General features: G+C 61.8%; 56 protein-coding genes and 1 pseudogene (2 of these 57 only partly in view). 23 read left to right on the top strand and 34 right to left on the bottom strand.

The genetic code is table 11. From position 1 onward, the window contains the following. Together AB7M25_RS27055 and AB7M25_RS27050 are read left to right on the top strand one after the other, a co-directional pair. Positions 1 to 742, top strand: partial view of a type VI secretion system Vgr family protein gene (locus AB7M25_RS27055; protein ID WP_454238217.1) — the 3' portion only. Its footprint begins 578 nt before the window's first position; 742 of the gene's 1320 nt are visible here — the last part of the coding sequence; its start codon lies beyond the left edge, outside the window; it ends in the stop codon at positions 740 to 742. Further along, the gene (locus tag AB7M25_RS27050) at positions 739 to 1539 is read left to right on the top strand and encodes a DUF4123 domain-containing protein (protein WP_429518809.1); all 801 of its coding nucleotides are present in this window, start codon (positions 739 to 741) and stop codon (positions 1537 to 1539) included. The genes AB7M25_RS27055 and AB7M25_RS27050 overlap by 4 nt, the downstream gene beginning before the upstream one ends. Positions 1540 to 1550: 11 nt before the next feature. Here AB7M25_RS27050 and AB7M25_RS27045 read toward each other — a convergent pair whose 3' ends face one another. Continuing rightward, entirely contained in the window at positions 1551 to 2900 is a 1350-nt protein-coding gene (locus AB7M25_RS27045; RefSeq protein WP_454238216.1) for an MATE family efflux transporter, read from the bottom strand. Between the two features lie 156 nt (positions 2901 to 3056). Continuing rightward, complete coding sequence (locus tag AB7M25_RS27040; RefSeq protein WP_429382388.1) at positions 3057 to 3350, bottom strand: hypothetical protein; 294 nt, start codon at positions 3348 to 3350, stop codon at positions 3057 to 3059. Between the two features lie 276 nt (positions 3351 to 3626). Between AB7M25_RS27040 and AB7M25_RS27035 the strand changes: the two genes are divergently transcribed. The 5 genes from AB7M25_RS27035 (at position 3627) to AB7M25_RS27015 (ending at position 8223) form a co-directional block, all read left to right on the top strand. Then, positions 3627 to 3929, top strand: a complete 303-nt coding sequence (locus tag AB7M25_RS27035; protein ID WP_126049043.1) for a MazG-like family protein — start codon at positions 3627 to 3629, stop codon at positions 3927 to 3929. Continuing rightward, positions 3929 to 4678 (top strand): methyltransferase domain-containing protein, encoded by a 750-nt coding sequence (locus AB7M25_RS27030; protein WP_429382386.1) that lies wholly within the window; start codon positions 3929 to 3931, stop codon positions 4676 to 4678. Before AB7M25_RS27035 ends, AB7M25_RS27030 begins: the two co-directional genes overlap by 1 nt. Before the next feature lie 12 nt (positions 4679 to 4690). Beyond that, the gene (locus AB7M25_RS27025) at positions 4691 to 5299 is read left to right on the top strand and encodes a DUF4136 domain-containing protein (RefSeq protein WP_429561327.1); all 609 of its coding nucleotides are present in this window, start codon (positions 4691 to 4693) and stop codon (positions 5297 to 5299) included. Between the two features lie 37 nt (positions 5300 to 5336). Further along, entirely contained in the window at positions 5337 to 5900 is a 564-nt protein-coding gene (locus tag AB7M25_RS27020; protein ID WP_454238215.1) for a DUF4136 domain-containing protein, read from the top strand. Positions 5901 to 6252: 352 nt separating this feature from the next. After that, positions 6253 to 8223 (top strand): pilus assembly protein TadG-related protein, encoded by a 1971-nt coding sequence (locus AB7M25_RS27015; protein ID WP_454238214.1) that lies wholly within the window; start codon positions 6253 to 6255, stop codon positions 8221 to 8223. Here AB7M25_RS27015 and AB7M25_RS27010 read toward each other — a convergent pair. Both AB7M25_RS27010 and AB7M25_RS27005 read right to left on the bottom strand, forming a co-directional pair. Continuing rightward, positions 8220 to 10961 carry an ATP-binding protein gene (locus AB7M25_RS27010; protein WP_454238213.1) on the bottom strand — a complete coding sequence of 914 codons (2742 nt, stop codon included), beginning with the start codon at positions 10959 to 10961 and terminating at the stop codon, positions 8220 to 8222. The two genes, AB7M25_RS27015 and AB7M25_RS27010, sit on opposite strands and share 4 nt — an antisense overlap. Further along, positions 10958 to 11398, bottom strand: a complete 441-nt coding sequence (locus tag AB7M25_RS27005; protein WP_454238212.1) for a TadE/TadG family type IV pilus assembly protein — start codon at positions 11396 to 11398, stop codon at positions 10958 to 10960. The genes AB7M25_RS27010 and AB7M25_RS27005 overlap by 4 nt, the downstream gene beginning before the upstream one ends. Before the next feature lie 75 nt (positions 11399 to 11473). Here AB7M25_RS27005 and AB7M25_RS27000 point away from each other — a divergent pair, with 75 nt between their 5' ends. Both AB7M25_RS27000 and AB7M25_RS26995 read left to right on the top strand, forming a co-directional pair. Then, positions 11474 to 11944, top strand: a complete 471-nt coding sequence (locus tag AB7M25_RS27000) for a prepilin peptidase (RefSeq protein ID WP_429382374.1) — start codon at positions 11474 to 11476, stop codon at positions 11942 to 11944. A 114-nt stretch (positions 11945 to 12058) separates the two neighbouring features. After that, on the top strand, positions 12059 to 12841 hold the full coding sequence (locus AB7M25_RS26995; RefSeq protein WP_429382372.1) for a response regulator transcription factor: 783 nt from the start codon (positions 12059 to 12061) through the stop codon (positions 12839 to 12841). A 315-nt stretch (positions 12842 to 13156) separates the two neighbouring features. Here the strand turns inward: AB7M25_RS26995 and AB7M25_RS26990 are convergent, their stop codons facing one another. Continuing rightward, complete coding sequence (locus tag AB7M25_RS26990) at positions 13157 to 13324, bottom strand: hypothetical protein (protein ID WP_429397587.1); 168 nt, start codon at positions 13322 to 13324, stop codon at positions 13157 to 13159. Positions 13325 to 13646: 322 nt separating this feature from the next. Between AB7M25_RS26990 and AB7M25_RS26985 the strand changes: the two genes are divergently transcribed. Further along, on the top strand, positions 13647 to 13910 hold the full coding sequence (locus AB7M25_RS26985) for a DUF6124 family protein (RefSeq protein ID WP_104451479.1): 264 nt from the start codon (positions 13647 to 13649) through the stop codon (positions 13908 to 13910). A gap of 185 nt (positions 13911 to 14095) precedes the next feature. Here the strand turns inward: AB7M25_RS26985 and AB7M25_RS26980 are convergent, their stop codons facing one another. Genes AB7M25_RS26980 through cpaB form a run of 8 tightly spaced genes read right to left on the bottom strand, consistent with a single transcriptional unit; the run spans position 14096 to position 21599 of the window. Next, on the bottom strand, positions 14096 to 14380 hold the full coding sequence (locus tag AB7M25_RS26980) for a DUF3613 domain-containing protein (RefSeq protein WP_429382370.1): 285 nt from the start codon (positions 14378 to 14380) through the stop codon (positions 14096 to 14098). A gap of 12 nt (positions 14381 to 14392) precedes the next feature. Beyond that, positions 14393 to 15106 carry a tetratricopeptide repeat protein gene (locus AB7M25_RS26975; RefSeq protein ID WP_429518804.1) on the bottom strand — a complete coding sequence of 238 codons (714 nt, stop codon included), beginning with the start codon at positions 15104 to 15106 and terminating at the stop codon, positions 14393 to 14395. A 10-nt stretch (positions 15107 to 15116) separates the two neighbouring features. Next, entirely contained in the window at positions 15117 to 16007 is an 891-nt protein-coding gene (locus AB7M25_RS26970; protein WP_429518829.1) for a type II secretion system F family protein, read from the bottom strand. Between the two features lie 2 nt (positions 16008 to 16009). After that, on the bottom strand, positions 16010 to 16894 hold the full coding sequence (locus AB7M25_RS26965) for a type II secretion system F family protein (RefSeq protein ID WP_429382366.1): 885 nt from the start codon (positions 16892 to 16894) through the stop codon (positions 16010 to 16012). A gap of 9 nt (positions 16895 to 16903) precedes the next feature. Beyond that, positions 16904 to 18184, bottom strand: coding sequence for a CpaF family protein (locus AB7M25_RS26960; RefSeq protein ID WP_429382363.1), 1281 nt, complete (start codon positions 18182 to 18184; stop codon positions 16904 to 16906). Further along, positions 18181 to 19371: an AAA family ATPase gene (locus AB7M25_RS26955; protein ID WP_429382361.1), complete on the bottom strand. Its 1191-nt coding sequence runs from the start codon at positions 19369 to 19371 to the stop codon at positions 18181 to 18183. The genes AB7M25_RS26960 and AB7M25_RS26955 overlap by 4 nt, the downstream gene beginning before the upstream one ends. Beyond that, the gene (locus AB7M25_RS26950) at positions 19368 to 20630 is read right to left on the bottom strand and encodes a type II and III secretion system protein family protein (protein WP_104451472.1); all 1263 of its coding nucleotides are present in this window, start codon (positions 20628 to 20630) and stop codon (positions 19368 to 19370) included. The genes AB7M25_RS26955 and AB7M25_RS26950 overlap by 4 nt, the downstream gene beginning before the upstream one ends. A 21-nt stretch (positions 20631 to 20651) precedes the next feature. After that, positions 20652 to 21599: a Flp pilus assembly protein CpaB gene (gene cpaB / locus AB7M25_RS26945; protein ID WP_454238211.1), complete on the bottom strand. Its 948-nt coding sequence runs from the start codon at positions 21597 to 21599 to the stop codon at positions 20652 to 20654. Positions 21600 to 21924: 325 nt separating this feature from the next. Between cpaB and AB7M25_RS26940 the strand changes: the two genes are divergently transcribed. The 3 genes from AB7M25_RS26940 to AB7M25_RS26930 all read left to right on the top strand — a co-directional run bounded on the left by AB7M25_RS26940 (position 21925) and on the right by AB7M25_RS26930 (position 23177). Then, positions 21925 to 22122 (top strand): Flp family type IVb pilin, encoded by a 198-nt coding sequence (locus AB7M25_RS26940; protein WP_429382357.1) that lies wholly within the window; start codon positions 21925 to 21927, stop codon positions 22120 to 22122. A 64-nt stretch (positions 22123 to 22186) separates the two neighbouring features. Then, positions 22187 to 22600, top strand: coding sequence for a response regulator (locus AB7M25_RS26935; RefSeq protein WP_104451469.1), 414 nt, complete (start codon positions 22187 to 22189; stop codon positions 22598 to 22600). Positions 22601 to 22937: 337 nt separating this feature from the next. Beyond that, complete coding sequence (locus tag AB7M25_RS26930; RefSeq protein ID WP_454238210.1) at positions 22938 to 23177, top strand: hypothetical protein; 240 nt, start codon at positions 22938 to 22940, stop codon at positions 23175 to 23177. Positions 23178 to 23234: 57 nt separating this feature from the next. Here the strand turns inward: AB7M25_RS26930 and AB7M25_RS26925 are convergent, their stop codons facing one another. Together AB7M25_RS26925 and AB7M25_RS26920 are read right to left on the bottom strand one after the other, a co-directional pair. Continuing rightward, positions 23235 to 24089, bottom strand: a complete 855-nt coding sequence (locus AB7M25_RS26925) for a MaoC family dehydratase (protein ID WP_454238209.1) — start codon at positions 24087 to 24089, stop codon at positions 23235 to 23237. A gap of 2 nt (positions 24090 to 24091) precedes the next feature. After that, a complete protein-coding gene (locus AB7M25_RS26920; RefSeq protein WP_454238208.1) occupies positions 24092 to 25444 on the bottom strand; it encodes a 3-oxoacyl-ACP reductase in 1353 nt (450 codons plus the stop codon). A gap of 221 nt (positions 25445 to 25665) precedes the next feature. Between AB7M25_RS26920 and AB7M25_RS26915 the strand changes: the two genes are divergently transcribed. Beyond that, positions 25666 to 26943, top strand: a complete 1278-nt coding sequence (locus tag AB7M25_RS26915; protein ID WP_429389848.1) for an acetyl-CoA C-acetyltransferase — start codon at positions 25666 to 25668, stop codon at positions 26941 to 26943. A gap of 126 nt (positions 26944 to 27069) precedes the next feature. Here the strand turns inward: AB7M25_RS26915 and AB7M25_RS26910 are convergent, their stop codons facing one another. Continuing rightward, entirely contained in the window at positions 27070 to 27798 is a 729-nt protein-coding gene (locus AB7M25_RS26910) for a methyl-accepting chemotaxis protein (protein ID WP_371317838.1), read from the bottom strand. A 129-nt stretch (positions 27799 to 27927) separates the two neighbouring features. Beyond that, a pseudogene (locus tag AB7M25_RS26905) lies at positions 27928 to 29016 on the bottom strand (cache domain-containing protein); the annotation flags it as partial. A gap of 446 nt (positions 29017 to 29462) precedes the next feature. Here AB7M25_RS26905 and AB7M25_RS26900 point away from each other — a divergent pair. Beyond that, positions 29463 to 30356, top strand: coding sequence for a PA4780 family RIO1-like protein kinase (locus AB7M25_RS26900; protein WP_116582418.1), 894 nt, complete (start codon positions 29463 to 29465; stop codon positions 30354 to 30356). Positions 30357 to 30551: 195 nt separating this feature from the next. On the opposite strand, the gene cueR is transcribed toward AB7M25_RS26900, so the two are convergent. From cueR to AB7M25_RS26885, 3 genes are all read right to left on the bottom strand, one after another. Next, on the bottom strand, positions 30552 to 30965 hold the full coding sequence (gene cueR, locus AB7M25_RS26895; protein ID WP_429518799.1) for a Cu(I)-responsive transcriptional regulator: 414 nt from the start codon (positions 30963 to 30965) through the stop codon (positions 30552 to 30554). After that, the gene (locus AB7M25_RS26890) at positions 30962 to 33355 is read right to left on the bottom strand and encodes a heavy metal translocating P-type ATPase (protein WP_429389846.1); all 2394 of its coding nucleotides are present in this window, start codon (positions 33353 to 33355) and stop codon (positions 30962 to 30964) included. The genes cueR and AB7M25_RS26890 overlap by 4 nt, the downstream gene beginning before the upstream one ends. Before the next feature lie 202 nt (positions 33356 to 33557). Continuing rightward, on the bottom strand, positions 33558 to 33941 hold the full coding sequence (locus AB7M25_RS26885; protein ID WP_007971844.1) for a hypothetical protein: 384 nt from the start codon (positions 33939 to 33941) through the stop codon (positions 33558 to 33560). Positions 33942 to 34089: 148 nt separating this feature from the next. Here AB7M25_RS26885 and AB7M25_RS26880 point away from each other — a divergent pair, with 148 nt between their 5' ends. After that, positions 34090 to 34287 carry a cation transporter gene (locus tag AB7M25_RS26880; protein ID WP_007996466.1) on the top strand — a complete coding sequence of 66 codons (198 nt, stop codon included), beginning with the start codon at positions 34090 to 34092 and terminating at the stop codon, positions 34285 to 34287. Between the two features lie 90 nt (positions 34288 to 34377). Further along, positions 34378 to 35574: a multidrug effflux MFS transporter gene (locus AB7M25_RS26875; RefSeq protein ID WP_454238207.1), complete on the top strand. Its 1197-nt coding sequence runs from the start codon at positions 34378 to 34380 to the stop codon at positions 35572 to 35574. Positions 35575 to 35582: 8 nt separating this feature from the next. On the opposite strand, the gene AB7M25_RS26870 is transcribed toward AB7M25_RS26875, so the two are convergent. Continuing rightward, complete coding sequence (locus AB7M25_RS26870; protein WP_007971850.1) at positions 35583 to 35756, bottom strand: hypothetical protein; 174 nt, start codon at positions 35754 to 35756, stop codon at positions 35583 to 35585. Positions 35757 to 36006: 250 nt separating this feature from the next. Continuing rightward, positions 36007 to 37020 (bottom strand): zinc-binding alcohol dehydrogenase family protein, encoded by a 1014-nt coding sequence (locus tag AB7M25_RS26865; protein ID WP_454238206.1) that lies wholly within the window; start codon positions 37018 to 37020, stop codon positions 36007 to 36009. 125 nt (positions 37021 to 37145) lie between these two features. On the opposite strand from AB7M25_RS26865, the gene AB7M25_RS26860 reads away from it, so the two are divergent. Both AB7M25_RS26860 and AB7M25_RS26855 read left to right on the top strand, forming a co-directional pair. Continuing rightward, positions 37146 to 38075 (top strand): LysR family transcriptional regulator, encoded by a 930-nt coding sequence (locus tag AB7M25_RS26860; protein ID WP_104451459.1) that lies wholly within the window; start codon positions 37146 to 37148, stop codon positions 38073 to 38075. Between the two features lie 317 nt (positions 38076 to 38392). Beyond that, a complete protein-coding gene (locus AB7M25_RS26855) occupies positions 38393 to 39127 on the top strand; it encodes an ArsR/SmtB family transcription factor (RefSeq protein ID WP_007971857.1) in 735 nt (244 codons plus the stop codon). A 77-nt stretch (positions 39128 to 39204) separates the two neighbouring features. Here the strand turns inward: AB7M25_RS26855 and AB7M25_RS26850 are convergent, their stop codons facing one another. From AB7M25_RS26850 to AB7M25_RS26840, 3 genes are all read right to left on the bottom strand, one after another. Then, complete coding sequence (locus AB7M25_RS26850) at positions 39205 to 40158, bottom strand: adenosine deaminase (RefSeq protein WP_116582411.1); 954 nt, start codon at positions 40156 to 40158, stop codon at positions 39205 to 39207. An 82-nt stretch (positions 40159 to 40240) separates the two neighbouring features. Then, positions 40241 to 41206 (bottom strand): isopenicillin N synthase family dioxygenase, encoded by a 966-nt coding sequence (locus tag AB7M25_RS26845; protein WP_429518796.1) that lies wholly within the window; start codon positions 41204 to 41206, stop codon positions 40241 to 40243. Between the two features lie 129 nt (positions 41207 to 41335). Further along, positions 41336 to 42418, bottom strand: a complete 1083-nt coding sequence (locus AB7M25_RS26840) for a BMP family ABC transporter substrate-binding protein (RefSeq protein WP_429389839.1) — start codon at positions 42416 to 42418, stop codon at positions 41336 to 41338. A gap of 299 nt (positions 42419 to 42717) precedes the next feature. On the opposite strand from AB7M25_RS26840, the gene AB7M25_RS26835 reads away from it, so the two are divergent. Further along, positions 42718 to 43806 carry a calcium:proton antiporter gene (locus AB7M25_RS26835; RefSeq protein ID WP_428609437.1) on the top strand — a complete coding sequence of 363 codons (1089 nt, stop codon included), beginning with the start codon at positions 42718 to 42720 and terminating at the stop codon, positions 43804 to 43806. An 84-nt stretch (positions 43807 to 43890) separates the two neighbouring features. On the opposite strand, the gene AB7M25_RS26830 is transcribed toward AB7M25_RS26835, so the two are convergent. The 3 genes from AB7M25_RS26830 to AB7M25_RS26820 all read right to left on the bottom strand — a co-directional run bounded on the left by AB7M25_RS26830 (position 43891) and on the right by AB7M25_RS26820 (position 46367). Beyond that, a complete protein-coding gene (locus tag AB7M25_RS26830) occupies positions 43891 to 45249 on the bottom strand; it encodes an 8-oxoguanine deaminase (protein WP_429389837.1) in 1359 nt (452 codons plus the stop codon). Between the two features lie 250 nt (positions 45250 to 45499). Beyond that, a complete protein-coding gene (locus AB7M25_RS26825; protein ID WP_429389835.1) occupies positions 45500 to 46189 on the bottom strand; it encodes an SDR family oxidoreductase in 690 nt (229 codons plus the stop codon). Positions 46190 to 46208: 19 nt separating this feature from the next. Further along, on the bottom strand, positions 46209 to 46367 hold the full coding sequence (locus AB7M25_RS26820; protein ID WP_429389853.1) for a hypothetical protein: 159 nt from the start codon (positions 46365 to 46367) through the stop codon (positions 46209 to 46211). Positions 46368 to 46446: 79 nt separating this feature from the next. Between AB7M25_RS26820 and AB7M25_RS26815 the strand changes: the two genes are divergently transcribed. Further along, the gene (locus AB7M25_RS26815; protein WP_429389833.1) at positions 46447 to 46938 is read left to right on the top strand and encodes a hypothetical protein; all 492 of its coding nucleotides are present in this window, start codon (positions 46447 to 46449) and stop codon (positions 46936 to 46938) included. Here the strand turns inward: AB7M25_RS26815 and AB7M25_RS26810 are convergent. From AB7M25_RS26810 to AB7M25_RS26785, 6 genes are all read right to left on the bottom strand, one after another. Next, positions 46935 to 47861 (bottom strand): ABC transporter permease, encoded by a 927-nt coding sequence (locus tag AB7M25_RS26810; protein WP_454238205.1) that lies wholly within the window; start codon positions 47859 to 47861, stop codon positions 46935 to 46937. The genes AB7M25_RS26815 and AB7M25_RS26810 overlap by 4 nt on opposite strands. Beyond that, a complete protein-coding gene (locus AB7M25_RS26805; protein ID WP_454238204.1) occupies positions 47861 to 48967 on the bottom strand; it encodes an ABC transporter permease in 1107 nt (368 codons plus the stop codon). The genes AB7M25_RS26810 and AB7M25_RS26805 overlap by 1 nt, the downstream gene beginning before the upstream one ends. A gap of 11 nt (positions 48968 to 48978) precedes the next feature. Beyond that, on the bottom strand, positions 48979 to 50544 hold the full coding sequence (locus tag AB7M25_RS26800) for an ABC transporter ATP-binding protein (RefSeq protein WP_454238203.1): 1566 nt from the start codon (positions 50542 to 50544) through the stop codon (positions 48979 to 48981). A 580-nt stretch (positions 50545 to 51124) separates the two neighbouring features. After that, positions 51125 to 51706: an IMPACT family protein gene (locus AB7M25_RS26795; protein WP_007971878.1), complete on the bottom strand. Its 582-nt coding sequence runs from the start codon at positions 51704 to 51706 to the stop codon at positions 51125 to 51127. A 6-nt stretch (positions 51707 to 51712) separates the two neighbouring features. Beyond that, on the bottom strand, positions 51713 to 52363 hold the full coding sequence (locus AB7M25_RS26790; protein WP_116582402.1) for a TetR/AcrR family transcriptional regulator: 651 nt from the start codon (positions 52361 to 52363) through the stop codon (positions 51713 to 51715). Positions 52364 to 52558: 195 nt separating this feature from the next. Beyond that, the gene (locus tag AB7M25_RS26785; protein WP_007971880.1) at positions 52559 to 53479 is read right to left on the bottom strand and encodes a LysR family transcriptional regulator; all 921 of its coding nucleotides are present in this window, start codon (positions 53477 to 53479) and stop codon (positions 52559 to 52561) included. A 139-nt stretch (positions 53480 to 53618) separates the two neighbouring features. On the opposite strand from AB7M25_RS26785, the gene AB7M25_RS26780 reads away from it, so the two are divergent. Beyond that, positions 53619 to 54968, top strand: a complete 1350-nt coding sequence (locus AB7M25_RS26780; RefSeq protein WP_429561315.1) for an aspartate aminotransferase family protein — start codon at positions 53619 to 53621, stop codon at positions 54966 to 54968. 74 nt (positions 54969 to 55042) lie between these two features. Further along, positions 55043 to 55071, top strand: partial view of a CoA-acylating methylmalonate-semialdehyde dehydrogenase gene (locus AB7M25_RS26775; RefSeq protein ID WP_008021905.1) — the 5' portion only. 1465 nt of this gene lie beyond the right edge of the window; 29 of the gene's 1494 nt are visible here — the first part of the coding sequence; it begins with the start codon at positions 55043 to 55045; its stop codon lies beyond the right edge, outside the window.

Genomic DNA, 55071 nt, shown 5'->3' with positions numbered 1-55071 from the left:
TGCGGTTTTGCGCTGCGAGGGCGATCGGCCGGGAGTGCGGCAGCTCGAACGCCTGCGTAGCGCTGCGACAAAGGCGCAATGTGTCGAATGCCGGACAGACCTGGCGACCTTGCGCAGCGGTCGGGTGATGCCGCTGTCCGGTCATCCGGTTGCCGATTGCAATCGGCTCTGGCTGGTGACCCACGTTGAACATTGGGGCCGCCAGGATACGGCGACGCTGTACCACAACCAGGCCCGTGCCCTGCAATGGCCGGCCCGCTTCGAGCCGCCCTGCGCGATGAGCAAACCACGGATGCACAGCCTGCAGCGGGCGTGGGTCGTGGAGGTCGATGAGCAAGCCCCCGATCCGGCAAGGCCGGTCCCGGTGCAATTCGACTGGCTCTATCAGGGCGAAGGGGCAGCGCCCAGTCACTGTTGGCTGCCATTGGCCGGGCCGTTGCAGGCCGAGACGTACTCGCCATTGCGCGAAGGAACCGAGCTGGTCGTGAGTTTCATCGAAGGTGATCCCGACCAGCCGCAGATAACAGGGGTGCTGCATGCGCCGGCAACGATCGAGGAGACGAGCGCCGACATCCCCCAGGCCATTTGCACCCCTGATGAGGGCCTGGAGCAATGGTTGCACTCGGCAGAGCCGCTGCTGATGCTGTGCCTGCTGCCCGGCGGCGGCAGTTTCAATCATTGCGCACAGGCGTTGTGCACCTGTCGTCTGGCGACGCAGCTTGGCCAGAGCGCTGGAGCATGATCGTCACACGCACGCCCGAGGCGCCCCCGCAGTGGTTGTTGCTGGATGTGCCGGGCACGCCGCAGGCGGGTGTCACGCTTCGGCAGATGTTTGCACAAGCCCGCTGGTCCGGGTTGTTCGAAGGTACGGAGTGGCATGCGCTGCGTGAGCAGGGGCCGGTCCTGGTCGATCTGCGCACCTGCCCGGCACTGGCCGATCTGTGCATCGTCGACGGCCAACGCTGGCCCGGATTGCTGATGGTCAGCGAGGCCGGCGCTGCATCGTTGCTGGCGCATTTACGGCGCATGCTCACGGTTACGCTTGGCTTGCACCGGGCCCTTTTGAACTACTACAACCCGATCACGGCCAGCTATTTTTTCGATGCTTGCGATGCCGCTGAACTGAGTCGCTGGCTAGGGCCGATCCAGCAGTTGCGTTGGTTCGGCGGCAGCTGGGCAGATCGCGCAACGGGATGTGAGGGGTGGCAGCGCTTGTCCAACCCCGGGCTGGCGGTCAGCCCGTTGGCCGTCGAGGAGAGCCTAAGTGCCGGGCAACAGGGAAAACTGCAAACCTGCCTGCTCGAACAACATGCCTGGCGCTGGAACCAATCCACGGGGGCCGATTTCTCTCGCCTGTGGGCCCATGTGCAGGAAGGGCTGGCGCTGGGTTTCAGCGAGCGCCCGGTGCTTGATGGCTGGATATGGCTACGTTTGCAGTATCCCGATGCCGTGCCCGTGCAGCCATTGCCGGGCAGGACGCAGCAGGAGCGCTTCGAAAGCCTGCGTCGCCTGTGGCAGAACGACCGCCCCTGGCCATGAGCTCGATCCGCTCAGTGAGTGCTGCCGGCAAACCAGCCATCGTGACGGCGCAGGCGCCAGGCGATCACGCCGAGGGTCAGGCTGCGCAGCAGCATGAACAACAAAAAGGTTATCCACAGGCCATGGTTGCCCCAGCCTTGCAGTGCCCAGCCGAAAGGCAGCACCAGCACCACGGTCAGCACCATGCCGTTGCGCATTTCCCTGGCGCGGGTGGCGCCGATGAAAAGGCCGTCGAGCAGGTAGCTCCAGACGGCAATCAGCGGCAGTACGGCGAGGTAGGGCAGGTAGATGAACGCGGTGTCGCGCACACTTTGAATGTCGGTCTGCATCTCGATGAACAAATGCCCGGCGAACAGAAACAGCGCGGCAAAGCCCAGGCTCGCCAGCAACGACCAGCCGCCCGCCACCACCAATGAACGACGCAGGGCATCGCGGTCGCGGGCGCCGAGGGCATGCCCGCATAGCGCTTCGACGGCGTGGGCCAGGCCATCAAGGGCGTGGGCGGTCAGCAGCAAACCGTTGAGCAGCAGGGCATTGGCCGCGACCGTGGCGTCGCCCAGCCGCGTGCCCTGCACCGTGATCAGGAAAAACACCGATTGCAGCGCCAGGCTGCGGATGAAGATGTCGCGGTTGACCGCCAGCAATGGCCGCCAACTGTGCCACAGCGCCAATGCCGCCCAGACGATATGCCCGGGATAGGCGCGCAGGGCCTGGCGGGTCATCAGCAAGCCGATCAGCGCCCCCGTCCATTCGGCAATCACCGAGGCCCGGGCCGCACCGACCACGCCCCATTCGAGACCGAGGACGAACCACAGGTTCAGGGCGATATTGATCAGGTTGGTACTCAGCAAAATCGCCAGCGGCGCCCGGGCATTCTGAGTGCCGAGAAACCACCCGACCAGTGCATAACTGGCCAGCGCCGCGGGCAGCCCGAACAAACGGGTGTGGAAAAACTCGCGGGTCAGATGATCGAGCTCCGCCGACGGTTGCATGAAGTGCAGCGCCACTGTGCTCAACGGCACACCCACAGCCCCCAGGACCAGGGCCAGGCCGAAGGCGAGCAACAGGCCTTGCAACAGAATCTGCCGCAAGGCCGCACCATCCCCGCGCCCGGCCGCCTGGGCGGCGAACCCGGTGGATCCCATGCGCAGAAAACCCATGGCCCAGGCAAGGAAGGTATACAGACTGGCCCCGACCGCGACGGCGCCGAGTTGATGGGCGTGGGGCAGGTGACCGATGACGGTGCTGTCGACCAGTGCCACCAGCGGTACGGAAATGTTCGAAAGAATCATCGGCGCGGCGAGTGCCCAGACCCGGCGATGGGTAGGGCGGTCGCGCCAGTCGGCGGTCAGGTTGGGCATGCAGGCTCCTTGGGGGAGCGGGCATTGTAGCGGTACATTCCGGATATGCCGCGCTCCAATGTAGGAGCTGGCTTGCCAGCGAAGGCGTCCGCAAGTGCGATGCAATATTGGAGGACGCCTTCGCCGGCAAGCCGGCTCCTACAGGAATTGCTGGGGTCAGTGAATGATCCAGCTGAGCAGCCAAAGCCCCAGCATCAACCAGATGATCCCCATGATGAACGACGCATTGAGAAACGCGCGGATCGCCGTCCACAGCAGGATCAGCCCGAGGATCAAGGTCACGATGCTGACGACCGAGGTATCCATGCCCAGCGCTCTGGACAAGCCTTCGACAAAATTGCTGCTGGCGTTGCTCAACAGATTGAACAGCCCACTGAGGCCATCAACGATGAAGCGGATGATCGAGCCGAGTACCTGGCCGAGCCATTCGAAAAAACCTTCTACCTGCATGGAGTGAGCGTCCTGATTAAAGAGAATTGAGCCTTGGGCTGTCGATCATGCTGCCGAGTTCCCACAAGCATAGAGCGTTGCGCAGTACCTGTGGGAGCGGCGGTGCGGCGATCCTACTTGCTCGCGAAAGCGGTGGTTCAGACACATCAATGCTAGATATACCGCCGCCTTCGCGAGCAAGCCCGCTCCCACAAAAAAACAATGCCAACCGCTCAATCTTTGTCACTTGCCTTCACCTGTGATCCCCCTGAAGCTATACGCCTTCAGGAGAGCCCGATGAACCTTGTTGAACTGACCGAACGCCTGCACGCCATCCGTGACCGCAATGACTGGCGGCAATTTCACAGTCCGAAAAACCTCGCCATGGCCGCGAGCGTGGAAATGTCCGAGCTGGTGGAGATTTTCCAGTGGCTGAGCGAAGACCAGTCACGCCAGTTGCCGGCGGACAAACTCGCCCACGCCGGGCAGGAAGTCGGTGACATCGTGCTTTATCTGTTGCTGTTGTGCAGCGAGCTGGGCCTGGACATGGAGGCCGTGGTGCGCAGCAAGCTGGCGGACAGCGAGCGGAGGTTCAGCTGATGAGCGACCGTCATTTCGATCAACTGGCGACCCGCTTCGCCGAAAAAATCTACGGCGGTGCCAAAGGGGCGATCCGTCTGGCGGTGTTGCAGGCCGATCTGGCCGAAACCTTGCCCGACCGCCCGCTGCGCGTGCTGGACATCGGCGCCGGCCTTGGCCACATGTCGTTGTGGCTGGCCCAGCGCGGCCATCAGGTGACCCTCGCCGAACCTGCCGAACCGATGCTCGAAGGCGCCCGCCAACGTTTTGCCGAAGCCGGGCAGAGCGCCACCTTCATTCAGGCACCCTGGCAGGAACTGCTCGGGCAACTCACCGAACCCTACGACCTGGTGCTGTGCCACGCCGTGCTGGAATGGCTGGCCGAACCCCACGCCATCCTGCCGGTGCTGCATCAACTGACCAAGGCGGACGGCTGGCTGTCCCTGGCGTTCTACAACCGCGATGCGCTGATTTACCGCAACTTGCTCAAGGGCCATTTCCGCAAGATGCGCAAGAACGACATGGCCGGTGAAAAACAGAGCCTGACCCCGCAACAGCCCCTTGATCCGCGCGAACTGGCGGCGCAACTTGAAGGTCTGTGGCGGGTCGAAACCCAGAGTGGTGTGCGGGTTTTTCACGATTACATGCCGGTGGAATTCCAGGCCCGCGCCGAGCTGGTGGACCTGTTGGAAATGGAACTGGCCCACCGCCGTCATCCAAGCTTTGCCGGGCTTGGGCGTTACTTGCACTGGATCTGTCGGCCTGTCTGATCGGAGCTCGCAATGAAAAGTCATTCAGGTGTACTGCTGTTCTGCCTGGGGCTGGCGGCCTGTCAGGGCAGCAATCCCTATGTCGCCACGTCCAACCCCTTGCCGCCGGCACCGCCCCAGGCCGCCAAGACCTTCGACCGCAGCGCTTATCCGGCAGCACCCCGTGACTATGGGCGCTACCGCAGTTGGGCCTGGCTCGACGGGCACCTGCCACCGGGTACGGCCTGGGCGGATTCGGCGCAGGTTGCCGAAGCGGTCAGCAATGCGCTGGACCAGCGCGGCTTGCGCCCGTTGCACGACAATCGCCCGGCCGACCTGTTTGTCAGCGCCGACCTGCGCCTGGAAACCCGCTTGCGCCAGGTTCAGGACGACTATTACGGCGGCGGTTATGGCGGCTATAACGGCTACGGCCCTGGATATGGTGGATACGCCACCGTGCCGATCATCCGTACCTATCAGGAGCAGGTCGTGGTGGTTCAGGTGGACCTGTTTGACGCCAAAAGCGGTCAGCCGATTTGGAGCTCCAGCGCTGAAACCGGCAACCGGGGCAGCGAAAGCGAGCGCGCCGATGCCATACGGGAGGCTGTGGAAAAGGCGATGTCGGCGTATCCTCCCAGTTAGCTTCTGTAGATAAGAAGCATTTCGCAGGAGAACCATCATGTTCCGCCGTTTCCTTCTACTGGCCATGGTTGCGCTGCTCAGTGCCTGCGCCGCCAACCAGGTCAATCATGACTTCGACGCCAGCCGCGATTTTGCTGCCTATCGCAGCTGGGCGTGGAAAGAACCCGCCGTGCAATATCGTCCCGATGATCCACGGATCAAGAGCGACCTGACCGGCCAGCGCATCCGTCAGGCGGTTGCCGATCAACTGGACCAGCGCGGTCTGCGCCCGGCCGCCGCGGGTGCCAAGGGTGACTTGAATGTGCAGGCCTACCTGATTGTCGAAGAGCGGCAACAGCAGGTGACCACCAACTACGGCGGCGGGTGGGGGTACCCGTGGTATGGCTACTATGGCGCGCCCATGTACAACGAAACCCGTAATGTCAGCTACAAGGTAGCGACCATCCAGATCGACCTGCTCGACGGCAAGGACGGCAAACTGGTGTGGCGTGGCAGTGACGAACAGATACTCAGCCGCACACCGAACCCGTCGGATCGTCGTGATGCCATCCTGGAAACAGTCACGCGGATATTGGCCAACTATCCACCGCATGCCTCCTAGAATCATCCAGCCCATAAAAAACCCCTGTGCCTCACAGGGGTTTTTTATGGGGCTTTCACTGGTTTGGAAGTCACTTCATTTTCGACCCGGACGCAGTCTCATGCAGGAGCTGGCTTGTCGGGTCGCCGCATCGCAGCGATGGTCGTTAACGATAACTCGTGTGAGCTGTACAAACGTGGCGCACTTGAGTCCATCGCCGGCAAGCCGGCTCCTACAGTTTTCCGGGAGTGCGTGAAGACCCTTTTTTTATTGCCTGCGCTGGCGAGTTGCCAGCATTCTCGGCAACCCTTGTCTACACTGCTTTTCATCAACGGAGGTCGCGCCCGGCCGTGCGCCGGCAAAGGAGTGCGCCATGTCTCCCCGCATGCAGTTTCGCGGCCCGGCCCGGCAACGGGGCGCGATCGGCTTGATGGCTGCGTTGACCCTGACGATGGCTCTGGGTTTCATGTTGCTGGTGGTCGATACCGGCAGGTTGTACCTGGAACAACGCAAGTTGCAGCGCATCGCCGACGTGGCGGCGCTGGAAGCGGTCACTCGCAACGGCGATTGCCTGGTGCCGGCGGCCACTGCGGCGACTTATGCCCAGGCCAGCGCCACTCGCAACGGCTACGACGCCGCCGACAGCATGACCCTGAACACCACCTGCGGCACATTGCAGACGGGGGCCAACAACCTTCGGACCTTTGGGGTCGATGCCAGTAAAAAAGACGCGGTCCGGGTGATCGTCACCCACACCGTGCCGACCAGCGTGGCGGCGGGTATCTATGCGCTGATGGGCCCCGGCCCCGTCAGCCTGACCACCCAACTGACGGCGACGGCTGTCAGTGCGCCGGCGGTCCTTCCACCCCTGGCGATGTTGACCATCGGCAGTACGGCGCTGGTGGTCGACTCCAGCCAATCAGCGGCCTTGAACCTGCTGCTGGGGCAGATGCTCGGTGGCAGCCTGAACCTGAGTGCTGCCGGGTGGCAGGGGCTGGTTGATACGCAGATCAGCCTGCTCGGTTATCTCAATCAACTGGCCATTGATGCTCACGTCACCGCCGGGGACTACACCACGCTGCTGAGTAAAAACATCGCCCTGACTCAACTGCTGGACTCTGCCATCACGGTACTTCAGGCCGGTGGCACGAGCACCAGCGGGGCGGTCAGCGGCCTGACCGGTCTGAAGGTGGCAGCGGGCAGTACGTCGATTGTTCTGGGGCAATTACTGCAACTGCAAACGGGCGCGGCGTCGTCGGCTCTCAATACCAATTTGCAGGTGTTTCAGTTGGTCGAGGCCTTCATCCAGTTGGCCAATAGCCAGAATGTCGCCGTCGCCAAGATCCCGTTGAACATTCCGGGGCTGGTCAATGGCGAGGTCAAGGTCAAAGTCATCCAGCCACCGCAGTTGTCGGCCATTGGCAACCCGGCGCTGGTCACTGGCCAGCTCAATGATCCCAACCGGATTTACGTGCGCACCGCCCAGGTGCGCACGGTGCTGTCGCTCAATTTGCCGGTGCTCTCCGGTATCAGTGGTCTGGCCAACGCCATCACCAGCAACGCATTGGTCAGCGGGCTGACGGATTCGTTGAATAATCTGTTGCACTTGAACCTGGCCGGTACGCTGAGTTCGCTGCTTTGCACATTGACCGGCTCTTGCGACAAAACCGATCTGAAGATCCTGCCCACGCCAACCATCGACATTTCCCTGGAGGTGGCCGCAGCCGACAGCCATGTCACCGCTTACACCTGCGTCAGCGACGCCAGCAAAACCCTGACCACCCAGACCAACACGTCGCTGGTGAAACTCAAAGTCGGCAAGATCGACACCGCCAATGCGTTTTCATCTTCGGCCGATGTCAGTGTTCAGCCCCTGGCGTTGATTGATATCGGCAAGGTCAGTTGTGTGTTCGGGTTTTGCGACCAGAGCACCCGGGTTCCGTTCTATGGCGGTGGACTTGGCGTAAAAATCGACACTTCAGTCGCCAGCACCCAAAGCAACCACGTGTACAACCAACCACCGGATATCAAGCAGCCGCCGCTGCTCTATAGCCTGGGCACGCAAGGCATCGTCAACAGCCTGAAAAGCACGTTGGGGGGGATACAGGTTGAGGCCTACAAGCCGACCGGGTCGAGTTTGTTGGGGGACTTGCTGGTCGTTGCGGCCGGTACCCTCAACGGCGTGCAAAGCACGCTGGGCGCTGCGATCCAGGCCTTGCTCAGCCCCTTGGTCGACCCCATTCTCGACGGCCTGCTGGCCAACCTCGGGATCAGCCTGAACACGGTCGATGTCGGCGCCAATCTCAGTTGCAAACCGCCCGGACGCCCCTCCCTGATGATCTAGTCCGGTACCACAATCGGTAATTCGATGCAGAACCGCGCACCCTCAGTGGAATTCCTGACGCTCAGTCTGCCGCCCATGTTTTCGACGATGCCGTAACTCACCGAGAGCCCCAGCCCGGTGCCGACACCCACCGGTTTGGTGGTGAAGAACGGCTCGAAAATACGCTCCAGCAAACGCGGGTCGATACCGCCGCCGTTGTCCTCGACCCACAGGCGTACCGCGTGTGTATCCCGTTCGGCGTACAGCGAAATCCACGGTTTGAAATCGGGGTTGGTCTCGCGCTTGACGAGCAATGCATCCCGGGCGTTGACCATCAGGTTGATCAGCACCTGCTCAAGCTGATCGACGTAGCCGCGCACCAACACTTCAAAGCCGGTCTCGCTGATGCGCAGGTCGACGCCTTTGCCGCGCATCCCTTCGGACAACAGCGCCAGCGTGCCTTCGATGGCCTGGGCCGGGTTGAACGGTTGCTGCTCGATTTCCGAGCGGCGGCCGAACACCCGCATGTGGTCCACCACCCGCGCGGCGCGCTGCACTTGCGTGTCGATGCGGGTGAGCTTGTCGATCAGGTAGTCGACCTGTACGTCGCCGTTGTGGAGGCGCTTGAGGACATTGACGATGGCCATGCGCATCACGTTCAACGGCTGGTTGATCTCATGGGCCAGGCCGGTGGCCATTTCGCCGAGGGTGGCCATTTTCGCGCTTTGTGTGAGCTGCTGCTGCGAGCGTCGTACCTCGGTGTTGTCGCGCCCCACGGCCTGGACCTCCAGCAACCGGCCCTGTTCGTCGAACACCCCGCGATCGGACCAGACCCACCAGGCGTGTTCGCGCCCGGGCAGTTGCAGGTTGATCTCGGCGGTGCTGACTGGAAACTCCGGGCTCAACTGGTTCAGCCGCCGGGTGAATGCCTCGCGCTGTTCCCCGGACATCCAGTTGCCCAGATTCACTCCCGGCAATTGCTCGGGCGCCAATTCCAGATAGCTGGCCAGCGGGCGGTTGCCGAAGGTCAGGGTCAGGTCCGGCTGGTAGCGGCAGATCATCGCTGGCGAGTCTTCCACCAGAATCCGGTAGCGTTCCTCACTCTGCCTGACCTGCTCGGCAGCCAGGGTCGCTTCGGTGACGTCCAGCCACAGGCCCACGGCTTCCACCGGCAAGCCGAGGTCGTCGCGCAACAACTTCGCTTCATCGAGCAGCCAGTGATAGTCACCCTGACTGTCGCGCAGCCGATAGCGGGCGCGCACCGAGCCTTCACGCAGCAACAGTCGCGTGCGCTCGAAATACTGCAGGCGGTCGTCGGGGTGCACCCGCTCCACCAGCGTTCCGGGTGTGCAGTCGGCCAGGGTCCAGCCGAGCAACGGGAACAGGCTGTCGCTGAAGAACACCGGTTGCAGGGCGCCTTCGTCATAGCGCTGTACATAGATCACCGCCGGTGAGCTGGCGATCAGATTGTCCAGGCGTGCATGGGAGGCGGCGGCGCTCTGCTGCTGATTCTTGATGTCGCTGATGTCGTGCATGAAACCCACCAGCCGACGGTTTTTGCCCACGCCCAGCGCCTGGCCTTGCACGCGGTACCAGACGGGTTCGAGGGCATCGTCGGGGCGATACAGGCGCACGCACAACAGCAGCGGCATGCCCGACGCCTGCAAGTCCTGCAGGCGGATGCGCAGCTCTTCGCGGTCGGCGGGATACACCTGGTCGAGCCAGTCCTGTACGGATAGACGCGACGTTCCAAGGTTCAGGGTCGTTGCCAGCGAAGGTGCCAGCTGCACTTCATTGCTGTCGCTGAAAACTTCCCACCAGCCTGTGCCCAGCAACGCTTGCAGCGATTCCAGGCGTTCCAGTTGCAGGTGATGCCGGTGCTCGCGCAGGCGTTCGAGCAAGGGGCTGGCGAGCGCGGCGGTGATTTGCAGCCAGTCGCGTTCGGTGACATCGGGGGCGCGTTGTTGCGGTGTGTAGAAACCGCACAGCAACCAGGCGACCACCCCTTGCGCATCGTGGTAGGGCACGGCGAAGCCATCGGTATTGCCGAACGTGCCTTGCAGGCGCGGGTGTTCGCGCGAGGTCAGGTACTGGGGGGCCAAGCCGCTCAAACTGTCCAGGCCCGTGCCCAGGCGCTGGTCGTTTTGCCATAGCTGCGGTGCATCGAAAGCCGTGTAGTGCTGGTGAATTTGCCAACCCTGTTCCTGCTCATCGAGCAAGGCCAGGGCAATGCAGGGGATCTGAAAGCGCTGGGCCAGGCTTTGCAGTTGTTCGCCCAGCACCTCGGGCAGGCGTGTCAGGCTGCACAGGCGCAACTGTTCGGCGATTTGCAGCGCCAGCACCTGGCATTGCTCGCGGTTGCGCGATTGGCGGCGCTCGAGCAGCAAGTCGCCGATGTCGAGCATCTGCAACAACCAGGCATCGGCCAAGGGTTGCACCCAGCCGCGCAAATGCAGGGGCGGACCATTGAGACTGTAGAAGTCCAGGTCCAGGGTTTGTCCCTGCCACTGCGCCGGCGCGCCTTCGATGACGAGGCCGCTGTGGGGCAACAGAAAGTCGAGCAGGTGCGGTGCCTGTGCACCGGGGGGGTGCTGGGCCAGCAAGTGGCGCAGCGGACCGCTCAATTGAACGACACGCCCATCGGCATTGAGTTGCATCTGCAAACCGAAGCTGGGCACCCGCAGTGCCTCCGGCAGCTCCGGTGGGGGCGGCGGGTGGCGGTGGAGCAGGCGCCCGAACAGTTTGTCCCCGGCACTCAAAATTGCAGGCTCGCACTGGCCGTGAGGGTGGCCGGCAAATTGGGTACCTGACCGACGCCAGGCAGGGTCAGGAACGGGATCAGCGCGTTGATTTTATTCGAGGGGTAATGAATGGCGACGGTCAGCAGTCCGCTGGTGTAGGTCGTGGTGGCATCGGTGGCGACATTGAAGTTCAGTGCCGCGGGAATCCAGGCCAATTGCGTACTCAGTTCCGTCGTGGCGCGGTTGATCAGCGCGGCATCGTAACCGGGTGTGGCCGGGTCCAGCGTCACGCTGCGGCGCACGGCTTCGGCGGTCGACTGGTTGAATGATTGCATCAACAGCAACGGCAGGCTGTAACTGATGATGCCGTAGAACACGCCAAAGAAAATGATGAACACCAGGGCGAATTCAATCGCGGCGGCGCCTTTTTGTTTGTGGGGGAGGCTGGCTTTCATGAGTGCGTCTACCCTGACCAACACTGAGTAATGTCAGCATAGAATCATTCAGCCAAAACGGACGTTTTTTACCGAATGCAGAGCTTTGTCCTATTGATCTGGCTGGCGCTTTGCGCCGCACAGGATGCCCGGCAACGGCACATCGCCAATGGCCTGACCCTGGGCGCCGGTGCCCTGGCCCTGGCGTGGTTGCTGTGGAGCGGCACGACCTGGCTGGGGGCCGAAGCGCAACAGGGCGGCTGGGCTTTTTTGTTGGCCGTGGGCTTCACGCTACCGGGTTACGCCATGAAGCGAATGGGCGGCGGGGACGTGAAACTCATGGCCGCCCTGGGTCTTGCGACGGACGGTATGCACGTGCTCGGCACGTTTATGGGCGCCGGATTGGCCAGTGTTTTCTGGCTGCTGCTAGCGCCAAGAGTCTGGCTTCATATGAGTCAAGGGCTTAGAACCCATCTTTTTTATATGGCGCCTGAAATGTCAAAGAGGCAGCCATTTGCACCCTTCGTGCTGGCGGGGCTGATGCTGACATTGGCCTGGCTCCACTAGTCGGTCCTGGCATGTACAGAGCCGGGAAGTACGTCTACTTTTCAGACAGAAGTTGTACAGCCGCTGGCTGTCGGTGGGGGACGGGTCAACCTTTGACCTGACAGGGAGTTGCTCGTGAGCAAGTATATTTCGGCAGTAAAAGTCCTTGTGGTCGACGATGCGCCATTGATCGTTGAAGAGCTTTGCGAATTTCTGGAGGGCAAAGGTTACCGCTGTGTTCCCTGTGAATCGGGCTATCAGGCGATCAAGCGTTTCAGCGAAGACCTCGATATCGGCCTGGTGTTGCTGGACTTTCACATGCCCGGCATGGACGGCATCGAGCTGATGCAGGAGCTGCAACGACTGTCGGGCAAGCACCGGGTGTTCGAGGCGATCATGCTCACCGGGTGTGCCGACAAGCAGGACGTGATCAAGGCCCTGCGCGCTGGCGTGTCCGACTATTACCAGAAACCGATCGATCTGAATGAGTTGTTCGAAGGTTTGCAGCGGCAGGAAGTGGCCTTGCAGGAGAGGCACAAGAGCCTGCAGTTGGGGCATTTGAACCAGAAGCTGCAGTATTTGTCCGAGTCGCTCGATGATCTGTACCAGGACCTGGACAAGGTTCGACGTGGGCCGCAGGCGGCAGACGCGGGTGGCCGGGGTGTCGCCGATTCTGATGCGGTGGAGGTTCCGGCGATTTTCAACCAGCTGTCTCCGCGGCAACTGGAAGTGGCGCGGTTGGTGGGCAGGGGGCAGACCAATTATCAGATTGCCTGTGAGTTGGGGATTACCGAGAACACGGTGAAGTTGTATGTGTCGCAGGTGTTGCGGTTGACGCATATGCATAATCGGACGCAGTTGGCGTTGGCTTTGTCGCCCAGTGGTTCGGGGGGGCGGCAGCGGGTTTCGGCGCATTGATTTTTTGGTTTGTGTACATATCCATTTCTTCGGTAACGGCCACTTACGGTTCCGCTCTTACAGCGGGTCACTTTTGGCAAACGCCCCAAAAGTAACCAAAAAGTCTCGCCCCTTACGTACGGCCCCTCGCTTAGGCTCGGGGTTCCTTCGCTCCGGTATTCATCCGGGGGCATTGCCCTCCGGTCGGCTTCGCTTCGACCTACATGCAATGAGTTCGACTGCGTCGAACGGCGCTACGCGCCCATCCCCGGATGAACACCTCCACTCAGCCTGCCGAGGGGGGCGGGTGGATCAAGATCAAGAGCTGCAGGCGAGCTAACGCTCGGCCTGTTGAGTGGTGAGAAGCGTCGGGGTAGCCCGATCAACTGTAGGAGCCGGCTTGCCGGCGATGGCGGCCTGCCAGCCGCCCCATTTCTTCCAGATATACCCAACCCAACTGTAGGAGCTGGCTTGCCAGCGATGACGCCCTTCCAGCCGACACATTCCCGCGTAGTTTTCCTCAAATCCCTGGGAAACCTCCGACACGCTTTTCAGGTTGTCCGTCGGAAGCGCGATCTCTAGCCTTTGTCGGTCGCTGAAAACTCAGCGTCCGGGCGTCGCGGCTCGATTCCTAAGGCATAATCACTCCACCTGACGACAACACTTTCTTGTGTCTGTCGTCCTGTGTCATGGCGACTGTGCGCGGGATACCTTCGGGTATGCCGAGCTGCCTCTGGGATCGGTCCGCGAACCCGCGTACAGCTGCCACCCCAATTTGCTTCGCGGCAATTTGGACGTGGCTCCATTTCATCCCAGAGGAGCAACGATGATCAAACCCACCCCCAATCCCCCCAAACAACCTACCGCTCACAAACCCAGCACAATGTTCGTCATCGCCCCGAACATCGACACCGAGACCCTGCTGGCCCATGCCTGTGAATCGCTGGCATCGGCGAGTGTGATGGCGAGTGATTTTGCGGGGTTTCTCGAAGGCTCGCAGCGCAACACCCTGCTGGGGATCGCGCAGGTGATCATGCTGGGGGAGCTGGCGGTGAACCGGGCACTGGATAATCTCGATCCGCAAGACTAAGCACCGGAGCTTTTGTGGTGAGGGGGCTTGTCGGATCGCCGCACCGTCCCGTCCCGTTGGGTTGCGAAGCAGCCCCAGGTCCGGGAATTGCGTTTTTTCTGACTCATCGCATTGGCCCGTTTAGCGGGTGCTTTGCACCCGAACGGGGGCAAGCACCCTCGCCACAATGAGTGGTCAGCCAGCGATCACGATCCGCCCCCCGACCCGCCGCTATAGACCTTGCCTCCGGCGTCCTGGTCCCAGAATTGCGGGATCTCATGCTGGAAGCTTTTCAACCAGCGCTGCATGGCCAGTTCGCGCTCGGTGGCGCTGGCGGTTTGCGGTTTGTCGGAGGCGACTTTGTTGCGGGCCTGCAGTTGCAGCCAGCCTTCGGTTTCCTGTTGTTGCGGCGAGGCCGGGCCCGCGTCGATGGCGTGGGCGGTGAGGGGCAGGGCCAGCAGGCCGAGGCAGTAGAGGGTGGTCAGTTTCATCCTGTGCGCTCCCTATTGAAGGGTCGATGGAGAGACGGCGGCGACTTGCGCGGCGATGCTCGGGCCGGGTCGGGCCGGGGTCTTGAGTTTTTCGGCGCGGGCCTGGGCTTCGGTGACCTGGGCCGGGGTCAGGCCGACGCGGCTGACCAGTTCGGCGGCGCGACTCCAGTCGTCCTGGTAGAGCAGCAGGGTCACCAGATTCACGGCCGCCAGTTGATCGCTTTGCTTGAGTTCGATGGCGGTGAGGAATTCGAATTTGGCGTCTTCGACCCGCAACTGATTGAGGTACACCACGCCCAGGTCGTTGCGGATTTTCTCGTCGGTGGGCGCCAGTCGTGCGGCCCGTTGCAGGTGAGCCTGGGCCTGGCCGTTATCGCCACTGGCGGCGGCGAGTTGCCCCAGGCCATGTTCGGCTTCGGCGGCCAGGCAGGTGCCGAGCAGGCTGCGGTACAACGGCTCGGCTTCGCTGCGGCCCAACTGCCGATAGACCTTGGCCTTGCGCAGGCGTACGTCGGCGAGGTTGTCCGGCAGGTTTTGCAGGTTGGCCAGGCTGGCGTGCAGTTTGCCGTCCCTGGCCATGTCGTCGGCCAGGTTCATCGACAGCTGCTCATCGGAGCTCAGCTTGCCGCAACTGGCGGTACTGGTGAGGGCGCTCCAGGGTGTCTGGCCGTTGCTGGCGCAGCCGCTCAACAGCAGCAGACTCAAACCGGCTATCAATGCTTTCATCAGGTTTCCTCTAGGAAGCAAAGGCTCGGGACAGGGCAGTGAAGCCCGGGCCGGCCAGGACGATCAACAACGCCGGAAAGAGAAACAACATCATCACGACGGACATTTTCGCGGACATCTTGGAGATGTATTCCTGCAGGCGGGTCAGGCGCCGGTCATCGAGCAACTGCTTGAGCGCCAGCAAAGACTTCATCGCGCCGCCGCCTTGATGGATCAACTGTTGAAGGATCACGCAGGTGTCGGTGAACTCGTCTACCGAGAGTAAGCGGGTGCTCTTGTTCAGCTCTTCGCCCAATTCCAGGCCGGAATCGACACGAGTCAGAATCAGGCGCAATTCATGGGTCAGCGCTGGCAGCAACTGCTTGCCCTCCTGGCTCAGCACACGCAGGGATTGCTCAACCGCCATGCCGGATTCGAAGAGGATGCGCAGCAGCGCAATGAAGGTCGATACTTCTGTGGCCAGTTGTTTTTGCCGACGCAGTGCGGCGGCGGCCAGCAAGCGTTTTGGCAACAGATAACCGATGCCGGTGGCGAAGACCGGGGCGATCCAGTGGTTCGCCACCTCCGGGTAGAACAGCCCCTGGATCAGCAGGCACAAAGACAGTGCCAGCACCGGCACGCCCACCTGCAAGGCGGCGAACATCGAGCGTTGACGTACGCTACGCCAGCCCAGGCGGTTGAGCAGGGCCTGGGTTTCGTTGTCCATTTTCATCGACTGCTGCCCCAGGCGACTGGCGCCCAAGGCATGCAGCAGTTGGCTGAAGCGGCTATCACTCGGCGCCTTGCCGTCCAGTCGCTGGGCCACCTGGCGCTTGCGTCGCTGTTGATCCAGCACGGCGCTGAACAGCAACAGGGCGGCCCCGAGCAGGAGCAGCGCACTGACCAGCAAGGGCATCTTCATATTCATAGGCTACGCAACATGCGCCACAGCGCCAGGCAACCGATCACCTGCAAACCGAAGGCGCTCGCCAACAGGGTTTGCCCCGAACTGTCGTGCCACATGGACAGCAGATAGGTTGGATTGGTGAGTAGAAAGTAGCCGGCGACTGTCACCGGCAACAGGGCCAGGACCACTGCCGTGATACGGGTTTCGCCGGTCATGGCTTTCAATTGGCGGGCCGCCTGCTCGCGTTCGCGGATCATCTTGATCAGGTTTTCCAACACCTCACTGGCGTTGCCGCCGTAGCGGTGGTTGACCTTCAATCCCAGCGCGAACAGGCGCAGTTCATCTCTCTCGTACAGCTCGGCGAAGTCCGAAGCGGCGTCCGCCAGGCTGACCCCCAATTGCACATTGCGTTGAATCCGGCCCATGGCGTTTTTCAACGGGTCTTCGGCGGCATCGATGGCGCCGAGCACGGCATCGGCCAGGGTCCGCCCTGACTTCAGGCTGCGCACGGCATGGTCGAGCAGCATCGGCAGCTGTTCGATCATGCGACTCAGACGCCGTTGATATCGCCAACTGACGAACAGGCGCACCACCGCCGGCGGCACCACCAGCAACAGCAGTGCGCCGATCCAGCCACCCAGGGCAAAGCCCGACAGCACCCCGAGTATCCAGAATGCCAGCCATTGGCCAAGGCGTTCGGTGGGGCGTCCGAGACCGGCGCGCAGGAAGGCGCGTTCAAGGCCGGTCCACGACGTTTTTTGCACCACCCGCTGCGGTTGCCCATGGCTCAGGCGTCCAAGAATCCGTTCAGTACCGCTCTGGCGCAAACCGTTATAGAGCAGGCGCAGCGACAGGCCGAGAAAGATCAGGCAAACGAGGATGAGCAGCGCGGGTTTGAGCATGCCGTGGCCTCAGTAGACGGAAGGAGAAAGCACCGAGTCCCGGCGCAGTTTGTCGCCCGCCGGGTTGACCGCCTCGCGCAGGAAGCCGAAACCGCTGCGGCGGTCGAGACGGAACAGCGTGTTGGTGACATACACCTCGTCGCGTACACCGACGACTTCCACCACTTCGCTGACGCAGCGGCGGCCGTCGGGCATGCGCGTGAGCTGGATGACCACGTCGAGCGCCGCGCAGATCATCTGCCGCAGGGTGCGCTCGGCGATGCTGCGGCCGGTCAGGCCCACCAGGGTCTCCAGGCGCAGCAGCGCATCCTGGGCGTTGTTGGCGTGTACGGTACTCATGGAACCGTCGTGGCCGGTGTTCATGGCGGTCAACACGTCGACCACTTCGACGCCGCGAATTTCGCCGAGGATGATCCGGTCCGGGCGCATCCGCAGGGCATTGCGAATCAGGTCGCTGGCTTTTACCTCGCCATGGCCTTCGGCATTCGGTGGCCGGGTTTCCAGGCGCACGACGTGAGGGTGGCCCAGTTGCAGTTCGGCGACGTCTTCGATGGTGACCAGGCGTTCGTGAGGGTTGATCAACTGGCTGAGTATGTTCAGCAGCGTGGTCTTGCCGGTGCCGGTGCCGCCGCTGATCAGGATGTTGCAGCGCTTGCCCACGGCTTCCTGAATGAATTCGAAAATCGCCTGGTCGATGGTTTGCATCGCCATCAGGTCGGAGCTTTTGAGCATGTCCTTGCGGAACTTGCGGATCGACAGGCACGGGCCATCGAGGGCGATAGGCGGGATGATGGCGTTGACCCGGCTGCCGTCCGGCAGGCGGGCGTCGACCATCGGTGAGGATTCGTCGAGCCGCCGGCCCAGCGGCGCGAGAATCCGTTGCATGACACGTTCGACGTGGTGTGAGTCGATAAAGCGCAAGTCGCTCAGGTGCAGCACGCCATCGCGTTCGACAAATACCCGGTGCGGGCCGTTGACCAGAATCTCGGTCACCGCCGTGTCGCGCAGCAGCACTTCCAGCGGGCCGAAGCCGGTGAGTTCGTCGACGATCTCTTCGGCCAGGCGCTCCATTTCATAGCGGGAAATCGCCAGGTGCAAGCGCGCGATGTACTCGGCGACTTTGTCGGTCACGAACTGCGACAGCACCTGTCGCGAGCCTTCCAGCAGGTTTTTCCCGGACTCTTCGATGGCGTCGATGATGTAGCGGTGCAGCACCAGCTTCAGGCCTTCGTGGTCGGTATTGCCGACCGCGCCGCGCTGGGGTGAACCGAAGAGTTTTTCACTGCTCATTGCGCACCCCTCAAACGGTTGAACCAGCCGGTCTTGGGTTTGACCAGGCCTTCGGAGCGCTTGGCCAGGCGGTCGCCGAGGGCGCGCAGGCCCTGGGTGAGGCTTTCGCGTGGGGCCAGTTCGAACAGGGTCAGGCCCTGGTTCTTGGCGTTGAGCCGCACCTCAGGGCTGTAGGCGAGGGTGGCGATGATCTCCAGGCCAAACGTCTTGCCCAGGGTGTCGGAGTCCGGGGCGACGCTGCGCAGGTAGCGGTCCACCAACAACCTGGCGTGATCGAGCTTCATGCCTTTTTCGCGCCACAGATTGAGCACCGCGAGGTTGCGGCGGCAGTCGAGAACGTTCTGATCGGTGTACCACAGCAGTTTGTCGCAATGGCTGACGAAGGTGCGCAGCGCTTCGCTGTCCGGCTGCCCGGTGAGGTTGACCACGATGTGCTGGAAGTGTTGGCGCAGGGCGCTGAGCAGCATGTACAGCTCGGCGGCGCTGGTGTGCTCCAGCGGTTCATCGCCGGTAGCGTAAGCGAGGATGCGCAACCCTTCGGCGCAACTGGTGAAGGCACTGTCGATCAGCGTCGCGTCCAGCCGCCGCAGGTGACGCAGCGCATCGCCGAAATGAAACGAGCTCTCCAGACCGAGCAACGCCAGGCTGTCGCCGCGAGGCAGACCGAGGTCCAGGAGCAGGGTGTGCTGACCGCTTTTTTGCACCACTTGCGCCATGTGCGTGGCCAGTAGCGCGCCGTCGGCGCTGCTCTGCACGCCATACAGCACGGTCAGGCCGCCCAGGTGTGTGTTCGGCGTGACGGCGGGCAGGCGTTTGCCCAGGCGCCGCACCAGCCCCGCGACTTCACTGGAACGTGACCCATAGGCCACGAAATCCCTGGCTCCGGCACGCATGGCATGGAGTACCAACTGGTTGTCCATGCCGTCGCCCAGCGCGACGATCGCCAGCATCGGCTTGGCTTCCAGCGCGCCTTCGATCAATGCGCTTTGGGCCACCACGTGGTCACGGTCCAGGCCGATGAACACCAGGCTGGCGAAGGTCACGTCCACCAGCGCCAACAGTTCATCGAGGCTGCCGCCACCGGCGCTGACCACCTGGCCCAGGGGCGCGAGAGCACCTTGCAGCCATTCCAGGTCGGTGCTGTTGCGCGTGATGGCGAGGAAGGTTTGATTCAGGTTCTGGCTCATTGCGATAACCCGCTGCGTTTATCGAAGTTGCCGTTTTCGAGGAAGTACAGGCGATACCAGTTGGGGTCGTAGTTGCGCAGTTGCTCACCGGGCAGCGACGGCAGTTGTGCATTGGCCGCCAGCGGCTGCACCAGATGCGGCGTGACGATCATCAGCAGTTCCCGTTCTTCGCGGTTGATCGACGAACTGCGAAAGAACGCGCCGAGTATCGGGATATCGCCCAGCCCCGGAAACTTGTCCACCTGCGAAGTGTTTTGCGTGCTGATCAAACCGCTGATGACAAAACTCTCGCCATCGGCCAGGGAGATGCTGGTGTCGGTGCGGCGGATCGTGAAGGCCGGCACCGTGGTGCCACCGATGGTGACCGCGTTGTTGTAATCCAGTTCGCTGACTTCGGGGGCGACCTTGAGGGCGATCTGGTCGTTGCTGACTACGGTGGGCGTCAGCGTCAGGCGGATGCCGAATTCCTTGTATTCAATGGAATAGCTGTTGCTGTTGGCACTGGGGATCGGAATCGGGATTTCACCGCCGGCGAGGAAGCTTGCGCTCTGTCCGCTGATCGCCACCAGGCTTGGTCGCGCCAGGGTGTAGGCGAAACCGCTGCTTTCCATGGCATTGATGATGGCGAGGAAGTTACCGCCGCCGGCGACGATGTTGTACATGTCGTTGGCCAACGGAATGCTCGGCACGGCAATGCGTGGATCGAGGTTGCGCAGCGGAAATACCCGGGGTGTCACGGCAGTGTTGGGGACGGTGCCGGGCGAGCCGAACAGGAAGTTCGAGTTCTTGCCGTAGATCGAGGTGCTGGCTTCCTTGAGTTTGGTGCGGCTGACTTCGACGAAGCGGATATCGGTCTGCACCTGGGAGGGCAGCAGCGGGTTGTCGGAGGGCAACTTGCTGGCGCTGGTCATGGCGGCGGTGGCTCGGCCCTGGACGAATATCATGCTCTGGCGCGGTGCGCTGGCGCAGGCGGTCCAGACCATCAGGCTGGTGGCACCGGGGGCCATGCCGGTGAGCAGCAAGGCCTGATTGCCGTTGACCCGCACGTCGGCAATTTTCGGATCACCCACCGCCACACGAGTGACGGCCACCGGCGATTGCAATTCCTGTTGCAGCCCTTCGCCCACTTCCAGCGCCGCCGGCAACGAACCGAGCGCGGCGCAATTGCCCACCGCCGCCGAGACTGCACTGGCTGGCAGGCCGCCGAGCAACGCGACCCAGATCATGCCTTTGAACAACGGCGTAAAACGTCTGCGCATGGAAAGGCGTCCTTGCTCGAATCAGGGGGTTTGTCGGGTGATTTCGTTACCGCGAATGACTTCCACGCTCGGCTTGCGCGGCGCGGCTGCAGAGTGGCTGGCGACAGGCTGGGGCGGCGCAGTCATGGCCAGTTGGCTGAATTGCAGTAACTCGCGGTTGGCATTGGCCAGGCTGGCAGCCGAGGTGCTTTCGCCGGCCCAGTAACGCGCCAGGCGTTTTTCATCGGCGCTGCGCACGGCCAGGCGCAATACGCCGGCCTGGGTCGCGAGCATCAGGCGACTTACCAATTGTTCGGGAACGGCGAGCAACACGGTCCGGGCCGTGGCGCGTAATTGATCCTGCTTGAGTTTTTCTTCGTTGCTGTGTGCCGGGCTGGAAGGCTGGCCGTCGTTGGTCAGGCCCAGTTGTTCGCCGACGCCGAGCACCCGCAAGGCCGGCACTACAAGTTGCGCCGTTGGCTGAGGGTTGAGGGTATCCATGCGCAGGAACAGCAGCACGTCGACATAGTCACCGGGTGTCAGTTGCCCGCCGGCATTGACGACTTCGTCCACGGCAACCGCCAGGGCGCGCTCATCAGGGCGGATCATCCGTGACAGCTTGCTGCCGGCTTCGAAGCTTTCATCATTGAGCCAGCTCCCGGCGCTGAGGGCGCGCCAGGGTGCGCGGCCAATGGCCTGGTCGAGGCTGGTCAGGCTGCCGGCCGGCACCCTGTGCAGTTTTTCCAGGCTGACATCGGCGGCGGTGATCGGCGCATACGGCGCAACATCGTGGATCAACACGACCACGGGATGAAGGGTCGGGTCTTCTGCCGGAACGGGCGTCTGGACGTTGGCGAGCGGTGCACTGACGGTAGGTTGGGCAACGGCTTCGGAGGCTGGTTGACGGCTCAATGTGAGCCCCCAGTAACCGGCAATGACGGCGCCGACCAGAAACAATCCGGCGAGGCCCAGAGTGACACGGCTGTTCATGAAGGCTCTCCCTATCCTGCTGCGTAAAACCTCGTCAAGTCCAACGAGACAACTTCGCAATCAGGCAGCAATGAACGTGGAACTCTTTCGCTATTTGACCGTAGCGCAGGTAAAGCGAAATGCCATTACTGCGGGGGAAATATCTAACAAAAGTGCAATATTGCGATGAGATCTCACCTTTTTTTGACGTCAACGAAACGGTTAATACTTTCGTGTTAATGCGTATTTACAGTTGTTGGGCCGGGGAATGCCGACAATGCTGATGCTGGCACTGGGGAATCATGTTGCGTCCGTGCAACACCCGTCGTCGTCCAGGAGAAATGCCATGTCTTTTTCCAAGCTTGTTGAGAAGGTCAAATCCGAGATCGTTTTTTATAAAGACCTCGCCAAGGATACCGAGGGGGCTTCCGGTATTGAGTACGCGATTATTGCCGCCATGGTTGCGGTAGTGCTCGCTGGGTTCAGTACGGATGTTTCGACGGCGATCAAGACCACGTTCACCACGATCAAGGGCGCGCTGTGACAGGGAGGTTGGCAACTTGCCAGGATCCTAACGTCAGCGCTTTGTACCTTGCAGGTGTCACCTCATGAACGCTCACGCACAGCCACGCCAACAGCTGCTTCTGGTGGATGACGACGAGGACGCATTACTTGAGTTGGCGGAGTTGCTGGAGGGGGAGGGGTTCAATTGTTTTACCGCCACTTCGGTCAAGCTTGCGCTGCAGCATTTGACCCGGCATCCCGATATCGCTTTGGTGATCACTGATTTGCGCATGCCGGAGGAGAGCGGCATGTCGTTGATCAGGCGGTTGCGCGAGCATACGTCTCGCGAGCATTTGCCGGTGATTGTGATGTCGGGGCATGCGGGCATGGATGATGTCAGTGATATGTTGCGCTTGCAGGTGCTGGATCTTTTTCGCAAGCCGATTTATCACGTGCGGTTGTTGGAGACGTTGAATAATCTGTTTCCGTTGCCGCAGGTTTATTTGGTCAAGGGGTGAGTTGAGTACATATCCGTTATTTAGGTAACGGCGGCTTATGGTTTCGCCCTGACGGCGACTCCCTTTTTTACAAGCGCCTAAAAAAGGAAGCAAAAAACGCTCGCCCCTTACGTACGGCCCCTCGCTTAGGCTCGGGGTTCCTTCGCTCCGGTGTCCATCCGGGGGCATTGCCCTCCGGTCGGCTTCGCTTCGACCTACATGCAATGAGTTCGACTGCGTCGAACGGCGCTGCGCGCCCATCCCCGGATGAACACCTCCACTCAGCCTGCCGAGGGGGCGGGTGGATCAAGATCAAGAGCTGCAGGCGAGCTAACGCTCGGCCTGTGTAGGAGCTGGCTTGCCAGCGATGGCGGCCTGCCTGCCGGCCAGAATCTGGCGGATGCACCCCGACCCTGTAGGAGCTGGCTTGCCAGCGATGGCGGCCTGCCTGCCGGCCAGAATCTGGCGGATACACCTCGACCCTGTAGGAGCTGGCTTGCCAGCGATGGCGGCCTGCCTGCCGGCCAGAATCTGGCGGATACACCTCGACCCTGTAGGAGCTGGCTTGCCAGCGATGGCGGCCTACCGGCCAGCCTGATATCTGGATCTACACAGCCCGGCGGGATCAACTCCCTCGCCACAAACATCAGCCTTATCAGGCCACCGGCCGCCAATGCCCGACCATATGCTCCAGCTCTCCGACACCCACCAACTGAAAGTCCCCGCTCGCCCCCGGCTCGCTGGCCAGCAACGTCACCTCACTGGGCAGCCGTACCGGCTTCTTGAACTGCACTGCGATCTCGACGTTCGCCACAGGCAGGTGCCCGGCCAGTGCCGCCAGTGTGCGGGCCTTGTTCCACAGGCCATGGGCGATGGCGGTCGGGAAACCGAAGAGTCGGGCGCTGGCCGTGCTTAGGTGGATCGGGTTGTAGTCGCCGGACACCTTGGCGTATTGCCGACCGATGTCCGAGGGCGCTTTCCAGTGTTCGACTTCGTTCATGTCCAGACTCGTTACCAGGTTCTCCTCAAACGGTTCGCCCTCGAGTTTGACGCCGCGGCAGAGCATCCGGCTTTGTGCCTCCCACAACGGCCCCAGTTGATCGTCGAGGGTGGTCAGCAAATCGAACGTCGCGCCTTTGGCGTGGGGTTGCAGGTTCTGCACCTGCACGCTGACACGCGCTCGATTCACCCCGCCCATGGGGCGTAGCAGACGAATCCGATTGCTCAGGTGAATCAGGCCCAGCAGCGGGAACGGGAAGTTCCTGGCCGTGAGCAATTGCATCTGCAAGGCAAAGCCGAGGATATGCGGATAGGTCGGCGGCAGCAGGCCGTTGTCGGCGAAGCCACAGACCTTGCGATAGGCCGCCAGGCGTTTGGGGTCGACGTCGACCCAGCAGCGCAAACCCGAATCGGGCAGGGTGGTGCCGGTGATTTTTCGCCGTGTCGCCGCTCGTGCGTACAACCCCGGGAGGCTGGGTTCGCGGTTGAGAGTGTGCCAGTCGGTGATCATCCTCAAGCCCCCAGAACGCTTTGTCCGCATACGCGCAACGCTTGCCCGGTGAACGCGCCGGTGCCCGGTTGCGCGAGCCAGGCCACGGCTTCGGCGACGTCCTGTGGCAGGCCGCCCTGGCCGAGGGAGCTCATGCGCCGTCCGGCTTCGCGCAGGCCGAAGGGTATGTGCGCGGTCATTTGCGTTTCGATGAATCCCGGTGCCACGGCGTTGATGCTGATGCCGCGCTCGGTGAGCAGCGGCGCCCAGGCTTGTGCCAGGCCAATGAGTCCGGCCTTGCTCGCGGCGTAGTTGGTTTGCCCGCGATTGCCGGCGATGCCGCTGATGGAGGCCAGCAGAATCACCCGGGCGTTGTCGTGCAGGGCGCCGCTATCGAGCAGGGCTTTGGTCAGCACTTGCGGTGCATTGAGGTTGACTGCCAGTACGGCGTCCCAGAAGTCCGGGGTCATGTTGGCCAGGGTTTTATCGCGGGTGATGCCGGCGTTGTGCGCCACGATGTCGAGTCCGTCGGGCAACTGTTCGATCAACTGCTCGGCGGCGTCTTCGGCGCAGATGTCGAGGCTGATGCTGCGCCCGCCGAGGCGTGCGGCGAGGGCGTCGAGATCGGTTTTGGCCGCTGGCACGTCGAGCAAGATAACGTCGGCACCGTCACGGGCCAGGGTTTCGGCGATGGCGGCGCCAATGCCGCGCGCCGCGCCGGTAACCAGTGCCTTGCGCCCGGCGAGCGGGCGCGTCCAGTCGCTGACGGGCGTCGAGCACGGATTCAGGCGAATGACCTGCCCGGACACGAAGGCGCTTTTCGGCGAGAGGAAAAACCGCAGCGGACCTTCCAGCTGCGCCTCGGCCCCTTCGCCGACGTAGATCAATTGCAGGGTGCCACCGCTGCGCAACTCCTTGGCCAGGGAACGGCTGAAACCTTCCAGGGCACGCTGCGCACTGGCGGCGAACGGGTCACGCAGGGATTGCGGATCGCGTCCGAGAATCACCAGGTGCGCACAGTGATCGAGAGTCTTCATCAATGGCTGGAAGAACTCGCGCAGTTGCTTGAGCTGATCGGTGTGCAGCAGATCACTGGCGTCGAACACCACGGCCTTGAGTTTCGGACCATGGCCGGGAATCCAGGCCGTGGCCATCGAAGGCTCGGTGCCGTAGCTGTAGATCGCGTCGGTCAGACGGTTGGCGAAGGCGCTGACATGTTCCGCCAATGGTCCGCCGCCGATCAGCAGCGCACCTTCCACGGGCCGCAGCCGGCCTGCCTGCCAGCGCTCCAGTCGAGTCGGTGCCGGCAACCCCAGGGCACCGACCAGGCGATGGCCGATGGACGAATTGGCGAAGTCGATATAGCGGTCAGACATGGAACGCGCTCCGAAAGCTGGGGTTCAAAGTGTGGACCATGAATGGCGATCAGTCGTTCGATCCACGAGATAAGGCCTACGCTTGGTTACAGTGTAGGAGCGAGCTTGCTCGCGATGGCGGTTTATCAGGCATACAAAATTTGACTGACAGACCGCCATCGCGAGCAAGCTCGCTCCTACAGGGGACCTTGCTCACATTTAAAATTTTGCAGAGGCTTTATATGACCCAACTGCGCCGCGTCGCGATCATCGGCGGGAACCGGATTCCTTTCGCCCGCTCCAACGGCCCCTACGCCACGGCCAGTAACCAGGTGATGCTCACCGCTGCCCTCGAAGGCCTGATCGAGCGTTACAACCTGCATGGCCAGCGCATCGGTGAAGTGGTCGCCGGGGCCGTGCTCAAGTTGGCGCGGGACATGAACCTCACACGCGAGTGTGTACTCGGTTCGCGGTTGTCGCCCGCCACCCCGGCCTACGACATCCAGCAGGCGTGCGGCACCGGGCTGGAAGCGGCGTTGTTGGTGGCGAACAAGATTGCCCTGGGCCAGATCGATTGCGGCATCGCCGGTGGCGTGGACACCACCTCGGATGCACCGATCAGCGTCAGCGAAGGGCTGCGCAAAATCCTCCTGCAAGCCAACCGCGCGAAAACCACCGGCGACAAACTGAAAACCTTCCTGCAATTGCGTCCGAAGCATCTGATCCCCGAATTCCCGCGCAACGGCGAGCCGCGCACCGGGTTGTCCATGGGGCAGCATTGCGAGCTGATGGCCCAGACCTGGAACATCCCGCGCGAAGCCCAGGATCAATTGGCGCTTGAGAGCCATCAGAAACTCGCGGCGTCCTATGCCGAAGGCTGGCACAACGACCTGATGACGCCGTTCCTGGGGCTCACCCGCGACAACAACCTGCGCCCGGATTCGACCCTGGAAAAGCTCGCCGCACTCAAGCCGGCCTATGAGAAAAGCGCCAGGGGCACCCTGACGGCGGGCAACTCCACGCCGCTGACCGACGGAGCGTCCCTGGTGCTGCTGGGCAGCGAGGAATGGGCGAAGGCGCGAGGGTTGCCGATTCTTGCCTACTGGCGTGACGGCGAGGCGGCAGCGGTGGATTTCGTCAACGGTGCCGAAGGGTTGTTGATGGCGCCGGTCTACGCCGTGCCGCGCTTGCTCGCGCGCAATGGCCTGACCCTGCAGGACTTCGACTACTACGAAATCCACGAAGCCTTCGCCGCGCAGGTGCTGTGCACATTGAAGGCCTGGGAAGATCCGCAGTACTGCAAAACCCGTCTCGGGCTCGATGCGCCGTTGGGTTCGATTGACCGCAGTCGACTCAACGTCAAGGGCAGTTCACTGGCGGCAGGGCATCCGTTTGCCGCCACCGGTGGGCGTATCGTCGCCAATCTGGCGAAGTTGCTGGATGCGGCGGGCAAGGGGCGGGGGCTGATTTCGATTTGTGCGGCGGGCGGGCAGGGGGTGACCGCCATCATTGAGCGCTAACGCGAACAAATAATGTAGGAGCTGGCTTGCCAGCGATGGCGGCCTATCAGTCAACAAAGATGTTGAAGCTGATGGCCTCATCGCTGGCAAGCCAGCTCCTACAGGGGGTGATGGTGTACCGGCTGGTCAGGTGCGGAACCTGCGCACCAGCCCATCCAGCTCGTTCGACAGCCCGGCCAGGCTCTGGGAGTCCAGGCGTGCCGAGTTGGCCAGTTCCGCCACCAGTTGCGCATCACCATGGATCTGGCTGATGTGCCGGTTGATGTCTTCGGCCACTTGATGCTGTTGTTCCGCCGCCGTGGCGATCTGGGTGTTCATGTCGCGGATCACGTCCACCGACTCGCGAATCTGCCCGAAGCTGTTGCGCGCCTCACCGATGCGTGTCACCGATTGCTGGGACACTTCCAGGCTGGCGTGCATCTGTTGGGTCACCTGGCTGGTGCGTTTGGCCAGGTTGCCCAGCAGCCCGTCGATTTCCGCCGTGGAGTCGGCCGTGCGCTTGGCCAGGGCCCGTACTTCGTCGGCCACCACGGCAAAGCCGCGACCTTGTTCACCGGCCCGTGCCGCTTCGATCGCGGCGTTCAGCGCCAGCAGGTTGGTCTGTTCGGCGATCGAACGGATGGTCCCGAGGATCGACTGAATGTCGTTGCTGTCGCGCTCCAGTTGTTGCATCGACTGGGCCGACTGTTCGATTTCCTGGCTCAGGCGATCCACGCTGTTCACCGCCGCGTCGATCTGTTGCTGACCTTCGCGCGCCTGGCGCTGGCCACTGTCGGCGGATTCCGCCGCCTGGCTGCAAGAGCGCGCAACTTCGTTGGCGGTGGCGACCATTTCGTGGAACGCCGTGGACACCATGTCCACCGCTTCACGCTGGCGTCCGGCGGCTTCGGCCATGTCGCTGGAGACCTGGGTCGAACTCTTGGACGTGGCGAGGATCTTGCCCGCTGCGCCGCCGATGTTCTGGATCAGGTTGCGAATCGCGGTCAGGAACTGGTTGAACCAGTTGGCCAGCTGCGCGGTTTCGTCGTTGCCACGGATTTGCAGGTTCTGGGTCAGGTCGCCTTCGCCTTGGGCGATGCCTTCCAGGCCGCTGGCCACGCTGCGGATCGGACGCACGATGAGGCTGGCAAAACTGGCGCCGACGATGGCGAAGATGACGGCCAGGACGGCGGCGATGATGGCGATCAACCAGGTCAACTGGGTCGCGGAGCTCATCACGTCGTTCTGTTTGATCAGGCCGATGAAGGTCCAGCCCAGTTGTTCCGACGGCCAGACGTTGGCCATGTAGCGCTCGCCGTTCAACTCCACTTCCACCAGGCCCTTGCCGGCCTTGGCCAGTTGCGCGTAGCCCTCGCCCAGGCTGTTCAGCGGTTTGAAGTTGTGTTCCGGTTGTTTCGGATCCACCAGGACCGTGCCGGTGTTTTCCAGCAGCATCAGGTAGCCGGTTTCGCCGAGCTTGATCTGTTTGACGATTTCAGTGAGCTGCTTGAGCGTCACGTCGATGCTGACCACGCCACCGTTGGTGCCCAGCTTGTTGTCGATGGTGCGCACGGTGCTGACGTAGGTCGCGTCGTCCTGGGCCCAGTAGTAGGCCTCGGTGCGGAACGGCTTGCCCGGTTTGGCCTGGGCGGCCTTGTACCAGGGGCGCTGGCGCGGGTCGTAGTTGCTCAGCTTCGGATCGTCCGGCCACGACACGTAGCCGCCCGCCGCCGTGCCGAGGATGGCATAGGCGTAGGACGGGTGGCTGTTGCCCAGGTCCTGGAGCAGGGTGAAGACTTTCTTGTCCATCTCGCCCTGGGGAATGCTCTCGGCGTTGGCAGCCATGTAAGTCTTGAGGCTGTCGTCGGAGTTTCGGATCAGCGGCTGTTTGGCCAGGTAATCGACGTTCTGGCTGATGCCGTCAAAGAACAATTGCATGGCGTTGCTGACCTGACGAATCTCGCGGGCACTGCCGTCGATAAATTCGTCCCTGGCATCACTGCGCAGGTTCAGCACAACGAGGGTGGCGACCAGCACCACGGGCAGGCAGGCTATGATTGCAAACGCCCAGGTCAACTTCTGTTTGATGTTCATCCGCGCTCCAGATTTTCTTGTAGGCCCACGCAGTGCAGATGACTCGCGGTTTATTGGCAGCCGTAATCGTTCTTGGTCAACCCGGGTCCTTGAGTGCGGCATCGCTTTTGTTGTGGCAGCGATTGTCGGACAAATCACTTTGTCACTAAGGACTTCGGCTGTTGTCGGAGGAAATTTAGGGCTGTTGAGAAAAATCCTACGGAAAGCTTGAGAAGTGGTGTCAGCTTCTGTCGCAAATGCCTTCAATGTCCTTGCACAACAAGTGATGCAGGCTCGGCTATGATCCGGAGCGACCCGTGGCGGTCGTCGGTTTTACCCGTTGAAATCGGCACATTGTGTGCTTGTGCAATGTTCATAAGTCGGCAACCCCTCCCCCCCGTGAGTGGATTGCCGTATAACGAATGACTTTCGCGTGTTTGGTAATAAAGGACCCACAATAAAAGCTGATGAAGACTCCAAAACGCATTGAACCCCTGATCGAGGACGGTCTGGTCGACGAGGTGCTGCGCCCACTCATGAGTGGTAAAGAAGCAGCTGTTTATGTGGTGCGCTGCGGTAACCAGTTACGTTGCGCGAAAGTCTACAAGGAGGCGAATAAACGCAGTTTCCGTCAGGCGGCCGAGTATCAGGAAGGCCGCAAGGTGCGCAACAGCCGTCAGGCCCGGGCGATGGCCAAAGGCTCCAAGTTTGGCCGCAAGGAAACCGAAGACGCTTGGCAGAACGCTGAAGTGGCTGCGCTGTTCCGCCTGGCCAATGCCGGCGTGCGGGTGCCCAAGCCGTTCGACTTCCTTGAGGGCGTTCTGCTCATGGAACTGGTGGCCGACGAGTACGGTGATGCCGCGCCGCGTCTGAACGATGTGGTGCTGGAGCCGGACCAGGCACGCGAATATCACGCGTTCCTGATTTCGCAGATCGTGCTGATGTTGTGTACCGGTCTGGTGCACGGCGACCTGTCCGAGTTCAACGTGCTGCTGACGCCGACCGGCCCGGTGATCATCGACCTGCCACAAGCGGTGGACGCGGCGGGCAATAACCACGCGTTCAGCATGCTGGAGCGCGACGTGGGCAACATGGCGTCCTACTTCGGGCGGTTTGCGCCGGAATTGAAGAAAACCAGATACGCCAAGGAAATGTGGGCCTTGTATGAGGCCGGCACCTTGCACCCGGCCAGCGTCCTGACCGGCGAGTTCGCCGAGTCGGAAGATCTGGCCGACGTCGGCGGCATCATGCGCGAAATCGAGGCCGCACGCCTGGATGAAGAGCGCAAGCAAGCGGCACGCGCGGCGGACGATGCACCGCCGGGCAAGACCGAAGAACCGCCTCCACCGTGGATGCAGTGATCGGCTAAAGAAAAACCCGGCTTCGGCCGGGTTTTTTGTGGGGGCAGATCCAACACCTCTGTCGCCTGACCGTCCGCCTTCGCGAGCAAGCCCGCTCCCACAAGGATCGAGTTGCCCACATCTGCTCCATACATCCACAAACCCTGTGGGAGCGGGCTTGCCCGCGAAGGCGTCGCTGCATTCAGCATCAATGGTTCAGGGGCGAGTCGGTTCGGCACAGCATCCCGACTCAAGGTTTTTCAGAATCGGGCAATCCGGCCGATGGTCGCCATGGCAGTGCTCAACCAGATCCTGCAGCGTGTCGCGCAATTGCCCCAGTTCACGGATCTTCCGGTTCAGTTCATCGATATGCTGACGGGCCAAAGCCTTCACATCGGCGCTGGCGCGCTGACGGTCTTGCCAGAGGGTCAGCAACTTGCCGACTTCCTCCAGGGAAAACCCCAGGTCCCGCGAGCGCTTGATGAACGCCAGCGTGTGCAGATCGTCATCGCCATACACCCGATAACCGCTGTCGGTTCGATGGGCCGCCTTGAGCAGGCCGATGGATTCGTAATAACGGATCATCTTTGCGCTCAGGCCGCTGTGGCGGGCCGCTTGGCCGATGTTCATCGGTTGTCCTCCAGGTCCTTGGGTTTCCAGGTTTTCAACAGTAGCGCATTGCTCACCACGCTGACGCTCGACAAGGCCATGGCTGCACCGGCCAGCACTGGATTGAGGAAGCCAAACGCCGCCAGCGGAATGCCGATCAGGTTATAGACGAAGGCCCAGAACAGGTTCTGCCGAATCTTGGCGTAGGTCTTGCGACTGATCTCCAATGCAGCCGGTACCAGTCGCGGATCGCCGCGCATCAGGGTGATGCCGGCCGCATGCATGGCAACGTCGGTGCCGCCACCCATGGCGATGCCGATGTCGGCGGCGGCCAGTGCCGGGGCGTCATTGATGCCGTCGCCGACCATCGCCACCACGCCGGTTTCTTTCAGTGCGGCGACGGTGGCGGCTTTGTCCGCCGGCAACACTTCGGCATGCACGTCCTGGATGCCCAACGCCTCGGCCACCACCTTGGCGCTACCGCGATTGTCGCCGGTCAGCAGGTGGCTGCTGATGTTCCATGCGCTCAGTTGCTGCACCGCTTGCAGCGCGCCGGGCTTGAGGGTGTCACCGAAGGCGAACAGGCCCAGCACCTGCGGTTCGGGGGATTGTTCGATCAGCCAGGACAAGGTCCGGCCTTCTTGTTCCCACGCGATTGCCGAGTCGGCCAACGGTCCGGCGCTCAAGCCGCTGTCCTCCAGCAGGCGACGATTGCCCAGAGCCAGACGACGACCCTCCAGTGTGCCGGCAATGCCGCGGCCGGTCAGGGACAGGCTGTCGCTGATGTCGGCCACCTTCAAGTGGCGTTCGGCGCAGGCATCCAGTACAGCCTTGGCCAGCGGATGCTCACTGCCGCGTTGCAGGGCACCGGCCAGTTGCAGCAGGCTCGCTTCATTGCCGTCGATGGCACTCAGATGAGCAATGCGCGGGGTGCCGGAGGTCAGGGTGCCGGTCTTGTCGAATACCACCGCGCTGACTTCATGGGCACGCTCCAGGGCTTCGGCGTCCTTGATCAGAATCCCGTAGCGTGCCGCCACGCCGGTGCCGGCCATGATCGCCGTCGGCGTGGCCAGGCCCAGTGCGCAAGGGCAGGCGATCACCAGCACCGCCACGGCGTTGATCAGCGCGGTTTCCATCGGCGCGCCATACAGCAGCCACCCGATCAAAGTCGCCAAGGCAATCACCAGCACGGTGGGTACGAATACCTGGCTGACTTTATCCACCAGTTTCTGGATCGGCGCCTTTGCGGCCTGGGCGTCTTCCACCAGGCGGATGATCCGGGCCAGTACGGTTTCCGCACCGAGGGCCTGGGTACGCACCAGCAAGCGGCCTTCACCGTTGATCGCGCCGCCCGTGACTTTGTCGCCGGGCTGTTTGGGCACCGGCAGGCTCTCGCCACTGATCAGGGCTTCGTCGGCGTGGCTCTGGCCTTCTATCACTTCGCCATCGACCGGGAAGCGCTCTCCGGGTTTGACCATCACCAGGTCATTGAGGCGCAGGGCGCTGATGGCGACTTCCTGCTCGCGGCCGTCGAGTACCTGAATCGCCCTTTCCGGGCGCAAGGCTTCGAGGGCGCGGATGGCGCTGGCGGTCTGGCGCTTGGCGCGGCTTTCCAGATACTTGCCCAGCAATACCAGGGCGATCACCACCGCCGAGGCTTCGAAATACAGGTGCGGCATGCGCCCGGCGGCGGTGGCCCATTCATACACACTCAAGCCATAACCGGCGCTGGTGCCCAGGGCCACCAGCAAATCCATGTTGCCGGCCCCGGCGCGTACGGCTTTCCAGGCCGCGACGTAAAACCGTGCACCGAAGATGAATTGCACCGGCGTGGCCAAGGCGAATTGCGCCCAGGCCGGGAGCATCCAGTGCACGCCGAACGGTTGCAGCAGCATCGGCAAGACCAGCGGCAAGGCGAGGACGATGGCCATGATCAAGGCCAGGCGTTCTCGATGCAGACGCTGTTGCTGATTGTCGGTTGGCGGGTGTTCGGCTTCCCATACGCTGGCGGCGTAACCGGCCTTGGTCACGGCCGCGATCAAGGTTTGCGGATCGACTTGGCCGAGCAGTTCAAGGTGGGCGCGTTCGTTGGCCAGGTTGACGCTGACGCTTTTCACGCCCGCCACCTTGCCCAGCGCCCGCTCTACCCGACCGACGCAGGACGCGCAGGTCATGCCGTCGATGCTCAGTTCCAGGCTCTGCTGCGGCACGCTGTAGCCGGCCTTGGCCACGGCATCCATCAGGGCCGGCAGGCTGTCGCTGGGTGCCTGGACCCGAGCCTGCTCAGTGGCGAGGTTGACGCTGACGGCACTGGCGCCAATGACTTTGCTCAAGGCGCGCTCGACACGCCCGGCGCAACTGGCGCAGGTCATGCCGGCAATCGGCAGGTCGAACGTGGTGGATTCGGACATCGGTCGCACTCCCTGTAGTAGATGACCACAGGATCAACCTTGCCATGCTGGCAAGGTCAAGTGCCAATCTTATACCCACCGCTGATCCCCTGTAGGAGCGAGCTTGCTCGCGAAAAACGTCCAGACAACGCGTACATTCAGAAACCCAGCGTTACCGTTGGCGTTCATCGCGAGCAGGCTCGCTCCTACCAGGGACGGTGGGTCAGTAGCCGAGACCGGCGCGCTTGAGGTACATCCCTTCCTGCGTCATCGCGATTCGGTACTTGAGCACATCGCCGGCCTTGAGCTGGATATCCTGCGACCCCGGCGCGAGCATGCCCGGATTGCAACCCGGCATCTGCCCCGGGAGTAACTTGAGGCGCAGCGAGACGACGCCGGGCGGCAGGTTGAACGAGGTGCTCTGCTCCTGAAACAGCCGTGCCGCCAATTGATCCTGGATGTACACACCGATCTCGCAGCTGGTCGCGACTTCCAGGCGCTCGCGGGAAATGATCAGCACGCCATAATCCTGACCGGCAGCATTGACCGAAGGCACGGCGGCGAAAAGGCTGAGAAAGCCAAACAGGCTGAAAACCGACCAGCGCATGGCTGAATCTCCTGAGTTCGAGTCATTGATGGACGCAGCTTGGCCGAGCGTAGCGCCGATTGCCAGCCCGGCAGCTAACGTCAGAACTTGACCTTGCCATGGTGGCAAGCTCGAGACTGGACTCAACCCTCGGAAAAGGAGTCATCCCATGCAAGTGTTCAACGTTGAAGGCATGTCTTGCGGCCACTGCGTCAAGGCCATCACTCAGGCCGTGCAGGCCAAGGACCCGGCAGCCAGTGTGCGGGTCGATCTGGCGGCGAAAGAAGTCGGTGTCGAAAGTGCGCTGACTGCCCAACAAGTGATCGAGGCGATCAGCGAAGAGGGGTATGGCGTCAAACTGGCCTGATTTTGATAGTTAGCGAGCTACCGGAATGTTCAAGGCGTCCATGCGCGGCTAGACTGTCGGGCTGCCGACTCCTGCCTCACTGGATGCCTGATGAACTTCCGTACCATTCTGATTCTCGGCGCCTTGAGCGCTTTCGGTCCGCTGGCGATCGATTTCTACCTGCCGGCCTTCCCGGCCATGGCGCTGGCTTTCGGCACGGACGAAAATCACGTCCAGATGACGTTGGCGGCCTACTTCCTCGGCTTGTCCATTGGTCAGTTGGCCTATGGCCCGGTGGCCGATCGTTTCGGGCGACGCATTCCGTTGCTCACTGGTGTCGGCCTGTTCACCGCTGCCTCGGTGGCGTGCGCCTATGCGCCGAATCTGGAATGGCTGATCGGTGCGCGTTTCGTCCAGGCGTTGGGTGGTTGCGCCGGCATGGTGATCTCTCGGGCGGTGGTCAGCGACAAATGTGATGCGGTGGGCTCGGCAAAAGTCTTTTCCCAGTTGATGCTGGTGATGGGGCTCGCGCCTATCCTCGCGCCATTGCTGGGTGGGTTGCTGGTCAACACCACAGGCTGGCAATCGATCTTCCTGGCCTTGACCGGGTTCAGTGCGTTGGCGGGGCTGGCGGTGGCGACGGGATTGCCGGAAAGCTTGCCGGCCCACATACCGCGCCAACCTCTGTCGGGCGCGCTGCGCCAGTACGGCCGGCTGCTGGCCGACCCGATATTTCTTGGCCACGCCTTGACCGGGGGCATTGCCATCGCCGGGATGTTTGCCTACATCGCCGGTTCACCCTTCATCATCATCAAGCTCTACGGCGTTCCGGCCGAGCATTTCGGCTGGTTGTTCGGCACCAATGCGGCGGGCTTCATTCTGGTGGCGCAGGTCAACGCGCGGCTGCTGGTCAAACGTGGCCCGACGTTCTTGCTGGCGCGCGCGGTGTGGGTTTATCTCGCGGCCGGTCTTACCCTGCTCGCTGTCAGCGCGCTGCACACGGCCCACCTGTGGCCGCTGCTGATTCCATTGTTCATCTGTATTTCCAGCCTCGGTTGCATCAGCCCCAACGCCGCCGCCTGCGCGATGAGCGGTCAGGGCGCACGGGCCGGCAGCGCGTCGGCGCTGCTCGGTTGCCTGCAGTTCAGTGTGGCGGCCGGCGCCTCCGCGCTGGTGGGCATTTTGCACGATGGCAGCGCCGTGCCGATGGCCATGGTCATCAGCCTGTGCGGAGTTCTGGTGGTGAGCGCTGCGGTGCTCACCCGGCGCTTGCAAAATGCCCGGGCGCTGGCGCAAGCCCAGGTTTGAGGCCGGAATCAGCCGGCAGCACGCTGCGGGTGAAGGATGGGGATCTGGTGAGGGGCCTGGATGCGGGCTTCGAGGGTACGCGTGAAAGCGCGAGCTTCTGCTTCGCTGCGGAACGTCACCGCATGCTGGTCTAAGCGGACTTGCCACTGGGATTTTGCCAATTCTTTTATCAGGATCTTCACAGCTGAACTCCTCATGTAAAAGATGTCTCGTAAAAGACGTTACGCAAAAGACTGCCTCGCAGGAGATTCGATTGTAGTCCTGAATACGAGCATCATTGTGACAAGGATCAACTGTCGGACTGACGGTTTGTAACTAAAAAAAACACGACTTTTCGAGGGCCTCCAAAGGGGTTGTCTGCGACCGGGACGTTCCGGTCGCAGGCGAAAAAACGCAGAAACGATGAAATCGGAAAGGGCTTTTTTCAGCGCTTCAAAACCCTTCCAGCACAATCTTGCCCTTGGCCTTACCGCTTTCCAGCAGGGCATGGGCACGGCGCAAATTGGCGGCATGGATCGTGCCGAAGTGTTCGCCCACCGTGGTTTTCAGTGTCCCGGCATCGATCAGCCAGGCGACGCGATTGAGCAGGTTGTGCTGCTCGATCATGTCCGCGGTTTCAAACAGCGAACGGGTGTACATGAACTCCCAGTGCAGTGACAGGCTCTTGCGCTTGAGCTTGGTCACGTCCAGCGACTTGGGGTCATCGATCAGCGCCAGTTTGCCTTGGGGCGCCAACGCCTCGACCAGTTGGTCCAGGTGCTGGTCGGTCTGGGTCAGGCTGGCGACGTGGGTGACCTGATCCACACCGGCCCGCTTGAGTGCTTCGCTCAGTGGCTGGCCATGGTCGATCACCAGATCGGCACCCAGCCCTTTCACCCAGCTTTGGGTCTGCGCACGCGAAGCAGTGCCAATGACTTTCAGGGCCGTCAGCTGGTGAGCCAGCTGCGTAAGAATCGAGCCCACGCCACCTGCCGCGCCGACGATCAACAGGCTCTGGCCTTCGTCGGTTTTGCCTTCGCGCACTTGCAGGCGTTCGAACAACAGTTCCCACGCGGTGATCGCGGTGAGCGGCAGGGCGGCGGCCTCGGCGAAACCAAGGGTCTTCGGCATGTGGCCGACGATGCGTTCATCCACCACATGCAACTCGCTGTTGCCGCCCGCACGGGCGATGGAGCCGGCGTAAAACACCTTGTCGCCGACCGAGAACAGCGTCACATCACTGCCCACGGCCTTGACCACGCCAGCCACGTCCCAGCCCAGCACCTTGGCCGCACCGCCTTCGGGCTGGACGTTCTGGCGCACCTTGGTGTCCACCGGGTTGACCGAGATGGCTTTGACTTCCACCAGCAAGTCGCGAGGGCCGGCAACCGGCTCCGGCAGTTCGATGTCCTGCAGGGCTTTGTCATCACTGATCGGTAACGAGGCGTAGTAGGCAATGGCTTTCATGGGCGACTCCTGAATACTAATAAAGAAGCGATTCGATGGGGGAGATGATTGGCTATTTCTCCTGGAGATAAAACCGGCTAAAAGAGCAGTCTCTTTCAATATTTTTTTGATAATCGGTGCTCTTGATGCTGCGTTTCGATGACTTGCAGTTGTTTGTCCGGGCGGCGGACCTGGGCAGTCTGTCCGCCGCCGCACGGGGCATGGACATGTCGGCGGCGGTGGCCAGTGCAGCGCTCAAGCGCATCGAACGGCAACTCGGCGCCCGTCTATTGGCCCGTTCGACCCGCAGCTTGCGCCTGACCGCCGAAGGCGAGGGCTTTCTCGAATACGCCCGCGCGGCCCTGAGCAATCTCGACGAGGGCCGGCGATTACTGGCCAGCGGTCAGGACCAGGTCAGCGGGGTTCTGCAACTGTCGGCGCCGTCGGACTTTGGCCGCCATCTGCTGTTGCCCTGGCTTGACCAGTTTCAGCGCGAGCATCCGAAACTGACCGTGCGCCTGCTGCTGGGGGATCGCATCGCCGACCTGTTCCGCCAGCCGGTAGACATTGCCCTGCGCTACGGTGAGCCGGAGGACTCCAGCCTGGTGGCGCTGCCCATCGCCCCGCAGAACCGCCGGGTGTTGTGCGCCGCTCCCGACTATCTGGCTCGCCACGGCGAACCGCGGCATCTGGAGCAACTGGCACAGCACAACTGCCTGTTGTACATGCTCGGCAGCAGGGTCCACGATCACTGGAGTTTTCACGACGGCAAACGCGAAGTCAGCCTGACCGTCAGTGGCGATCGCTTCAGTGACGATGCCGATGTCGTTCGCCTTTGGGCCGTGGCAGGTGCCGGGATCGCCTACAAATCCTGGCTCGATGTCGCCGCCGATGTACTGGCCGGCCGCTTGAAGGTGCTGATGCCGGAACTGCTCTGCGAGCGCGCACCGTTGAATCTGTTGTGCGCCCATCGCGCACAACTGAGTAAGCCGGTGAACCTGTTGCGCGAAATGCTTGTCAGCCGATGCGCCCTGTTGAGCAGTCAATTTCCGGGCTTTTCGGATATCGATCATTAGTCGCACAAAAAAAGAGAAATTTCCCTCAGGAACGATCACCACCTATGCCGGGCGGAGGACAGGATCCGCCGACCAACCCGCATATACTAGCGCCCTCATCATGTCAGTAGCGTCGATCCCCCCCATGGCGGGTCCACGTTCGAGTCGGCCCGGCAGCACGGTCATCCTTCTGGCCTTAGCGGTATCGGCCAGGCAGCGCTAATGGGTGAGCAAGGCGTTGCCGGACTCTTGGCAGTTTCCGCGGATTGGCCGACTACACATTACTGGTCAAGATGTTTCTGGTCAGAAGACGAAACGATTCAACAGGGAGTGAATACATGGAACATGCACCTTGCATCAGCCAGATCGCCACATTGCTGGCTGACCCAAAGCGCAGCGCAATGATGTGGGCCTTGATGGATGGTTCGGCGCGGGCAACCGAAGAGTTGGCATTGCTGGCCGGCCTGTCACCGTCTTCGGCCAGTGCACACCTGGGACGTTTGTCCGCTGGAGGTCTGTTAAGGGTTGAAAACCGTGGCCGCAAACGCTTCTTCCGCCTGGCTGCCCCCGAGGTCGGGGCGGCAATCGAAGCGCTGGCCAGCGCGACCTTCGCCAGCGCGCCCCAGGATATTCCGGAGGTGTTCAAGCGCAATGCGCCACTCGTCAAACCCCGGGCAGTGCGCTCGTCATTGCTGAGTGCCCGGCTGTGCGACGATCACTTGGGGGGTACCCTGTCCGCTGACCTGTATCAGCGACTGCTGGAAGCAGGCTGGATCGAGCATTCGGATCAGCGGGTCACGGTCACGCTCAAGGGCGCGACGGAGTTGGCGGCGCGGGGAGTGTTCATCCAGGCGCTGGCCCATCACAACGGCAGGGTTGCCTGTGCGTGCCCTGACTGGAGCGAAAGACGCCCGCACATGGGCGGCTCGCTGGGTGCCGCCTTGTTGCAGCTGTTCATGCAGTCGGGGTGGCTGAGCCTGCCCAACGATTCCCGGGCCTTGCAGGTGACGGCGTCAGGGCAACGGGAAATTCATCGCTTTGCCCTGGAGACCGAGCTGGAAATGGCGTTGTAGGCGCCGGTTTGCCGGCGATGGCGGCCTCCCATCCAGCATCGCTGGCAAGCCAGCTCCTACACGGTTTGCGTTTGCCCTTAGGGTTTCACCAACCGCGCATCGAGGCTGTTCTGCGCCAGGCGTCTGGCCTGGTCCTGAGTCATGCCCAGATGAGTGTGCAGGGCATGGAAGTTCTCCGTGACATAACCGCCAAAGTACGCCGGGTCATCGGAGTTCACGGTCACTTTCACACCGCGTTCCAGCATGTCGAGAATGTTGTGCTGCGACATGTGATCGAACACGCACAACTTGGTGTTCGACAGAGGGCACACGGTCAGCGGGATCTGCTCGTCAATGATCCGCTGCATCAGACGCTCGTCTTCGATGGCGCGCACGCCATGGTCGATGCGCTGGATTTTCAGCAGGTCGATGGCTTCCCAGATGTACTCGGGCGGGCCTTCTTCACCGGCGTGGGCGACGGTCAGGAAGCCTTCGTGACGGGCACGGTCGAACACGCGCTGGAACTTGCTCGGCGGGTGGCCCATCTCGGAGCTGTCCAGGCCCACGGCGACGAACGCATCGCGGAACGGCAGCGCCTGGTCGAGGGTTTTCTGCGCTTGGTCTTCGCTCAGATGGCGCAGGAAGCTCAGGATCAAACCGCTGGTGATACCCAGCTGCTGCTCGCCATCCTTCAGTGCGGCGGCGATGCCGTTGAGCACCACTTCGAAGGGGATACCACGGTCGGTGTGGGTCTGCGGGTCGAAGAACGGTTCGGTGTGAATCACGTTCTGCTCTTTGCAGCGCAGCAGGTATGCCCAGGTCAGGTCATAGAAATCCTGGGAGGTGCGCAGCACATCGGCCCCCCGGTAATACAGGTCTAGGAACTCCTGCAGGTTGTTGAAGGCATATGCCTTGCGCAGGGTTTCGACGTCGCTCCATGGCAAGGCAATCTTGTTGCGCTCGGCCAGGGCGAACAACAGCTCGGGCTCCAGCGAGCCTTCCAGGTGCAGGTGCAACTCTGCCTTGGGCAGGGCGTTCAGCCAGTCATACATGATTCTTTTCTCATCAGGTGCAATGGTCGCCATTCTACAGAGGGTTGCCGCAACAATTGGTAAAACCTGACCAGGCGGTTCATCACACCGCTGCCTGTTCCCGTCGATAGGCGTAGGTATCGGCGAAGCGCGAGAGCAGGAACCCGGCGCAGGTGGTGGCCGGGTATTTCGCCGGGTGCAATGCATCCTGACAGCCGGGCAGGCATTCGATGCGGGTATCCGGGTGCGGCTCGGCGAAGAACGGCATCGAATAGCGATCCACGCCGAGCGGGCTGATCACCCGGTGCGGCGTCGACAGGTAACGGTCGTTGCTCCAGCGCGCCATCATATCCCCGAGGTTGACCACGAACGTACCGTCGATGGGGGGCGCGCCGATCCATTCGCCTTTGACGTTGCGTACCTGCAAGCCACTGGCGGCGTCCTGATAGAGCAGGGTGATGCAGCCGTAGTCGGTATGGGCGCCGGCGCCTTGCTGCTCGGTGGAGCTGGCCGTGTGACGCGGCGGGTAGTGGATCAGGCGCAACACACTGACCGGGTCATTGAAGCGAGTGTCGAAGAAGTCGCGCTCAATCCCCAGCGCAATGGTCATTGCCCGCAACAGCGTTTGTGCGAGGGCCTGCATGTCGACGTAGTGTTGCTCCATCAGCGCTTCCCAACCGGGCAGGGACGGGTGGCGATTGGGGCCGCGCAAGGGTTTTTCCGCCAGTACGTCAGGGTGGTCGGCCGGCAGGTGCAGGCCCATGTCGAAGGTTTCCTTGAGGTCGCTGGGTTTGCTCGGGTCCAACTGTTCGGTGGCGATGGCGCCGTAGCCGCGATGGTGATGGCTCTGGGTGATGTCGATCTTGAGTTTTTCGGCGGTGGGTTGGGCGAAGAAGCGTTTGGCGTGGTCGAGCAGGGCGTCGATGCGCGCGGCACTGATTGGATGGCCCTTGATGTAGAAGAAACCCCACTCGCGGCAGGCGTGGTCGATGTGTGCGGCGACAGTTTGCCAGGCGTTCTGGTCGGTGCTGTAGAGCGGGGCGATGTCGATGATGGGAAGGCTTGTCATTTTGCTTTCCTGATATGGAATGAGCTTTTGTAGGAGCTGGCTTGCCAGCGATGGGGCCATCCAATCCAAAATCATTGTTGAATGACATTACGCCATCGCTGGCAAGCCAGCTCCTACAGGGGGTGTGGGTTACTTCGGTATTTCGGCCTTCATGCCTTCCACGTAGTAGTTCATCGACGCCAGTTCCGCCGTGGTCGCGCTCACGCCCGCCGGGATTTTTTCGACGCCGGTCTGATCCTTGATCGGCCCGGTGAACGGCTGCAGCGTACCGCTCTTGATATTGGCGATGAGCTGTTCAGCTTCACTTTTCACCGCTGCCGGCACCAGGTCGCTGATCGGCAGCTCAACCGTGCCTTCTTTCAAGCCGCCCCAGTAGTCCTGGGACTTCCAGTCATGGTCGATCAGGCTTTGGGCTGCCTGAATGTAGTGCGGACCCCAGTCGTTGACGATGGAGGTCAGCACCGCCTTCGGCCCGAAGTGCGCCATGTCCGAAGCGTAGCCCACCGCATACACGCCGCGACGTTCGGCGGCCTGGATTGGCGCCGGGCTGTCGGTGTGCTGGAACACCACGTCCACGCCCTGGTCGATCAGTGCGTTGGCGGCATCCGCTTCCTTGCCCGGATCGAACCAGGAGTTGACCCACACCACCTTGATTTCGGTACCGGGGTTGTACTTGTTCAGGGCCAGCTGGATGGCGTTGATGTCGCGGATCACTTCCGGGATCGGGAACGAGGCGACATAGCCGATCTTCCTGGTTTTGGTCATCTTCGCCGCGAGGAAGCCGCCGACGTAGCGGCCTTCATAGGTGCGCGCCAGGTAGGTGCCGAGGTTCTTGTCCTGCTTGTAGCCGGTGGCGTGTTCGAAGGTCACCTGGGGAAACTGCTTGGCGACTTTCACGGTCGGGTTCATGTAGCCGAAGGAGGTGGTGAAGATCAGGTCGTATTTGTCCTTGGCCATGTTGCGGATCACTCGCTCGGCGTCGGCCCCTTCGGCGACGTTCTCCACGTAGTGGGTGGTGATCTGCGGGCCGAATTTTTCCGCGAGCTCCTTGCGTCCCTGTTCATGCTGATACGTCCAGCCGTGGTCGCCGATCGGGCCGATGTAAACGAAGCCGACTTTCAGCGGGTCGTTGGCGCTGGCACTCAGGCTGGCGCTCAGGCCGATGGCGGCGGTAACGGCGCAAAGCAGCTTCTTCAACGGACGGTTGTGCATGAATTGGAGCTCCATGTTGTTCTGTGGTTGGCAGGGGCAATGCAAATGACTGACCAACAAGACAACAAAATTAAAGGCTGAAGGTTTTGCGGCGGTTGGGAGTGCGCTATCGCTGGCAAGCCAGCTCCTACAAAAGCCGGATCACCGTTCCCCCTGTAGGAGCTGGCTTGCCAGCGATGACACACTCCGGTGCGCCCATGCACCTTCCTGCCTGCCCATGGTGCGCTAAGGTAAAACGAAACGTTAACGCCACCCCGCAGTCAGTAGCTCATCGGCACCACTCGGCAAAAAGGCTCGCCATGCTCACCACCCTCAAGCAAGAAGGTTTCCTGCTGTTGGCGTTGATCGCCGCGTGCGTGGCCTATCCGCTGGAGCACTGGATGCTGCACAGCGGCCAGGTCATCGCATTGATCAGCGGGCTGGTGCTGATCGCCTTCATCGTCGCCGCCTCCATGCGCGTTGCCCATCAGGCCGAGTTGCTGGCGGAGAAGGTCGGTGATCCCTACGGCACGATGATCCTGACCCTGGCCGCCGTGCTGGTGGAAGTGGTGATCCTGGCGATCATGATGAGCAACGAAGCCTCGGCCACGCTGGTGCGCGATACGATCTACTCGGCGGTGATGCTCGACATCAATGGCATCCTTGGCCTCGCGGCGTTGATGGGCGGGCTCAAGCATGGCGAACAGTCCTATAACGACGATTCGGCGCGCAGTTATAGCGTAATGATTCTCACCGCCATGGGGGTCTCGATGGTGGTGCCGGAGTTCATTCCAGAAGCGCGATGGAAGCTCTATTCGGCCTTTACCATCGGCACCATGGTGGTGCTCTACGCCTTGTTCCTGCGCATGCAGGTCGGGCCGCACAGTTATTTTTTCAGCTACAGCTACCCGGACAAGCGTCGCCGGAAGGAGCCCGGCGCGGAACCGCAGCCGGTCAATCTGGTGCTGAGTATCGGCACCTTGGTGTTCGGGGTGGTGGTAATTGGCGCACTGGCCGAAGTGATGTCCAGGACCCTCGATCTGGGGCTGGAAGGAACGGGGGCGCCGCCGGTGATTACGGCGATCCTGGTGGCGGCGATCTCTGCGGCGCCGGAGATCTTGACCGCATTACGCGCGGCACTGGCCAACCGCATGCAGTCGGTGGTCAACATCGCCATGGGCGCGTCACTGTCGACGGTGATCCTGACGGTGCCGGTGATGGAGGCGATGGCGCTTTATACCGGCCAGCCATTCCAGATGGCCATGACCCCGGTGCAGACCGTGATGGTGTTTCTCACCCTGATCGTCAGCGCGATCAATCTCAACGACGGCGAAACCAACGCCATCGAAGGCATGACGCATTTCGTGTTGTTTGCGACGTTTATCATGTTGTCTTTGTTGGGCCTGTAAAAAGCATCGCCGGCAAGCCGGCTCCTACAGATTATGCGTCGACTGCAAACCTGTAGGAGCCGGCTTGCCGGCGATGGCGTCCGATCAGGCGCCGCTGATCAACTGTCGCGCCGCCTGGCTGTGATCGGCAATCAAGCCCTTCAGATCCAGCCCCTCGACCTGCCCGTCAATCACCCGCCACTTGCCACCGACCATCACCCGGTCCGCGCGATCGGCGCCGCACAGCAGCAGGGCCGAGACCGGATCATGGCTACCGGAGAAGCGCAGTTCATCCAGCTTGAACAGCGCCAGGTCGGCCTGCTTGCCTACCGCCAGTTCCCCGATATCGGTACGGCCCAACAGACTGGCCGAGCCTTTGGTCGCCCAGCCGAGCACGCGTTCCGGGGTGATCTTCTCGGCGCCGTAGCGCAGGCGCTGGATGTACAGGGCCTGGCGCGCTTCGAGCATCATGTTCGAGGCATCGTTGGAGGCCGAACCGTCCACGCCCAGGCCCAGCAGGGCGCCGGCGTCAGTCAATTCGATGCTCGGGCAGATGCCCGAGGCCAGGCGCATGTTCGAACTCGGGCAATGGCAGATACCGGTCCCGGCGGCACCGAGGCGGGCGATCTCGTCCGGGTTGAAATGGATGCCATGGGCCAGCCAGGTGCGCGGGCCGAGCCAGCCGACGCTGTCCAGATAATCCACGGTGCGCAGGCCGAAGCGTTGCAGGCAGAAATCTTCTTCGTCGAGGGTTTCTGCCAGGTGGGTGTGCAGGCGCACGTCGAGTTGGTTCGCCAGGTCGGCGCTGGCCGACATGATTTCCGGGGTCACCGAGAACGGCGAGCACGGTGCCAGGGCGATCTGGATTTGCGCGCCGTCACCGCGCTCGTGGTATTCGGCGATCAGCCGCTGGCTGTCGGCGAGGATCACTTCGCCTTCCTGCACGGTCTGTTGCGGCGGCAGGCCACCGTCCTTTTCACCGAGGCTCATGGAGCCACGGGTGAGCATGGCGCGCATGCCCAGTTCGCGAACGCTCTCGACTTGCACGTCGATGGCATTTTCCAGACCTTGCGGGAACAGATAGTGATGGTCAGCGGCGGTGGTGCAGCCGGACAGCAGCAATTCGGCCAGTGCGACCTTGGTGGCGAGGGCGAGTTTTTCCGGGGTCAGGCGTGCCCAGACCGGGTACAGGGTTTTCAGCCACGGGAACAGCGGCTGATTGACCACCGGCGCCCAGGCGCGGGTCAGGGTTTGATAGAAGTGGTGATGGGTGTTGATCAGGCCCGGCAGGATCACATGCTCGCGGGCATCGAACACTTCATTGCACGGCGCGGAGGGTTGCTGGCCTGCGCCGAGCACTTCGACGATCAAACCGTCTTGCAGCACCAGGCCGCCACGGGCATCGAGACCGTTGGAGGTGAAAATGGCGAGGGGATTTTTTAACCAGGTACGGGTCGCAGGCATGTTGGCCGGCTCCTCTGAAAGTTGGGTTCAGGGTTGCCAGCTCAGTGTTGCCCTGTCTGCTGATCCAGGTTCGCCGGGGAGGCGAGGTGGGCAGTTTCGATCAAAATGCCGTTATGGGCAAGCCCGGCCCGACAGGACACCACAAACTCGTAGGAGCTGGCTTGCCAGCGATAGCGGCCTGTCAGTCACATCGTCGCTGGATGTGCTGTTGCCATCGCTGGCAAGCCAGCTCCTACAGTAGGTGAGGGGGTTACCAGGGAATGGTCTCGCCCCGGTAATTTATGAAGTGATGTCCGCCCTTGCCGACATACGCATTCACCTGATCCACCAGGCCACGGGTGCTGGTTTCGACATCGATGTCCGCGCCTTCACCGCCCATGTCGGTCTTCACCCAGCCCGGGTGCAGCGACAGCACAGTGAGCGCTGTATCGCCCAACTGAGTGACGAAGCTGTTGGTCATGGAATTCAGTGCCGCCTTGCTGGCCTTGTACAGCGCCAGCTCCGGCGCATCGGGCATGGTCACGCTGCCCAGCACGGAGCTCATGAACGCCAGCACGCCGCTGTCCGGGCGCAGTTGTTCGACAAAACGCTGGGCCAGGTTGATCGGCGCCACGGCGTTGGTGAAAAACAACTGACCGACGTCGGCCATCGTCGCGCCACCGTTGGGTGTCTGGACATCCGGCCCCTTGACCCCGGCATTGACGAACAACAGGTCAAACACCTCGCCCTTGAGTTGTTGACTCAGGGCGGACACCGCGGGCTGATCGTCCATGTCGAGCTGTTCGATCCGCACCTTGCCCAGGGCCTGCAAGGCCTCGGCTTTTTGCGGATCGCGCACGGTGGCGGTGACTTGCCAGCCATCGGCCAGCAGGGTTTTCACCAGCCCGAGGCCAAGCCCCCGGGAGGCGCCGATAATGAGTGCGGTTTTTGCCTTGGACATGAGTGGCTTCCTTGAAAATTCAGGGTCGTGGATTCAATGGACACTGTTGCCCGAGCCGTTGTTGCAACTCTTCGCGCAGCGCGCCGAGTTCGGCCATGCGGGCTTCGATCAGTTTGAGTTTGTCTTGCAGCCGTTGCGTGACGGCGCTGGCCCGGGCTAATTCACCGATGCGCATCATGACGTCTCGAAGGGGCTTGACCTTGGAGCATACTCCAGGCTTTAGCCTTGTTGCTCCCTGAATTGATGGAGCAATGACGATGTGGACTACAACGCAATATCGCCGGTTGGTGCAAGGCAGTGCCTGGTATGACTTGTTGGTAACGATGGCGTTTGTCACGCCGTGGAGTTTTGCGGCGTTGCATGGGGTTTTGACTGCGCTGTGCCAGGCATTGAGTTTGCCTGGTGAGTTGCCACCGTTCGAGCCGGTGCACATGTTGATGGCAAATCTGTTGGGCTCGATCGTCTGCGTATGGTCGGTGCTGCGGATTCGTGATCCGCAGCAGGTTTTCGGGCGGTATGACGCCGTGGCCAGATTCCTGTTCTCGGCCTGGCAGGCTTATGCCCTGATCCTGGGTGCGAGTTCGATTCTGGTGGTTTTTCTGGTGTTTGAATTGGCGTGGGGCGTGGCTCAGGTGTTGCCTGTTCGGGCCCCTTCGCGGGCAAGCCCGCTCCCACATTTGACCGAGTTCACACCAACCCCCTGTGGGAGCGGGCTTGCCCGCGAAGAGGCCCACCCAAACAGTCACTAATGCCCAGCCTGCCACGGCTGCCCCAACGACACCGGCGCATACAACCGTGTCCGCAGCGCATCCCGTGACAACAGCACCAGTACCACAATGGTCGCGACATACGGCAGCATCGCCAGCAGGCTCGACGGAATCGCCAGCCCCAATCCCTGCGCCATCAGGTGCAGGATGCTGGCGAGCCCGAACAGGTACGCGCCGAGCAGCAAACGCCACACCCGCCAACTGGCGAACACCACCAGCGCCAGGGCAATCCAGCCGCGCCCGGCGCTCATGTTCTCCGCCCACATCGGCGTGTACGCCAGGGACAGATAGGCCCCGGCCAACCCAGCCATTGCACCGCCGAATAACACCGCCAACGTACGCACTGACAACACCGGCAAGCCCATGGCACTGGCGGCAGCGGGATTTTCCCCGACGGCTTGAATGATCAGCCCGACACGGCTTTTCAGAATGACCCAGGCCACCAGCGCAAACAGTACGAACGACAGATACACCAACAGGTCCTGGGCAAACAGCATCCGCCCGATCAGCGGGATCTCGCTCAGATAGGGAATCGCCAAGGGTTCGAAACCCGCCAGCGGCTTGCCGACCCAGGCCGCACCGACAAAGGTCGACAGGCCCACACCGAAAATCGTCAGGGCCAGGCCGGTGGCCACCTGATTGGCATTGAACACCAGCGCCACCAGCGCAAACAGCGATGACAGCAGCATCCCGGCGAATATCGCCAGCAATACACCGAGCCACAGGTGCCCGGTGTTGAACGCGACGATAAAACCGATCACCGCACCAAACAGCATCATGCCTTCCTGGCCCAGGTTGAGGACGCCGCTTTTCTCGCAGATCAGTTCCCCCAGCGCCACCAACAGCAACGGCGTACCGCAGCGGACCATGGCGTAGAAAATATTGCTCAGCAGATCGATATCCATCACAACGCTCCTGCGTGTACGGCGGTGGCTTGGGCACGGCGGGTCCAGCGCAGGTTCAGGCGCGGCCGGTAGAGAATCAGCACATCACTGGCCAGCAGGAAAAACAGCATCATGCCCTGGAACAATTGGGTGATCGCTTGCGGCAGGTTCAGGCTCATTTGTGCGCTTTCGCCGCCGATGTACAGCAGCGCCATCAACAGGCTGGAAAACAGGATGCCGAGCGGATTCAGGCGACCGAGAAACGCCACGGTGATCGCTGCATAGCCGTAGCCCGGCGAGACCTGTGGCACCAACTGGCCGATCGGCCCGGTGACTTCGCACACACCGGCAAGCCCCGCCAGACCGCCGCTGATCAACAGAGCGAACCAGATCAAACGCTTCTCGCGAAAGCCGACGAAACCGGCGGCCCGCTTGTCCAGCCCGAGCACCCTGATCTGGAAACCGACGAAGCTTTTCTGCAACAGCACCCACACCGCCACCAAGGCGAGCAGGGCGAAATACACCCCGGCATGAACCCGTCCATCCTCCATCAAGAGCGGCAAGCGGCTGGCATCCCCGAACATCGCTGACTCGGGGAAATTGAACCCGGCGGGGTCCTTCAACGGACCGTGAACGCAGAACAGCAACAGGTTCAGCGCGATGTAGTTGAGCATGATGCTGGTCAGGATTTCATTGGCGTTGAAGCGCGTGCGCAACCACGCCGTCAGGCCGGCCCAGGCGGCACCGGCCAGGGTGCCGGTGAGCAGGATTGCCACCAGCGCCCAGTGGCTTTGCATATCGATGATATTGACTGCCAGCGCACTGCCGGCCAATGCACCGAGCAGCAGTTGACCTTCGGCACCGATGTTCCAGATGCGCGCCTGGTAGGCGACGGCCAGGCCCAATGCGCACAGCAGGATCGGCAGGGCTTTGACCAACAATTCAGAGACGCCATACAGGTCGCTGACCGGCGCGATCAGCAGCCTGTGCAAGGTCAACAGCGGGTCATGCCCGAGCGCGATGAACAACAATGATCCACAGCCCAGGGTCAGCGCAGCCGCCAGCAACGGCGAGCACCACAGCATCAGCCGCGATTGCTGGCCGCGGGGTTCAAGAGTAAGCAGCATGTGACACTCCGTTAGCGCGAGGCGGATGCGCGTGATTGGGGGGCAGCGAATTGACCGGCCATCCAGCCGCCGACATCGCTCAGGTGCGTATCGACAGTGGCGTGGAGCGCCGACAGTCGACCGCCGCACAAGGCGCCGAGGCGGTCGCTGATCTGGAACAGTTCGTCGAGGTCTTCGGAAATCACCAGGATCGCCGCGCCGGCATCGCGCAAGGCAATCAAGGCGCGATGAATGGTGGCGGCCGCGCCGACGTCCACACCCCAGGTCGGGTGCGCGGCGACCAGTAGTTTGGGTTGCTGGAGGATTTCCCGGCCGAGGATGAATTTCTGCAGGTTGCCGCCGGACAGACTGCGGGCCGGGGTCTGGCTATCGGGTGTCTTGACCCCGAAACGGCGGATGATTTCCTCGGCCAGCGCTTCGACGCTGCTGCGCCGGATCAGACCCTTGTTCACCAGTCCTTGCTGGAACGCCGTCAACAGCGCGTTGTCTGCCAGGCTCAACTCTGGCACCGCACCATGGCCCAGGCGTTCGGCAGGGACAAAGCTCAGGCCCAGTCGGCGACGTGCGTCGGGGTACAAATGGGCAACCGGTTCCTGGCCAAAGCGCAGGGTTGCGCCTTCGTTGCGATTGAGGCGTTGTTCACCGCTGAGCAGGGCCAGCAGCTCGTCTTGACCATTGCCTGCGACACCGGCGATGCCGACGATTTCGCCGCTGCGCACTTCAAGATTGATGTCCGTGAGCGAGCACCCGAACGGGTCCGGGTTGTGCCAGGACAATCCACGTACCTCAAGGAACGCATCACCCCCGGTCACCTTCGGATAGTTTGCGATCAGATCCGCCGCCTCACCGACCATCAGGCGCGCCAGTTGCTGATCCGTACAGTCGGTTGGCACGCAATGGCCGGTCACGCGTCCGCCGCGCAGTACTGTCGCGCTCTGGCACAACGCGCGGACTTCCCCGAGCTTGTGGCTGATGAACAAAATGCTGCAGCCCTCGGCGGCGAGCCGGCGCAGGGTGACGAACAAGTCGTCGGCCTCTTGCGGCGTCAGCACCGAAGTCGGTTCATCGAGAATCAACAGGCGGATGTCCTGCATCAGGCAGCGAATGATTTCCACCCGTTGCCGTTCTCCAATCGACAGGCTGTGGACAAGTCGCTCCGGTTCCAGCGCCATGCCATAGCGTCGGGACACCTCGCGAATCTTCGGCTCAAGTTGTCTGGGTGAGCCTGCCGCCGCGCCCATGGCCAGGGCAATGTTCTGCGCCACGCTCAAGGTTTCGAACAGCGAGAAGTGCTGGAACACCATGCCGATGCCCAAACTCCGGGCCTGGGCCGGGTTGCGCAGGGTTACCCGCTGACCTTGCCAGATCACCTCGCCCGAATCGGCCTGGGTGACGCCATAGATGATTTTCATCAGCGTGCTTTTGCCCGCGCCGTTTTCGCCAAGCAGGGCATGGATCTCGCCAGGGACAATGGTCAGGTCGATGGCATCGTTGGCCAGGCAACCGGGGTAGCGTTTGCTGATTCTGCGTAGTTGCAGGCGTGGAACCGGATCCGCGATTGGAGCGTGATTGGGCATGACAGGCTCAGTGCTGTTGGACTTGTGCCTGTGGATAAAGCAATTTTCTGGCCATCAGGTCAGGAAAATATCCAGGTCCTGTGAGCCGAGGCGTTGAGTCCGCAGCTTTCAAATGAGCCGCGCAGACCCCGGCACCACATGGGGGCAATGGTGCAAATCAAGCCCCGATTTTGCTCGTGGGGTTTTGCTCAAAAAATGATCAATCGACCACAAGCCATACCGTGCAGGGTACCGAGACGGCCATGAACGGGTTATCCACAGATTGCTCCACAGTATTTGTGCGCAAGCTCAAGGCATGGGCATAAGCACTGGGTGGCTTTCTTCTAAAGGTGATAAATCGTTGTAACTGTTTGTTTTTACTTGAATTTGATCCGCTTGATGGCAGATTGGACGAAAATTGAGCAAAGTCCGCAAAGCCGCATGACAGAAGGGTTACAGCGGTATGTGCTCAGGTTATCCACAGCCGGGTGCACAGCAGATGTGGGCAAATATGGAATAAGTGGAAAAGCGGCGTGCCCCAAAAGATCGCAGCACGATCCCATGTTGAGCTACCGAAGGCTGCGATCTTTTGCTCTTGTTTTCAGCGCTGCAAAAGAATACGTCCACGACTCAAATCGGCCAGCTGTGACTGCAAGGTATCGATCTGCGCGTCGCCTACCGCCAACTGCAACTCGACACCATTGGCGGTGAAGGTTTCATCCACAACCAGTCCACCTGCCTCCGCCACCCGCAGCTTGACCAACGCCAGCTCGGCAAACCCGCAAGCGCAACGCAACGGCACCCGGCTGATCAACTCAACCTTTGGCGCCGCTTGCAGGCATTTGTTCGCACCGCCGCCATAGGCCCGGGCGAGACCACCGGTGCCCAGTTGGATGCCGCCGTACCAGCGAATCACCAGCACCGCGACCTGATCACAATCCTGTGCCTCTATCGCCGCCAGAATCGGCCGACCTGCCGTGCCGCCGGGCTCGCCATCATCGGTGCTGCGATATTGATCGCCGAGCTTCCACGCCCAGCAGTTGTGCGAGGCATTCAAGTCACTGTGCTGTTCAATGAACGCCTGGGCCTCGGCCGGGCTGGAGATTGGCGCGGCGAAGGTGATGAAGCGGCTTTTGCGAATCTCTTCGCGGTATTCGCAAAAACCGCTGAGGGTAAAAGGCATATGTATTTAAATGGCAGGTTGCAGGCCGCAGCCCTTGAGGATGATGCGGATCAGGTTGTCCCCGGCGTCTTCCATGTCTTGCTTGGTCAACTTGGTGCGCCCGGTGACGCGGCAGATCTGCGTGGCGAAGTCGGCGTAATGCTGGGTGCTGCCCCACAACAGGAAGATCAGGTGCACCGGGTCGACCGGGTCCATTTTACCGGCGTCGATCCAGGCCTGGAACACGCCCGCGCGACCCTGGAACCAGGCGCGATAATCCTGGTTGAAATACTCGGTCAGGCATTCACCGCCGCTGATGACTTCCATGGCGAAAATCCGCGAGGCTTGCGGCTGGCGGCGGGAGAACTCCATTTTCGCGCGGATGTAACGGGTCAAGGCCTCGGTCGGATCATCCTCGGCCGTGAGGGTGTTGAAGGTGCTGTCCCACAACTCGATGATGTTGCTCAGCACCGCCACGTACAAACCGAGTTTGTTGGTGAAGTAGTAATGCAGGTTTGCCTTGGGCAGCCCGGCATTCTGGGCGATGGTGTTCATGCTCGTGCCTTTGTACCCGTGACGGGCGAACTCGTCTTCGGCAGCTTTGATGATGGTCTCTTCGTTCTTCTGACGAATGCGGCTGACGGGTTTTCCGCCGTGGGCTGGGACTTCAAAGGTCATAAGCACTTCCGAACAGGTAGGTGGGACGGCCAGTGCGTTGATAGCGTACCCACCGACTTCAGACAAGTCCTCACACAATAAAACCCTACACCACAATCCACTGTGGGAGCGGGCTTGCTCGCGAAGACGGTGTGTCAGCTATGCAGATATCGACTGACACGGCCTCTTCGCGAGCAAGCCCGCTCCCACAGTTTTTCAGCGTGTCGCGGCCAGGCTCTCGAGAAAACTCTCCAGCACCAGATGCGGGCGACGCCCCTTGCGTGTGACCGACGCCAGGCTCAGGTCATAGAAGCGCGTTTTGGCTTTCAACGCTCGCAACCGGCCCTGCTGTACCCAAAGACTCGCATAGTGATCCGGCAGATAACCGATATAGCGTCCGGTCAGGATCAGGAAGGCCATGCCCTCGCGGTCCGAGGCGCTGGCCGTGCAATTGAGCGCCTGGTAGTGGGCCTGGATCTCCGCTGGCAAACGAAAGGTAGGCGCGATGGCGTCCTGACTGTTCAGGCGCTCGTCGTCCAGTTGTTTGTCGTCGACATAAAACAGCGGATGGCCGACCGCGCAGTACAACAGCGATCGCTCGCTATACAGCGGTTGATATTCCAGTCCGGAAAGCGCGCTGGCCTGCGGCACTACGCCGACGTGCAGGCGACCGTCGAGTACGCCTTGTTCGACTTCATTGGGCGCGATCATGCGGATCTGGATCTGCACGTCCGGGCCGCGCTCTTTCAACTGCGCGAGGGCATGGGTGATGCGCATGTGGGGCAGGGTGACCAGGTTGTCCGTCAGGCCAATGATCAATTCGCCGCGCAAGTGCTGGTGCAGGCCGTTGACCTCGGTGCGGAAGCTTTCCAGCGCACTTAACAGTTGCAACGCCGATTGATAGACCTCGCGACCTTCTTCGGTCAGGGAAAAACCGGCGCGTCCACGTTGGCACAGGCGCAGGCCGAGGCGTTGCTCCAGATCGCTCATCTGCTGGCTGATCGCCGAGCGACCAATGCCCAGCACGGTTTCCGCCGCGGAGAAGCCGCCGCATTCCACCACGCTGCGAAAGATCCTCAGCAGGCGAATATCAAAGTCGCTGACCTGGGCCAGCGGATCGGGACGGCGAGTGCTCATGCGGGTTACTCAAAAGTTTAGTGGTTGGCTGACTGAACATTAGAAGAGTTGCATTTCACCGACTTTATCCCCGTGGCAATTTAGCTGCAACAACGGTTTTCAATCCTTACGCCGCTTATTGCCTTGCGAGGTTTTGCCCATGAACTTGCCTGAAAACGCCCCGACTTCGCTGGCCAGCCAGCTCAAGCTCGATGCTCACTGGATGCCTTACACCGCCAACCGTAACTTCCAGCGCGACCCGCGCCTGATCGTTGGCGCCGAAGGTAGCTGGTTGATCGACGACAAGGGCCGCAAGGTGTATGACTCGCTGTCGGGTCTGTGGACCTGTGGCGCCGGCCACACCCGCAAGGAAATCCAGGAAGCGGTCGCCAAGCAACTGGGCACGCTCGATTACTCGCCAGGCTTCCAGTACGGTCATCCACTGTCGTTCCAGCTGGCCGAGAAAATCACCGACCTGACCCCGGGCAACCTGAACCACGTGTTCTTCACCGACTCGGGCTCCGAGTGCGCTGACACCGCGGTGAAGATGGTCCGTGCCTACTGGCGCCTGAAGGGCCAGTCGACCAAGACCAAAATGATCGGCCGTGCCCGTGGCTACCACGGTGTGAACATCGCCGGCACCAGCCTCGGCGGCGTGAACGGCAACCGCAAACTGTTCGGTCAGGCGATGATGGACGTCGACCACCTGCCGCACACTCTGCTGGCAAGCAACGCCTACTCCCGTGGCATGCCGGAGCAGGGTGGCATCGCCCTGGCTGACGAACTGCTCAAGCTGATCGAACTGCACGATGCGTCGAACATCGCGGCGGTATTCGTCGAGCCATTGGCCGGTTCCGCTGGCGTGCTGGTTCCGCCCCAGGGTTACCTCAAGCGTCTGCGGGAAATCTGCGACCAGCACAACATCCTGCTGGTGTTCGACGAAGTGATCACCGGTTTCGGCCGTACCGGCACCATGTTCGGCGCCACCACCTTCGGCGTGACCCCGGACCTGATGTGCATTGCCAAGCAAGTTACCAACGGCGCGATCCCGATGGGCGCGGTGATTGCCAGCTCCGAGATCTACCAGACCTTCATGAATCAGCCGACGCCTGAATACGCGGTTGAGTTCCCCCATGGCTACACCTATTCGGCCCACCCGGTGGCTTGCGCCGCTGGCCTGGCAGCACTCGATCTGCTGCAAAAGGAAAACCTGGTACAGAGCGTGGCCGAAGTCGCACCGCATTTCGAAAATGCGCTGCACGGCCTCAAAGGCACCAAGAACATTATCGACATCCGCAACTTCGGCCTGGCCGGTGCGATCCAGATCGCACCACGTGACGGCGATGCGATCGTGCGTCCGTTCGAAGCCGGCATGGCGCTGTGGAAAGCCGGGTTCTACGTACGCTTCGGCGGCGACACCCTGCAGTTCGGCCCAACCTTCAACAGCAAGCCGCAGGACCTGGACCGCCTGTTCGACGCGGTCGGCGAAGTGCTGGGCAAGATCGACTGATTTCTCCTTCTATATACCTATAAACAACGGGCGTCCGGGAACGGGCGCCTGTGGACAACTTTTCAGGAGCTTCCATGAGCGTTATTCCGCATTTGATCAATGG

The organism is Pseudomonas sp. AP3_22 TE3818, assembly GCF_053628995.1.
The sequence above is the reverse complement of the archived record's forward strand: the minus strand, read 5'-3'. Positions and strand labels throughout refer to the sequence as shown.

Bases quoted from the DNA above. Each gene is read 5' to 3' on its own strand.
- AB7M25_RS26980 (WP_429382370.1), bottom strand. From the start codon at position 14,380: ATGAAACTGACCACCCTCTACTGCCTCGGCCTGCTGGCCCTGCCCCTC.
- AB7M25_RS26975 (WP_429518804.1), bottom strand. From the start codon at position 15,106: ATGAAAGCATTGATAGCCGGTTTGAGTCTGCTGCTGTTGAGCGGCTGC.
- AB7M25_RS26785 (WP_007971880.1), bottom strand. From the start codon at position 53,479: ATGAGCACTCGCCGTCCCGATCCGCTGGCCCAGGTCAGCGACTTTGAT.
- AB7M25_RS26880 (WP_007996466.1), top strand. From the start codon at position 34,090: ATGCAAGTGTTCAACGTTGAAGGCATGTCTTGCGGCCACTGCGTCAAG.
- AB7M25_RS26830 (WP_429389837.1), bottom strand. From the start codon at position 45,249: ATGCCTGCGACCCGTACCTGGTTAAAAAATCCCCTCGCCATTTTCACC.
- AB7M25_RS26845 (WP_429518796.1), bottom strand. From the start codon at position 41,206: ATGACAAGCCTTCCCATCATCGACATCGCCCCGCTCTACAGCACCGAC.
- AB7M25_RS26885 (WP_007971844.1), bottom strand. From the start codon at position 33,941: ATGCGCTGGTCGGTTTTCAGCCTGTTTGGCTTTCTCAGCCTTTTCGCC.
- AB7M25_RS27040 (WP_429382388.1), bottom strand. From the start codon at position 3,350: ATGCAGGTAGAAGGTTTTTTCGAATGGCTCGGCCAGGTACTCGGCTCG.
- AB7M25_RS26950 (WP_104451472.1), bottom strand. From the start codon at position 20,630: ATGCGCAGACGTTTTACGCCGTTGTTCAAAGGCATGATCTGGGTCGCG.
- AB7M25_RS26935 (WP_104451469.1), top strand. From the start codon at position 22,187: ATGAACGCTCACGCACAGCCACGCCAACAGCTGCTTCTGGTGGATGAC.
- AB7M25_RS26915 (WP_429389848.1), top strand. From the start codon at position 25,666: ATGACCCAACTGCGCCGCGTCGCGATCATCGGCGGGAACCGGATTCCT.
- cueR (WP_429518799.1), bottom strand. From the start codon at position 30,965: ATGAACATCGGCCAAGCGGCCCGCCACAGCGGCCTGAGCGCAAAGATG.
- AB7M25_RS27015 (WP_454238214.1), top strand. From the start codon at position 6,253: ATGTCTCCCCGCATGCAGTTTCGCGGCCCGGCCCGGCAACGGGGCGCG.
- AB7M25_RS27035 (WP_126049043.1), top strand. From the start codon at position 3,627: ATGAACCTTGTTGAACTGACCGAACGCCTGCACGCCATCCGTGACCGC.
- AB7M25_RS26955 (WP_429382361.1), bottom strand. From the start codon at position 19,371: ATGAGCCAGAACCTGAATCAAACCTTCCTCGCCATCACGCGCAACAGC.
- AB7M25_RS26805 (WP_454238204.1), bottom strand. From the start codon at position 48,967: ATGCTGCTTACTCTTGAACCCCGCGGCCAGCAATCGCGGCTGATGCTG.
- AB7M25_RS26815 (WP_429389833.1), top strand. From the start codon at position 46,447: ATGTGGACTACAACGCAATATCGCCGGTTGGTGCAAGGCAGTGCCTGG.
- AB7M25_RS26910 (WP_371317838.1), bottom strand. From the start codon at position 27,798: ATGGTGTCCACGGCGTTCCACGAAATGGTCGCCACCGCCAACGAAGTT.
- AB7M25_RS27005 (WP_454238212.1), bottom strand. From the start codon at position 11,398: ATGAAAGCCAGCCTCCCCCACAAACAAAAAGGCGCCGCCGCGATTGAA.
- AB7M25_RS26925 (WP_454238209.1), bottom strand. From the start codon at position 24,089: ATGATCACCGACTGGCACACTCTCAACCGCGAACCCAGCCTCCCGGGG.
- AB7M25_RS26890 (WP_429389846.1), bottom strand. From the start codon at position 33,355: ATGTCCGAATCCACCACGTTCGACCTGCCGATTGCCGGCATGACCTGC.
- AB7M25_RS26970 (WP_429518829.1), bottom strand. From the start codon at position 16,007: ATGAAGATGCCCTTGCTGGTCAGTGCGCTGCTCCTGCTCGGGGCCGCC.
- AB7M25_RS26795 (WP_007971878.1), bottom strand. From the start codon at position 51,706: ATGCCTTTTACCCTCAGCGGTTTTTGCGAATACCGCGAAGAGATTCGC.
- AB7M25_RS27000 (WP_429382374.1), top strand. From the start codon at position 11,474: ATGCAGAGCTTTGTCCTATTGATCTGGCTGGCGCTTTGCGCCGCACAG.
- AB7M25_RS27020 (WP_454238215.1), top strand. From the start codon at position 5,337: ATGTTCCGCCGTTTCCTTCTACTGGCCATGGTTGCGCTGCTCAGTGCC.
- AB7M25_RS27030 (WP_429382386.1), top strand. From the start codon at position 3,929: ATGAGCGACCGTCATTTCGATCAACTGGCGACCCGCTTCGCCGAAAAA.
- AB7M25_RS26840 (WP_429389839.1), bottom strand. From the start codon at position 42,418: ATGCACAACCGTCCGTTGAAGAAGCTGCTTTGCGCCGTTACCGCCGCC.
- AB7M25_RS26875 (WP_454238207.1), top strand. From the start codon at position 34,378: ATGAACTTCCGTACCATTCTGATTCTCGGCGCCTTGAGCGCTTTCGGT.
- AB7M25_RS26810 (WP_454238205.1), bottom strand. From the start codon at position 47,861: ATGGATATCGATCTGCTGAGCAATATTTTCTACGCCATGGTCCGCTGC.
- AB7M25_RS26865 (WP_454238206.1), bottom strand. From the start codon at position 37,020: ATGAAAGCCATTGCCTACTACGCCTCGTTACCGATCAGTGATGACAAA.
- AB7M25_RS26960 (WP_429382363.1), bottom strand. From the start codon at position 18,184: ATGAGCAGTGAAAAACTCTTCGGTTCACCCCAGCGCGGCGCGGTCGGC.
- AB7M25_RS26790 (WP_116582402.1), bottom strand. From the start codon at position 52,363: ATGACCTTTGAAGTCCCAGCCCACGGCGGAAAACCCGTCAGCCGCATT.
- AB7M25_RS26820 (WP_429389853.1), bottom strand. From the start codon at position 46,367: ATGATGCGCATCGGTGAATTAGCCCGGGCCAGCGCCGTCACGCAACGG.
- AB7M25_RS26940 (WP_429382357.1), top strand. From the start codon at position 21,925: ATGTCTTTTTCCAAGCTTGTTGAGAAGGTCAAATCCGAGATCGTTTTT.
- AB7M25_RS27050 (WP_429518809.1), top strand. From the start codon at position 739: ATGATCGTCACACGCACGCCCGAGGCGCCCCCGCAGTGGTTGTTGCTG.
- cpaB (WP_454238211.1), bottom strand. From the start codon at position 21,599: ATGAACAGCCGTGTCACTCTGGGCCTCGCCGGATTGTTTCTGGTCGGC.
- AB7M25_RS26920 (WP_454238208.1), bottom strand. From the start codon at position 25,444: ATGTCTGACCGCTATATCGACTTCGCCAATTCGTCCATCGGCCATCGC.
- AB7M25_RS26985 (WP_104451479.1), top strand. From the start codon at position 13,647: ATGATCAAACCCACCCCCAATCCCCCCAAACAACCTACCGCTCACAAA.
- AB7M25_RS27025 (WP_429561327.1), top strand. From the start codon at position 4,691: ATGAAAAGTCATTCAGGTGTACTGCTGTTCTGCCTGGGGCTGGCGGCC.
- AB7M25_RS26965 (WP_429382366.1), bottom strand. From the start codon at position 16,894: ATGCTCAAACCCGCGCTGCTCATCCTCGTTTGCCTGATCTTTCTCGGC.
- AB7M25_RS26780 (WP_429561315.1), top strand. From the start codon at position 53,619: ATGAACTTGCCTGAAAACGCCCCGACTTCGCTGGCCAGCCAGCTCAAG.
- AB7M25_RS26855 (WP_007971857.1), top strand. From the start codon at position 38,393: ATGGAACATGCACCTTGCATCAGCCAGATCGCCACATTGCTGGCTGAC.
- AB7M25_RS27045 (WP_454238216.1), bottom strand. From the start codon at position 2,900: ATGCCCAACCTGACCGCCGACTGGCGCGACCGCCCTACCCATCGCCGG.
- AB7M25_RS26835 (WP_428609437.1), top strand. From the start codon at position 42,718: ATGCTCACCACCCTCAAGCAAGAAGGTTTCCTGCTGTTGGCGTTGATC.
- AB7M25_RS26800 (WP_454238203.1), bottom strand. From the start codon at position 50,544: ATGCCCAATCACGCTCCAATCGCGGATCCGGTTCCACGCCTGCAACTA.
- AB7M25_RS26900 (WP_116582418.1), top strand. From the start codon at position 29,463: ATGAAGACTCCAAAACGCATTGAACCCCTGATCGAGGACGGTCTGGTC.
- AB7M25_RS26850 (WP_116582411.1), bottom strand. From the start codon at position 40,158: ATGTATGACTGGCTGAACGCCCTGCCCAAGGCAGAGTTGCACCTGCAC.
- AB7M25_RS26825 (WP_429389835.1), bottom strand. From the start codon at position 46,189: ATGTCCAAGGCAAAAACCGCACTCATTATCGGCGCCTCCCGGGGGCTT.
- AB7M25_RS26990 (WP_429397587.1), bottom strand. From the start codon at position 13,324: ATGTGTCGGCTGGAAGGGCGTCATCGCTGGCAAGCCAGCTCCTACAGT.
- AB7M25_RS26860 (WP_104451459.1), top strand. From the start codon at position 37,146: ATGCTGCGTTTCGATGACTTGCAGTTGTTTGTCCGGGCGGCGGACCTG.